66 protein-coding genes and 1 pseudogene (1 of these 67 running past the window's edge) are annotated in these 56,656 nt (G+C 39.8%); 15 read left to right on the top strand and 52 right to left on the bottom strand.

The features are described from left to right. The 28 genes from truA to ACOWPH_RS13620 form a co-directional block, all read right to left on the bottom strand. Window positions 1-364 carry the start of a tRNA pseudouridine(38-40) synthase TruA gene (gene truA / locus ACOWPH_RS13755; protein WP_015215935.1) on the bottom strand. Its footprint begins 464 nt before the window's first position, so 364 of the gene's 828 nt are visible here — the first part of the coding sequence; the start codon lies at window positions 362-364; its stop codon lies beyond the left edge, outside the window. Between the two features lie 107 nt (window positions 365-471). Continuing rightward, complete coding sequence (gene rplQ / locus ACOWPH_RS13750; protein WP_015215934.1) at window positions 472-822, bottom strand: 50S ribosomal protein L17; 351 nt, start codon at window positions 820-822, stop codon at window positions 472-474. A gap of 32 nt (window positions 823-854) precedes the next feature. Beyond that, complete coding sequence (locus ACOWPH_RS13745) at window positions 855-1,799, bottom strand: DNA-directed RNA polymerase subunit alpha (protein WP_015215933.1); 945 nt, start codon at window positions 1,797-1,799, stop codon at window positions 855-857. Window positions 1,800-2,146: 347 nt separating this feature from the next. After that, window positions 2,147-2,542 (bottom strand): 30S ribosomal protein S11, encoded by a 396-nt coding sequence (gene rpsK / locus ACOWPH_RS13740; RefSeq protein ID WP_015215932.1) that lies wholly within the window; start codon window positions 2,540-2,542, stop codon window positions 2,147-2,149. Window positions 2,543-2,596: 54 nt separating this feature from the next. After that, the gene (gene rpsM, locus ACOWPH_RS13735; protein ID WP_015215931.1) at window positions 2,597-2,977 is read right to left on the bottom strand and encodes a 30S ribosomal protein S13; all 381 of its coding nucleotides are present in this window, start codon (window positions 2,975-2,977) and stop codon (window positions 2,597-2,599) included. 112 nt (window positions 2,978-3,089) lie between these two features. After that, window positions 3,090-3,203, bottom strand: coding sequence for a 50S ribosomal protein L36 (rpmJ, locus tag ACOWPH_RS13730; RefSeq protein WP_015129703.1), 114 nt, complete (start codon window positions 3,201-3,203; stop codon window positions 3,090-3,092). A 115-nt stretch (window positions 3,204-3,318) separates the two neighbouring features. Then, entirely contained in the window at window positions 3,319-3,543 is a 225-nt protein-coding gene (gene infA / locus ACOWPH_RS13725; protein WP_006276978.1) for a translation initiation factor IF-1, read from the bottom strand. 190 nt (window positions 3,544-3,733) lie between these two features. Continuing rightward, complete coding sequence (locus tag ACOWPH_RS13720) at window positions 3,734-4,288, bottom strand: adenylate kinase (protein ID WP_015215930.1); 555 nt, start codon at window positions 4,286-4,288, stop codon at window positions 3,734-3,736. Beyond that, window positions 4,288-5,601 (bottom strand): preprotein translocase subunit SecY, encoded by a 1,314-nt coding sequence (secY, locus tag ACOWPH_RS13715; RefSeq protein ID WP_015215929.1) that lies wholly within the window; start codon window positions 5,599-5,601, stop codon window positions 4,288-4,290. The genes ACOWPH_RS13720 and secY overlap by 1 nt, the downstream gene beginning before the upstream one ends. Window positions 5,602-5,672: 71 nt before the next feature. Next, entirely contained in the window at window positions 5,673-6,119 is a 447-nt protein-coding gene (gene rplO / locus ACOWPH_RS13710) for a 50S ribosomal protein L15 (protein WP_015215928.1), read from the bottom strand. Between the two features lie 49 nt (window positions 6,120-6,168). Continuing rightward, window positions 6,169-6,693, bottom strand: coding sequence for a 30S ribosomal protein S5 (gene rpsE, locus ACOWPH_RS13705; RefSeq protein WP_015215927.1), 525 nt, complete (start codon window positions 6,691-6,693; stop codon window positions 6,169-6,171). Window positions 6,694-6,786: 93 nt separating this feature from the next. Beyond that, window positions 6,787-7,149, bottom strand: a complete 363-nt coding sequence (gene rplR, locus ACOWPH_RS13700) for a 50S ribosomal protein L18 (RefSeq protein ID WP_015215926.1) — start codon at window positions 7,147-7,149, stop codon at window positions 6,787-6,789. Between the two features lie 2 nt (window positions 7,150-7,151). Continuing rightward, window positions 7,152-7,700: a 50S ribosomal protein L6 gene (rplF, locus tag ACOWPH_RS13695; protein WP_015215925.1), complete on the bottom strand. Its 549-nt coding sequence runs from the start codon at window positions 7,698-7,700 to the stop codon at window positions 7,152-7,154. A 93-nt stretch (window positions 7,701-7,793) separates the two neighbouring features. After that, window positions 7,794-8,195 carry a 30S ribosomal protein S8 gene (gene rpsH / locus ACOWPH_RS13690; RefSeq protein WP_015215924.1) on the bottom strand — a complete coding sequence of 134 codons (402 nt, stop codon included), beginning with the start codon at window positions 8,193-8,195 and terminating at the stop codon, window positions 7,794-7,796. A gap of 21 nt (window positions 8,196-8,216) precedes the next feature. Next, a complete protein-coding gene (gene rplE, locus ACOWPH_RS13685) occupies window positions 8,217-8,765 on the bottom strand; it encodes a 50S ribosomal protein L5 (protein ID WP_015215923.1) in 549 nt (182 codons plus the stop codon). Window positions 8,766-8,889: 124 nt separating this feature from the next. Then, complete coding sequence (rplX, locus tag ACOWPH_RS13680) at window positions 8,890-9,237, bottom strand: 50S ribosomal protein L24 (RefSeq protein ID WP_015215922.1); 348 nt, start codon at window positions 9,235-9,237, stop codon at window positions 8,890-8,892. Beyond that, complete coding sequence (gene rplN, locus ACOWPH_RS13675; protein ID WP_015215921.1) at window positions 9,237-9,605, bottom strand: 50S ribosomal protein L14; 369 nt, start codon at window positions 9,603-9,605, stop codon at window positions 9,237-9,239. The genes rplX and rplN overlap by 1 nt, the downstream gene beginning before the upstream one ends. A 42-nt stretch (window positions 9,606-9,647) precedes the next feature. After that, window positions 9,648-9,899, bottom strand: a complete 252-nt coding sequence (gene rpsQ / locus ACOWPH_RS13670; RefSeq protein ID WP_015215920.1) for a 30S ribosomal protein S17 — start codon at window positions 9,897-9,899, stop codon at window positions 9,648-9,650. A 6-nt stretch (window positions 9,900-9,905) separates the two neighbouring features. Beyond that, window positions 9,906-10,133 carry a 50S ribosomal protein L29 gene (gene rpmC / locus ACOWPH_RS13665; protein WP_015215919.1) on the bottom strand — a complete coding sequence of 76 codons (228 nt, stop codon included), beginning with the start codon at window positions 10,131-10,133 and terminating at the stop codon, window positions 9,906-9,908. Window positions 10,134-10,136: 3 nt separating this feature from the next. Beyond that, on the bottom strand, window positions 10,137-10,562 hold the full coding sequence (gene rplP / locus ACOWPH_RS13660) for a 50S ribosomal protein L16 (RefSeq protein WP_015215918.1): 426 nt from the start codon (window positions 10,560-10,562) through the stop codon (window positions 10,137-10,139). 62 nt (window positions 10,563-10,624) lie between these two features. Further along, on the bottom strand, window positions 10,625-11,374 hold the full coding sequence (gene rpsC, locus ACOWPH_RS13655; protein ID WP_015215917.1) for a 30S ribosomal protein S3: 750 nt from the start codon (window positions 11,372-11,374) through the stop codon (window positions 10,625-10,627). Between the two features lie 56 nt (window positions 11,375-11,430). After that, the gene (rplV, locus tag ACOWPH_RS13650; RefSeq protein WP_015215916.1) at window positions 11,431-11,790 is read right to left on the bottom strand and encodes a 50S ribosomal protein L22; all 360 of its coding nucleotides are present in this window, start codon (window positions 11,788-11,790) and stop codon (window positions 11,431-11,433) included. Window positions 11,791-11,877: 87 nt separating this feature from the next. Then, entirely contained in the window at window positions 11,878-12,156 is a 279-nt protein-coding gene (gene rpsS / locus ACOWPH_RS13645) for a 30S ribosomal protein S19 (RefSeq protein WP_015215915.1), read from the bottom strand. A 145-nt stretch (window positions 12,157-12,301) separates the two neighbouring features. Beyond that, on the bottom strand, window positions 12,302-13,165 hold the full coding sequence (gene rplB / locus ACOWPH_RS13640; RefSeq protein WP_015215914.1) for a 50S ribosomal protein L2: 864 nt from the start codon (window positions 13,163-13,165) through the stop codon (window positions 12,302-12,304). Between the two features lie 133 nt (window positions 13,166-13,298). Beyond that, entirely contained in the window at window positions 13,299-13,613 is a 315-nt protein-coding gene (locus ACOWPH_RS13635) for a 50S ribosomal protein L23 (RefSeq protein ID WP_015215913.1), read from the bottom strand. Then, window positions 13,606-14,238 carry a 50S ribosomal protein L4 gene (rplD, locus tag ACOWPH_RS13630; protein WP_015215912.1) on the bottom strand — a complete coding sequence of 211 codons (633 nt, stop codon included), beginning with the start codon at window positions 14,236-14,238 and terminating at the stop codon, window positions 13,606-13,608. The genes ACOWPH_RS13635 and rplD overlap by 8 nt, the downstream gene beginning before the upstream one ends. 45 nt (window positions 14,239-14,283) lie before the next feature. Then, entirely contained in the window at window positions 14,284-14,922 is a 639-nt protein-coding gene (gene rplC / locus ACOWPH_RS13625; RefSeq protein ID WP_015215911.1) for a 50S ribosomal protein L3, read from the bottom strand. A 106-nt stretch (window positions 14,923-15,028) separates the two neighbouring features. Continuing rightward, window positions 15,029-15,217 (bottom strand): hypothetical protein, encoded by a 189-nt coding sequence (locus ACOWPH_RS13620; RefSeq protein ID WP_042465197.1) that lies wholly within the window; start codon window positions 15,215-15,217, stop codon window positions 15,029-15,031. 535 nt (window positions 15,218-15,752) lie between these two features. Here ACOWPH_RS13620 and ACOWPH_RS13615 point away from each other — a divergent pair. Further along, a complete protein-coding gene (locus ACOWPH_RS13615; RefSeq protein ID WP_015215910.1) occupies window positions 15,753-16,229 on the top strand; it encodes an NAD(P)H-quinone oxidoreductase subunit N in 477 nt (158 codons plus the stop codon). A gap of 35 nt (window positions 16,230-16,264) precedes the next feature. Here ACOWPH_RS13615 and ACOWPH_RS13610 read toward each other — a convergent pair whose 3' ends face one another. Further along, window positions 16,265-16,723 (bottom strand): hypothetical protein, encoded by a 459-nt coding sequence (locus ACOWPH_RS13610; protein ID WP_015215909.1) that lies wholly within the window; start codon window positions 16,721-16,723, stop codon window positions 16,265-16,267. Window positions 16,724-17,549: 826 nt separating this feature from the next. Between ACOWPH_RS13610 and ACOWPH_RS13605 the strand changes: the two genes are divergently transcribed. Together ACOWPH_RS13605 and ACOWPH_RS13600 are read left to right on the top strand one after the other, a co-directional pair. After that, window positions 17,550-18,275, top strand: a complete 726-nt coding sequence (locus ACOWPH_RS13605) for a PEP-CTERM sorting domain-containing protein (RefSeq protein ID WP_015215908.1) — start codon at window positions 17,550-17,552, stop codon at window positions 18,273-18,275. A 437-nt stretch (window positions 18,276-18,712) separates the two neighbouring features. Next, window positions 18,713-19,252 carry a DUF3172 domain-containing protein gene (locus ACOWPH_RS13600; RefSeq protein WP_042466094.1) on the top strand — a complete coding sequence of 180 codons (540 nt, stop codon included), beginning with the start codon at window positions 18,713-18,715 and terminating at the stop codon, window positions 19,250-19,252. A 68-nt stretch (window positions 19,253-19,320) separates the two neighbouring features. On the opposite strand, the gene ACOWPH_RS13595 is transcribed toward ACOWPH_RS13600, so the two are convergent. The 3 genes from ACOWPH_RS13595 to ACOWPH_RS13585 form a co-directional block, all read right to left on the bottom strand. Further along, window positions 19,321-20,061 (bottom strand): AMIN domain-containing protein, encoded by a 741-nt coding sequence (locus tag ACOWPH_RS13595; RefSeq protein ID WP_015215906.1) that lies wholly within the window; start codon window positions 20,059-20,061, stop codon window positions 19,321-19,323. 212 nt (window positions 20,062-20,273) lie between these two features. After that, complete coding sequence (locus ACOWPH_RS13590) at window positions 20,274-22,466, bottom strand: cation:proton antiporter (protein WP_015215905.1); 2,193 nt, start codon at window positions 22,464-22,466, stop codon at window positions 20,274-20,276. Between the two features lie 519 nt (window positions 22,467-22,985). Next, window positions 22,986-23,171 (bottom strand): hypothetical protein, encoded by a 186-nt coding sequence (locus ACOWPH_RS13585; RefSeq protein ID WP_150111036.1) that lies wholly within the window; start codon window positions 23,169-23,171, stop codon window positions 22,986-22,988. Between the two features lie 131 nt (window positions 23,172-23,302). Here ACOWPH_RS13585 and ACOWPH_RS13580 point away from each other — a divergent pair, with 131 nt between their 5' ends. Continuing rightward, window positions 23,303-24,997, top strand: a complete 1,695-nt coding sequence (locus tag ACOWPH_RS13580; RefSeq protein WP_015215904.1) for an ABC-F family ATP-binding cassette domain-containing protein — start codon at window positions 23,303-23,305, stop codon at window positions 24,995-24,997. Window positions 24,998-25,115: 118 nt separating this feature from the next. Here the strand turns inward: ACOWPH_RS13580 and ACOWPH_RS13575 are convergent, their stop codons facing one another. The 5 genes from ACOWPH_RS13575 to deoC form a co-directional block, all read right to left on the bottom strand. After that, window positions 25,116-26,171, bottom strand: a complete 1,056-nt coding sequence (locus ACOWPH_RS13575) for a polysaccharide pyruvyl transferase family protein (RefSeq protein WP_015215903.1) — start codon at window positions 26,169-26,171, stop codon at window positions 25,116-25,118. A gap of 63 nt (window positions 26,172-26,234) precedes the next feature. Then, on the bottom strand, window positions 26,235-27,383 hold the full coding sequence (locus tag ACOWPH_RS13570; protein ID WP_015215902.1) for a glycosyltransferase family 4 protein: 1,149 nt from the start codon (window positions 27,381-27,383) through the stop codon (window positions 26,235-26,237). 582 nt (window positions 27,384-27,965) lie between these two features. Next, window positions 27,966-29,591, bottom strand: a complete 1,626-nt coding sequence (locus tag ACOWPH_RS13565; RefSeq protein ID WP_042466093.1) for an MFS transporter — start codon at window positions 29,589-29,591, stop codon at window positions 27,966-27,968. After that, complete coding sequence (gene recO, locus ACOWPH_RS13560; RefSeq protein WP_015215900.1) at window positions 29,578-30,507, bottom strand: DNA repair protein RecO; 930 nt, start codon at window positions 30,505-30,507, stop codon at window positions 29,578-29,580. The genes ACOWPH_RS13565 and recO overlap by 14 nt, the downstream gene beginning before the upstream one ends. Window positions 30,508-30,556: 49 nt before the next feature. Next, window positions 30,557-31,243: a deoxyribose-phosphate aldolase gene (deoC, locus tag ACOWPH_RS13555; RefSeq protein WP_015215899.1), complete on the bottom strand. Its 687-nt coding sequence runs from the start codon at window positions 31,241-31,243 to the stop codon at window positions 30,557-30,559. A 322-nt stretch (window positions 31,244-31,565) separates the two neighbouring features. Between deoC and ACOWPH_RS13550 the strand changes: the two genes are divergently transcribed. Then, the gene (locus ACOWPH_RS13550; protein WP_015215898.1) at window positions 31,566-34,127 is read left to right on the top strand and encodes a GUN4 domain-containing protein; all 2,562 of its coding nucleotides are present in this window, start codon (window positions 31,566-31,568) and stop codon (window positions 34,125-34,127) included. Window positions 34,128-34,188: 61 nt separating this feature from the next. Here ACOWPH_RS13550 and ACOWPH_RS13545 read toward each other — a convergent pair whose 3' ends face one another. From ACOWPH_RS13545 to purS, 5 genes are all read right to left on the bottom strand, one after another. Beyond that, entirely contained in the window at window positions 34,189-34,431 is a 243-nt protein-coding gene (locus tag ACOWPH_RS13545; RefSeq protein WP_422665735.1) for a hypothetical protein, read from the bottom strand. Window positions 34,432-34,511: 80 nt separating this feature from the next. Then, entirely contained in the window at window positions 34,512-34,838 is a 327-nt protein-coding gene (locus ACOWPH_RS13540) for a type II toxin-antitoxin system RelE/ParE family toxin (protein WP_015215896.1), read from the bottom strand. After that, a complete protein-coding gene (locus ACOWPH_RS13535; RefSeq protein WP_015215895.1) occupies window positions 34,822-35,112 on the bottom strand; it encodes a type II toxin-antitoxin system Phd/YefM family antitoxin in 291 nt (96 codons plus the stop codon). The genes ACOWPH_RS13540 and ACOWPH_RS13535 overlap by 17 nt, the downstream gene beginning before the upstream one ends. A 203-nt stretch (window positions 35,113-35,315) precedes the next feature. Further along, the gene (purQ, locus tag ACOWPH_RS13530; protein ID WP_015215894.1) at window positions 35,316-35,990 is read right to left on the bottom strand and encodes a phosphoribosylformylglycinamidine synthase subunit PurQ; all 675 of its coding nucleotides are present in this window, start codon (window positions 35,988-35,990) and stop codon (window positions 35,316-35,318) included. A gap of 107 nt (window positions 35,991-36,097) precedes the next feature. Next, a complete protein-coding gene (purS, locus tag ACOWPH_RS13525) occupies window positions 36,098-36,376 on the bottom strand; it encodes a phosphoribosylformylglycinamidine synthase subunit PurS (RefSeq protein ID WP_015215893.1) in 279 nt (92 codons plus the stop codon). 193 nt (window positions 36,377-36,569) lie between these two features. On the opposite strand from purS, the gene ACOWPH_RS13520 reads away from it, so the two are divergent. Then, window positions 36,570-36,971 carry a Fur family transcriptional regulator gene (locus tag ACOWPH_RS13520; RefSeq protein ID WP_015215892.1) on the top strand — a complete coding sequence of 134 codons (402 nt, stop codon included), beginning with the start codon at window positions 36,570-36,572 and terminating at the stop codon, window positions 36,969-36,971. Here ACOWPH_RS13520 and ACOWPH_RS13515 read toward each other — a convergent pair. From ACOWPH_RS13515 to ACOWPH_RS13505, 3 genes are read right to left on the bottom strand one after another with little or no spacing between them, the layout of a single operon-like run. After that, window positions 36,950-37,078: a hypothetical protein gene (locus ACOWPH_RS13515; protein WP_422665734.1), complete on the bottom strand. Its 129-nt coding sequence runs from the start codon at window positions 37,076-37,078 to the stop codon at window positions 36,950-36,952. The genes ACOWPH_RS13520 and ACOWPH_RS13515 overlap by 22 nt on opposite strands. Window positions 37,079-37,095: 17 nt before the next feature. Continuing rightward, entirely contained in the window at window positions 37,096-38,103 is a 1,008-nt protein-coding gene (locus ACOWPH_RS13510) for an SPFH domain-containing protein (protein WP_015215891.1), read from the bottom strand. Between the two features lie 37 nt (window positions 38,104-38,140). Continuing rightward, window positions 38,141-38,575, bottom strand: coding sequence for an NfeD family protein (locus ACOWPH_RS13505; RefSeq protein WP_015215890.1), 435 nt, complete (start codon window positions 38,573-38,575; stop codon window positions 38,141-38,143). A 229-nt stretch (window positions 38,576-38,804) separates the two neighbouring features. Between ACOWPH_RS13505 and ACOWPH_RS13500 the strand changes: the two genes are divergently transcribed. Both ACOWPH_RS13500 and ACOWPH_RS13495 read left to right on the top strand, forming a co-directional pair. After that, window positions 38,805-40,763 (top strand): PP2C family protein-serine/threonine phosphatase, encoded by a 1,959-nt coding sequence (locus ACOWPH_RS13500; RefSeq protein ID WP_015215889.1) that lies wholly within the window; start codon window positions 38,805-38,807, stop codon window positions 40,761-40,763. Window positions 40,764-40,903: 140 nt separating this feature from the next. Next, window positions 40,904-41,176, top strand: coding sequence for a ferredoxin-thioredoxin reductase variable chain (locus ACOWPH_RS13495; protein WP_015215888.1), 273 nt, complete (start codon window positions 40,904-40,906; stop codon window positions 41,174-41,176). 69 nt (window positions 41,177-41,245) lie between these two features. Here the strand turns inward: ACOWPH_RS13495 and ACOWPH_RS13490 are convergent, their stop codons facing one another. The 6 genes from ACOWPH_RS13490 to ACOWPH_RS13465 form a co-directional block, all read right to left on the bottom strand. Then, window positions 41,246-41,467 carry a hypothetical protein gene (locus tag ACOWPH_RS13490; RefSeq protein WP_015215887.1) on the bottom strand — a complete coding sequence of 74 codons (222 nt, stop codon included), beginning with the start codon at window positions 41,465-41,467 and terminating at the stop codon, window positions 41,246-41,248. Window positions 41,468-41,533: 66 nt separating this feature from the next. Further along, entirely contained in the window at window positions 41,534-42,325 is a 792-nt protein-coding gene (locus ACOWPH_RS13485) for a YdcF family protein (RefSeq protein ID WP_015215886.1), read from the bottom strand. 56 nt (window positions 42,326-42,381) lie between these two features. Next, on the bottom strand, window positions 42,382-42,903 hold the full coding sequence (locus ACOWPH_RS13480) for a hypothetical protein (RefSeq protein WP_015215885.1): 522 nt from the start codon (window positions 42,901-42,903) through the stop codon (window positions 42,382-42,384). 452 nt (window positions 42,904-43,355) lie between these two features. Then, the gene (locus ACOWPH_RS13475) at window positions 43,356-44,924 is read right to left on the bottom strand and encodes an AAA family ATPase (protein WP_015215884.1); all 1,569 of its coding nucleotides are present in this window, start codon (window positions 44,922-44,924) and stop codon (window positions 43,356-43,358) included. A 547-nt stretch (window positions 44,925-45,471) separates the two neighbouring features. After that, window positions 45,472-45,768: a 50S ribosomal protein L25 gene (gene rplY / locus ACOWPH_RS13470; protein WP_015215883.1), complete on the bottom strand. Its 297-nt coding sequence runs from the start codon at window positions 45,766-45,768 to the stop codon at window positions 45,472-45,474. 82 nt (window positions 45,769-45,850) lie between these two features. Further along, entirely contained in the window at window positions 45,851-47,188 is a 1,338-nt protein-coding gene (locus ACOWPH_RS13465; protein WP_015215882.1) for an adenylosuccinate synthase, read from the bottom strand. Between the two features lie 176 nt (window positions 47,189-47,364). On the opposite strand from ACOWPH_RS13465, the gene ACOWPH_RS13460 reads away from it, so the two are divergent. From ACOWPH_RS13460 to ACOWPH_RS13430, 7 genes and pseudogenes are all read left to right on the top strand, one after another. Then, window positions 47,365-47,613 carry a hypothetical protein gene (locus ACOWPH_RS13460; protein WP_150111034.1) on the top strand — a complete coding sequence of 83 codons (249 nt, stop codon included), beginning with the start codon at window positions 47,365-47,367 and terminating at the stop codon, window positions 47,611-47,613. A 281-nt stretch (window positions 47,614-47,894) separates the two neighbouring features. Then, window positions 47,895-49,143 (top strand): annotated as a pseudogene (locus ACOWPH_RS13455) (ISNCY family transposase). A gap of 310 nt (window positions 49,144-49,453) precedes the next feature. Continuing rightward, window positions 49,454-50,809: an MASE1 domain-containing protein gene (locus ACOWPH_RS13450; RefSeq protein ID WP_422665733.1), complete on the top strand. Its 1,356-nt coding sequence runs from the start codon at window positions 49,454-49,456 to the stop codon at window positions 50,807-50,809. Then, entirely contained in the window at window positions 50,778-51,674 is an 897-nt protein-coding gene (locus tag ACOWPH_RS13445) for an ATP-binding response regulator (RefSeq protein WP_422665732.1), read from the top strand. Before ACOWPH_RS13450 ends, ACOWPH_RS13445 begins: the two co-directional genes overlap by 32 nt. Before the next feature lie 736 nt (window positions 51,675-52,410). After that, window positions 52,411-53,796, top strand: coding sequence for a diguanylate cyclase domain-containing protein (locus ACOWPH_RS13440; RefSeq protein ID WP_015215879.1), 1,386 nt, complete (start codon window positions 52,411-52,413; stop codon window positions 53,794-53,796). Window positions 53,797-53,894: 98 nt separating this feature from the next. Next, the gene (locus tag ACOWPH_RS13435) at window positions 53,895-54,932 is read left to right on the top strand and encodes an adenosine deaminase (RefSeq protein ID WP_015215878.1); all 1,038 of its coding nucleotides are present in this window, start codon (window positions 53,895-53,897) and stop codon (window positions 54,930-54,932) included. 471 nt (window positions 54,933-55,403) lie between these two features. Further along, window positions 55,404-55,769: a Crp/Fnr family transcriptional regulator gene (locus tag ACOWPH_RS13430; protein WP_190645369.1), complete on the top strand. Its 366-nt coding sequence runs from the start codon at window positions 55,404-55,406 to the stop codon at window positions 55,767-55,769. 11 nt (window positions 55,770-55,780) lie between these two features. Here ACOWPH_RS13430 and ACOWPH_RS13425 read toward each other — a convergent pair. Beyond that, a protein-coding gene (locus tag ACOWPH_RS13425; RefSeq protein WP_015213505.1) for an IS1 family transposase occupies window positions 55,781-56,504 on the bottom strand; the annotation gives its coding sequence in 2 pieces (ribosomal slippage) (window positions 55,781-56,401 and window positions 56,403-56,504; 723 coding nt in all). Window positions 56,505-56,656 lie beyond the last annotated feature (152 nt).

The following is a 56,656-nucleotide window of genomic DNA, read 5'->3' as shown; positions in this document are numbered from 1 at the left end:
TGTAGCGATATCGTCGAGATACTGCACTAAAGCGAGCGTGCCAACTGTCACTAACACCAGCCGAAGCCCTGATTAATATATCTGGGGGCAGATAGCTGTTCAGAACTGTTGCCCATTTGTGAGCCGGAATTAAACCTGTGGCATCAAAATGAGCTACTTGAGCAGCCGCGTGAACTCCGGCATCGGTTCGCCCTGCGCCGTGGAGTGTCACATGATACCCCAGAACAGTAGCTATAGCTGTTTCTATCTCTTCCTGGACAGTTCGCTGCGCCTTTTGCCTTTGCCAGCCATGAAAGCGAGTGCCTAAGTACTGAATGACTAAGGATACTCTATGGGTTGGGGTAGGCTGGCGGCTTTCTAACATACTGGTTTTTGTCAGTGGCAAGAGGCAAAAGGCAAGAGGCAAGAGTTTTTAGATTTTTAATTTATTTTTCCCTATTTCCTATTCCCTATTCCCTATTCCCTATGACTTTAAACTAGTTCAATAATCGCCATTTCAGCATTATCGCCCCGACGGGGGATTGTATGCAGGATGCGAGTATAACCTCCTTGACGGTTAGCATACCGGGTGGGAGCTTGCTCAAACAGAGCATGAACCAATGTTTTGTCGAAGATGTAGCCTAGGGCTTCCCGACGTGCTGACAAGGAGCCATTTTTAGCTAGGGTAATCATCTTATCCACTTCACTCCGCAGGACTTTAGCGCGGATTAAGGTGGTGGTAATTCGACCATGACGGATTAGCTCGGTGGTTAGCGATCGCAATAAAGCGCGGCGCTGGTCAGCTGGTTTACTGAGTTTTTTGACTCGACAACGGTGACGCATAATAAAGCACTATGAATTATTAACGATTGTAGTTAGGTTTGCTTAGAACCTCTTTCTTGCGGTAAGGTAATGCCTAAACGTCGCTGTAAAGCTTCCACTACCTCTTCCGCTGACTTTTGACCAAAGTTTTTGATTTCTAGGAGGTCTTCTTGGGTGTAATCCAACAAGTCTGCCACTGAGTTAACTTGCGCTCGTTTGAGACAGTTATAAGCCCGGACAGAAAGTTGCAACTCTTCAATGGGAATCTGAGCAGTTGGATCGTCTGGAATATCTGAACCTGTATCTGTTGGTTCCAGGGAGATATCTTTCAACGGGTTGAATAAATCTACCAAAATTCCGGCTGCTGAAGATAGAGCTTCTTGAGGAGAGAGACTGCCATTTGTCCAAACTTCTAATAGCAATCTGTCTTTGAGCGATCCATCCCCACGAGCTTCCTCAACACTATAGTTGACTTTCCGCACTGGCATAAACACTGAGTCAATTTGCAGAAAGTCCAACGATGTGGCTTCTTCCCGTCCTCGCTCTACCGTGCGATATCCTTTGCCTCTCTCAATCCGAAATTCCATTTCCAGTTTTCCACCATCGGCTAAGGTGGCTACATACTGGGTCGGATCAATGACTTCTACTTCACTGGGTAAATCAAAATGCGCCGCAGTAACTGTGACTGGACCGTTAACGAGTAACCGACCGATCTGAGGTTGGGAGGAATAGTTTTTGAGGATGACTTCCTTCATTTTCATGAGGATCTCCAGCACGTCTTCTCGTACGCCTGGCACTGTGGCAAACTCATGACTAACTCCGGCAATACGTACTGCTGTAACTGCTGTACCTTCTAGATTAGAAAGTAAAACCCGCCGCAGCGCGTTGCCTACTGTTGTTCCTTGACCGCGCTCTAGAGGTTCCAGAACAAATTTACTGTAATGACTTCGACTTTCCTCAGTATTTGACTCTACACATTCAATTTGAAACTGCGCCACGGAGTAGCCTCCCTTTTTAAGGTGCTGCTAGAAGACAAATCAATTGCCTCTCGAATTTACTTTATTTCCTGACCTGTGGTTGAGGTGTATCAAACTGCCAAGATTATTTAAATTTGGTAAAGTTTAAATGACCTCAATTCAAGTCGCAGGCGATGATGATCTTGTGGATTTTCACAGGTTGAGCAGCCTTTCCTGTGGGAAGGGCTGACGTGCTTTATAGCCACGCAATGGGTCTACAGTTGACAAGCATCAAACTCTGCAAAGTTGATACTCTATACGCCCCAGAAGGCATTGCAGATGTTTTTCTGAGCTTTAACTTCTAGCTTTCATCGCTCAACAGGTTTTATCTAAACGCGACGGCGCTTAGGAGGACGGCAGCCATTGTGAGGAATTGGGGTGATATCCCGAATCAGGGTAATTTCTAGTCCTGCTCCTTGCAATGCTCGGATAGCAGTTTCTCTTCCCGCACCTGGCCCGCTGACCATGACTTCAATTTGGCGCATCCCTTGATCGATCGCTCGACGGCCTGCGCTTTCAGCGGCGGTTTGCGCTGCAAATGGTGTACCTTTTTTTGCGCCTTTAAATCCACTAGAACCAGCGCTTGCCCAGGAGATGACATCTCCATTTTGATCGGTAATTGTGACAATGCTATTGTTGAAAGTAGACTGGATGTAGGCCATACCATTAGGTACGTTCCGTTTCTGCTTTTTGCTCCCGGATTTTTTAGTTGGTTGTCTCGCCATATTTGTTTAGTGAATTTAAGGTGAATCTTGCTGTTATTAGCAAGCCAAAAAACTTTATTTGCCAGGGGCTTTTTTCTTACCAGCTACGGTCTGCCTTCTTCCACGTCGGGTTCTGGCATTGGTGCGAGTTCTTTGTCCTCTCACGGGTAAGCCCATACGATGACGACGACCTCTGTAACTGCCAATATCAACTAATCGCTTGATATTCATCGCCTCTAAGCGCCGCAAGTCACCTTCGACTTGATAGTTGCTTTCTATTTCGCCGCGTAGAGCTGCAACATCAGCATCACTTAAGTCTTTAACGCGGGTGTCTGGGTTCACACCGGTCGCCGCTAGGATTTCTTGCGACCTTGATAACCCAATTCCGTAAATGTAAGTCAGACCAATCTCGACGCGCTTATCGCGTGGAAGGTCTACTCCGGAAATCCGTGCCACAATTAATCTCTCCCTCTTTTGTTCGTAATCGCTGTTGATAAAACGTGATTAATCGCGTCTTTTCGTTTCTATGGTGATATTATGCTGCACTAAGCTTTAGTTAGTCAGATATTTATCCTTGACGTTGCTTGTGCTTTGGGTTAACACAAATAACCATGACGCGACCACGGCGTTTAATCACGTTACACTTTTCGCAAATTTTCTTGACTGAGGCTCTGACTTTCATGCCTTTTTACTTGACTCCAAATAGTAAATTATAGCATTTCTAGAGAAAATAATTCAGTTAAGTAAGTGGGTAATCCCCAAAAAAGCTGATTTATGGTAGGATTTTCTACATAGTTTTACTTTTTCCGTAGTCTATAGGTAATTCTGCCTTTTGTCAGGTCATAAGGAGTTAACTCCACTTTGACGCGATCACCAGGTAAAATTTTGATGTAATTGCGGCGAATTTTGCCGGAAATGTGTGCTAGGACATTAAAACCGTTGTCCAAGTCAACACGAAACATTGCATTGGGCAATGATTCGGTGACTGTGCCTTCCATTTCAATCAAATCTTGTTTAGACAATTTGTTTTTTCCTCAACTCAACAATCTCATGTGAACCTGCCGCATATTCATCTGCACAAGAACACAGTTTGAGAAATATATCAACAGTTTATTAATATATCTTAGCTAAAATCGACTACACCCTGGATCAAAACAGGGGAGTAGGAAAGCAAGAAAATCCTTGTTTTTACTCTCCCCCTATTCTAGTGATCTAGGCAGCTATGACATTTTCTAATGCGGTGGTGACTTCTTCTGGGGATTGATTACCGTTAACTGTTAAGAGTTTTTGGCGATCGCTATAATAGTCAATTAAAGGCGCAGTTTCTTCTCTATACACTTCTAAACGACGACGAATTACTTCTTCGTTATCATCTTTGCGTCCTCGTCCAAGCAAACGAGTAATCACAACTTCATCTGGTGCATCCAAGTTAACTACCTTTTCGCCACCCTGGCCTATTTCTGCCAGTAATTCCTCCAAAAAAGCTGCTTGTGTTACTTTGCGGGGAAAGCCATCTAGAATCCAACCATTTTGAGTATCAGGTTGATGAAGACGTTCTTTGATCAGATCTTCCACGAGTTGATCAGGAACTAACTCTCCCTTATCCATGTAACTTTGTGCTTTTATGCCCAAAGGTGTTTGGTCTGTAATGGCTTGACGTAAAATATCACCTGTAGAAATATGGGGAATATGCAAAAATTCAGCCAAGTTTTTAGCCTGAGTTCCCTTACCAGCTCCAGGTGGTCCCAAGAAGATTAATCGCGTCACTATTGTTTCACCATCCCTTCATAGCGCTGAGATATAACGTAAGTCTGGATTTGTTTGGCAGTATCAATTGCTACGCCAACTAGAATTAACAACGATGTAGCACCCAATCCTTTAAAGGTTGGCACTTTCAAAGCACTTTCCACAGCGGTGGGAATAATCGCCACCAAGCCTAAAAATATCGCTCCCAAAAATGTCAGTCGGTTAGCGACACGCTCGATATACTCACTTGTAGCCTTCCCAGGACGAATACCAGGAATACTAGAGCCCATTTTCTTCAAGTTTTGCGCTACATCTACTGGGTTAAGAATCAGCGAAGAATAAAAGTAACTGAAGAAAACAATGGAAGTTAAGTAAACTAAAGCGTATACCCAAGGTGCAGAACCGCTAGGACTTAGGTAAGTGTTAACAATGTTGGCTAAGTCGGGGTTTTTGGTGAAATTGGCGATTAAAAGTGGCAAACTCAAAATAGCAGCCGCAAAAATAATCGGCATGACACCGCCGGAATTTAAACGCAGGGGTAAATAACTGCGCTGTTCAGCTAAAACTCTTCTACCTACTTGGCGACGGGCTGAAATAATAGGTATACGACGTAGACCTTCCTGCACAAAGACAATACCCACAATTGTCAGCAGGAATACTAATACTAAAACGATGACGCGACCAACGATTTCTCGTCCGCCAACTTGCACCAAGTCGATGGTATCTCCCAAAGATTTGGGTAGGGAAGCGACAATGTTGACAAAAATCAACAGTGATGCACCATTACCAATACCGCGTTCAGTAATTAGTTCTGATGCCCACATCACAAACATTGAACCTGCTGTGAGTGCGATCGCAGTTTCCGCGACAAATATGGGTCCTGGGTTTAAGGCAAATTGTTGGAGGAATAATGCCGAAAAAGCCACACTTTGTATAATTGCCCAACCGACAGTTACATAGCGGGTAATTTGGGATATTTTCCGCCTACCTGCCTCACCTTCATTTTTCTGTAAATTTTCTAAAGAAGGAATTGCTGCGGTGAGCAATTGGATGATAATGGACGCATTAATAAAGGGTAAAATCCCTAAGGCAAAGATACCTAAAGTAGACAATCCCCGCCCAGAAAATATATCCAATAAACCAAATACGGAATTATTGCCCGAAATGGCCTCAGCAAACCTAACTCTATTAATTCCTGGTATGGGCAAAAAGATTCCCAGGCGAACCAAAATTAAAATACCGACGGTGACAAGCAGCCTACCTCTTAGTCCAGCTGCTTGCGCCATCTGCATAAAAGTTTCTTGAGCCGTTGGGGCTTTGTCTCGACTGATCATAGAGTGCTACCTTTATAATGAACCAGGCGCTGGAAGCGAGTTGGCTGGCATAGAAGTGGGCTGGTTATGACTCAGGTTAAGACTTCACAACTCCCACCAGCGGCCTCAATTTTGCTACGAGCTTGTCCTGTGAAAGCTGCTGCTTGCACCTTGAGCGGAATGCTCAATTCCCCGTTCCCCAAAATTTTCAATGGGCCTTTAGAAGCAGTAAGAATACCAGCTTCTTTTAAGGAAGCTAAAGTTACTTCTGTATTGGCAGGGAGGGAGGCCAGCTTCTCTACATTAATCGTAGTGTAAATTTTACGATTAACAATTGGAAAGCCTTTTAGCTTAGGTAAGCGGCGGTACAATGGCTGTTGACCACCTTCAAAACCAGGTCTAGTACCGCTACCAGAACGAGACTTTTGACCCCGCATCCCCAGACCAGCACTTGCGCCTTGACCAGCAGAAATACCTCTACCTACGCGCTTACGGCGTTTTTTTGAGCCTTTTTGAGGCTTAACATCGTTGAGTCTCATGTTATGATTAGTAGTTTTTTACACTAATACTTAGTAAAAATCTTCTCTACTAGATGTAGAGGCTCTCAATAGGAATACCCCTATCTTCAGCGACTTCAGCAAATGTACGCAGCGTTGACAGGGCATTAACTGCGGCTCTAGCATTGTTGAGAGGGTTGTTGGAGCCAAGTTGCTTGGCGAGAACATTACGAACTCCTGCCAACTCTAATACAGTTCTGACTGCACCACCTGCAATTACTCCAGTACCTGGTGCTGCTGGTCGCATCATCACTTTTGCTCCACCACCTATACCATCAATGGGATGGGGGATAGAATTGGATTTGGTAATTGGGATGTCAATTAGATGCTTTTTGCCATCGGCGACACCTTTTTTCACTGCCCCAATGACATCAGAGGCTTTACCTACTCCCACGCCGACTTGACCGCGCTCGTTACCAACGACCACAATTGCGCGGAAGCTAAGTTTTTTACCACCTTTAACGACTTTACTAACACGACGGATTTGAATTACCCGCTCTTGCCAGTTAGTTTCTTCTTTTTTTGCTCGGTTTGTTTTACGACGACCCGTTGCCATAATCAATGCCTCTGTTAGTCATTAGTCATTAGTCATTAGTCATTAGCCATTTGCTCTTATACAAGGGACAAAGGACAAATGACAAAAGACCATTTAGAAGTCTAAACCTGCTTCGCGTGCTGCTTCAGCTAGTGCTTTGATGCGACCATGATAGAGGTTGCCACCGCGATCAAAAACGACTTTGGTGATACCTTTTTCTAGCGATCGCACTGCGATTAACTTACCAACTTGCGCTGATGCATTACAGTTTGCCCCAGAAGACAGACTTGATTTCAACTCTGGTTCTACAGTTGATGCTGCCACCAAAGTTTGATGTTGTGTATCATCAATCACTTGAACATAGATATGCTCATTAGATCTGAATACAGCTAGTCTTGGACGTTCTGGTGAACCACTAACTTTGCCACGGACGCGTCGATGACGACGCTGTTTTGATTCTCTACGAGTAAGTTTCATGTTTACTTCTTACCACTCTTACCAGTCTTACCAGCTTTCCGTCTCACCACTTCACCGGCATAGCGAATGCCTTTACCTTTGTAGGGTTCTGGTGGACGAACGCCACGGACTTTAGCTGCTGTGTTACCTACAATTTCTTTGTCATAGCCACTGACTATGACATTAGTAGTACCTTCCACTGCAAACTGAATTCCTTCTGGTGGCTCAATTTGTACCTGATGGCTGTAACCCATATTCAAAACTAGGTTACGCCCTTGAACTTGGGCCCGGTAGCCAACACCTTGAATTTCCAACCGGCGTTGAAAACCAAGGGATACTCCCTCAACCATGTTGGCAACTAAGGTACGGCTTAAACCGTGTAGTTGCCTGGATGTGCGGGTTTCATCCCGACGTGTTACTAGTAATGTTTCCCCTTCTTGGGAGACGATGACATTAGACGGTAGAACGCGAGAAAGTTCCCCTTTTGGACCTTTTACGACTACTTTAGAGCCATCAATCGCCACTTGTACTTTGGCGGGAACAGTAATTGGACGTTTACCAATACGAGACATGACTTAATTTTGTCCTTTGTCAGATACGAGTTATTGATAATAACTCTAAAAATTCTGATAGCACAGCGTGGCGTAGGCCATACTCTTACTTTCTTACCAAACGTAGCAAAGTACTTCACCACCCAAGTTCTGACGACGCGCTTCACGGTCGGTCATAATCCCACTGGATGTAGAAATCACGGCGATTCCGATCCCGCCTAGTACCCTTGGTAATTCTTTGCGATTGGAGTAAACACGCAAACCTGGTTTACTTACTCGTTTCAATGCGGTGATCAGGGGCTGACGGTTTTTACCCTTATATTTCAGGGCAATCACCAGATTTTGTTGTACCCCTTCACCTGATTCTGAAAATTCAGCAATAAAACCTTCGTCACGTAGTACTTTGGCAATATTGCGAGTCATTTTCGTAGCTGGCACTTGTGTAGTTTGATGCCTTGCCAGATTAGCATTGCGGATGCGCGTCAGCATATCTGCAATTGTGTCGTTAGCCGCCATCGTTCCCTCTGTCTTATGAACTTATTGATCGCGAAAGGGCATTCCCATTTCTTTAAGTAAGGCACGTCCCTCTTCGTCATTTTTGGCTGTGGTGATGATAGAAATATCAAGACCACGGATTTGATCGATGCTGTCGTACTCGACTTCTGGAAAAATTAGTTGTTCTCTGACACCTAGAGTATAGTTGCCCCGTCCGTCAAAGCTTTTGGGGCTAATACCACGAAAGTCGCGAATTCTAGGCAGTGAGAGACTAACAAGTCGATCTAAAAAGGCATACATCCGTTCGCCTCTCAAAGTCACCATAATGCCAACAGGCATACCTTGACGAATTTTGAAACCAGCGATCGCCTTTTTTGCCCTTGTCACCACTGGTTTTTGACCAGTGATTAGTGCAATTTCATTTAAAGACGCTTCCAATGATTTCGCATTTTGAGCAGCTTCTCCCAAACCCCGGTTAATAGTTATTTTTACTACCTTCGGTACTTGATGAACGTTGGTGTATTGAAACTGATTAATTAGTTTGGGAACAATTGTCTCTTGGTATAAGTTTTTGAGTCTGGTTTTCGCCATAGTTTTTGTCCTTATTATCCCTGGTCTTGGTCAGGGAATTGGAGATTTTGGATTTTAGATTTTGGATTTTGAATTAAAAAATTTTTAAATCTATTCAAATCTAAAATCTCGCCCTTGTTACAGGTTACTTATCAAGTATTTCACCTGTTTTCTTGAGCATTCTCACTTTCTTGCCTTCAGAAGTGAAAGTGTAGCAAACACGACTAGCAACATTTTGCTTAGTGGAATAGAGCATCACGTTGGAGCTATGAATGGGAAATTCCTGGGTGATAATTTGCCCGGATTCCCCTTCTTGCTGGGGTTTAACGTGCTTAGTTTTAATATTCACACCTTTGACAAGGATTTTGCTTAGTTGGGGTAGTGCTTTGATCACCTCACCAACTTTACCTTTGTCTTTACCAGCGATCACCTGTACAGTGTCCCCGGTTTTGACGTGCATTTTATGAAATACTTTGGGTTGTGGCTTTGCCATTACAGCACCTCCGGAGCCAAAGAAACGATTTTGGTAAAGTTTTTGTCGCGTAATTCCCGTGCTACTGGGCCAAAAACCCGTGTACCTCTGGGATTACCATCTTTGTTGATGATTACAGCAGCGTTGTCGTCAAAACGAATACACATACCGCTGTCACGATTTATAGCTTTACGAGTACGCACAATTACAGCTTCCACAACATCAGACTTTTTGACAGCCATGTTGGGTGTTGACTCTTTAACAACAGCGATAATTTTATCGCCCACGCCACCGTAACGGCGATTACCTGCACCTAATACGCGGATGCACATTAGTTTTTTGGCACCGCTATTATCTGCGACATTCAGATAAGTCTGGGGTTGAATCACAATTGGTCTCCCTTGTGAAGTTGTTAGTTTTATAACAACTATTTAAGTTGTAGCTTTGGTATTGAGGACTTCTGTGACCTGCCAGCGCTTGGTTTTACTCAGGGGTCTAGTTTCCTGAATGCGAACGCGATCGCCCACTTTACAATGATTATCTTCATCGTGAACCTTATAGCGCTGGGTTCTAACTACGATTTTGCCGTACTTGGGGTGAGGAGCGCGGTTTTCTACCGCTACTACGACAGTTTTTTGCATTTTATCGCTCACTACCAAGCCAACTCGTTCTTTGACTGCCATAATCTCTTACTTTTCTTGCTGGGACGATTGACTTATGGCCCGTTTGCGTTCTCCCTCTACTGTCAGCAGTTGGGCTAGGCGATGGCGGGCGTGTCTGAACTGGTGAGGTTTTTCTAGTTGTCTAGTAGCTTTTTGCAAGCGCAACTGAAATAGTTGTCTTTTAGTAGAGAGAACTTCCTCAGCCAGTTTCTCGTCACTTAATTCTCTAGCTTCTGAAATTTTGGGAAGAGGCATAACCTACTCCTGCTCCTGTGGTTGAGAGCGAATAATAAACTTAGTCTTGATTGGCAACTTATAGGCGGCTAATCGCATAGCTTCACGGGCTATTTCTTCGGTAACACCAGCGATTTCAAATAAAATCCGTCCTGGCTTGACTACGGCTACCCAAAACTCTGGGTTACCTTTACCAGAACCCATCCGGGTTTCAGCAGGACGCATGGTGACAGGTTTATCTGGAAAAATCCGAATCCAGATTTTGCCACCCCGGCGGATATAGCGAGTCATTGCTCGACGAGAAGCTTCAATTTGCCGAGAGGTTATCCAAGCAGGTTCTTGAGCCTGGAGGGCGAAATCCCCAAAGTTGAGAGTACTACCACGGGTAGCTAGACCCTCCATTCGTCCGCGTTGTTGTTTGCGGAATTTAGTTCTTCTAGGACTTAACATGATTTGTCATTAGTCATGGGTCATTGCTCATTAGTCATTAGTAATTTACTAATAGCTAATGACTATCCTTCGTTTGATCTGTCTTCAAATTGCTGGCGACGACGTTGTTGTTGACGGCGACGAGGTTCGCGTGTTGTGGGTGCAGATGGGGTTTCTTCCTGTCCAGGAATAATTTCTCCCTTAAATACCCAAACTTTGATCCCTAAAATGCCGTAAATCGTTTGTGCTGTGCAGTAAGAATAGTCAATGTCAGCCCGTAGTGTATGTAGAGGTACTCTACCTTCACGTGTCCACTCTGTCCGGGCAATTTCTGCACCGTTGAGACGACCACCGACTTGAACTTTAATTCCTTGAACACCTGCTCTTTGAGCGCGTTGGATAGCTTGGCGAACTACCCGACGGAAGGAAACACGGCGTTCTAATTGTTGAGCGATATATTCGGCTATCAAGTAGGCATCGGCATCAACTCGTTGAACTTCAACTACGTTAATGCGAATTTGACGGTTGCTGCCCAATAGGTCTTGGAGTCCGGTACGCAGTGATTCAATACCTTGTCCACCCCGTCCTACTACCACACCTGGTCTGGCTGTCCGTACCTCTAGGTCGATTTGATCAGCTTTGCGCTCAATGCGTACTTCGGAAATGCCGGCATTGTTTTGAGCGTATCTACCCAGTTTTTGTTCTATGTATTTCCGAAGTTTGTGGTCTTCTTGTAATAGTTCTGGATAACGGTCAGGAACGGCAAACCACCGGGATTGATGTTCTTGAGTAATACCCAGGCGAAAACCGACTGGATGAATTTTCTGTCCCACAAATGCTTCCTCTAAAATTTCTTACTGTACGCAATTAGTTGTGTCTTTGCTTTTGCTTATTTGCCTGTGGTACCAGCACCAACAGCGACAGTTATATGACACGTTGGTTTGCGAATTTGGTAAGCTCGACCCTGCGCTCTGGGTTGGAACCGTTTTAGAACTGGTCCTTGATCGGCGTATGCCTGAGTGATTACTAGTTCTGCCCGATCTAAACCTTCGTTATGTTCAGCATTTGCGGCGGCACTTCTTAGCACCTTTAATACTGGTTCGCAAGCTCGATAGGGCATGAATTCTAGGATAATCAGGGCTTCCCGATATGAACGCCCCCGAATTTGATCGAGTACACGACGCACTTTAAAGGGAGAAATGCGTATAAACCGGGCGATCGCTTTAACTTCTGTAGTATCAGTTGCCATAATTTTCTCCATCTTTGTCAGTTGTCAGTTGTTAGTTGTCAGTTGTCAGTTGTTAATGACTAATGACTACTGACTAATGACTACTGGCTATCTCCCCGATTTTTTGTCACTTTTCCCATGACCCCTGTAGGTACGTGTGGGGGAAAATTCTCCCAATTTGTGGCCTACCATTTGCTCATTGACAAATACGGGAACGTGCTGCCTACCGTTATGAACAGCTATGGTATGACCTACCATCATGGGCAAAATTGTCGATGCTCTCGACCAAGTTTTAATGACTTGCTTTTCGTTTTTAGCGTTCAGCTTTTCAATTTTGCTGAGTAAGTGATCCGCAACGAAAGGACCTTTTTTTAGAGAACGACCCATAGTTCGATTTTTGAGTTTGAATTTTTGATTTTGGATTTAGAATTTCGGATTTTGGATAATTAAGTTTCTCATTAGGTTTCCCCAATTTCAGAGGGATGCCTACAAGTAGAACTAATCTAAAATCCAAAATTTAAAATCTAAAATTCTAAGACTGGCGACCACCACGACCGCGTTTAGAAGATTTCCGACGGCGACGCACAATTAGCTTGCTACTTGCTTTTTTGCGTTTCCGTGTCTTTGCACCTAGAGTAGGTTTACCCCAAGGTGTTACAGGACCGGCTCTACCAATGGGCGCTCTACCTTCACCACCACCATGTGGGTGGTCAACCGGGTTCATGACACTACCTCTAACCTTTGGACGGCGACCCTTCCAACGATTACGTCCTGCTTTACCAGCACTCAGGTTTCTTGCATCAGTGTTGCCTACTTTACCAATGGTGGCGTAGCAGTCACGACGAATGAGGCGAACTTCACCAGAAGGTAACTTGAGAGTTACATAATTACCTTCTTTTGCTACAACTTGCGCTTCTGCACCAGCAGCACGAACGATTTGACCGCCTTTACCTGGGGTCATTTCAACGTTGTGAACACTAGTACCCAAGGGAATCTTGAATAGAGGTAAAGCATTACCATCTTCAAAGGGAGCATCAGCACCAGCAATAATTGTTGTGCCAACTTTTAATCCATTGGGATGCAGAATATAACGCTTTTCGCCATCTTCATATAGCAACAGGGCTATGCGCGCATTCCGGTTAGGATCGTATTCAATTGCTGTAACTGTAGCGGGAATATCCCGTTTATCTCGCTTAAAGTCAATAATCCGATAAAGTTGTTTGTGGCCGCCTCCCCGACGACGGCTGGTTATCCGCCCTTGATTATTCCGACCTTTGGGACGGTGTACTGATTCAGTTAATGATTTTTCTGGCTCAGTTTTAGTAATTTCCGCGAAGTCAGAAACTATAACTTGGCGAGTACTAGGGGTATAAGGGCGATAAGAACGAGTACCCATAAGTAATTTTGGATTTCGGATTTTCGATTTTTGATTCAGAATTTGTTTGATTTGGATTTTCGATTTTTAATTGTTTTTTTGGCAATTTATTGACTAGCCCAATTTAAAATCTCAAATCTAAAACCTCAAATTCTTAAACTTCTGGGAATAGAACTTGTCTAATCTTCTCTACATCCCCAGATGCAATGGTGACAACAGCTCTTTTGTATTGAGGTCTGTAACCGATAAATTTACCAACGCGGCGCTGTTTGCGTGGTGGCAATGCAGTGTTAACTTTAACAACCTTGACTTGAAATAAGTCTTCAATTGCCGCTTTAATTTCTGGCTTGCTCGATTTTGGAGTTACTTCAAAAGTGTATTTGTTTTGCTCCATCATGATCGTCGCCTTTTCGGTGAGAATTGGACGACGTACTAAGTCGGCAAGGTAACGGGGGTCAAGGTTAGGCACTGTAGACCTCCTGGATTTTTGCTAAAGCTGCTGACGTTAAGATAATTTTGTCAGCGTGCAGTAAATCGTAAACATTTAGTTGGTCAGCAGCAATTAGCTTTAAATTCTCTATATTGCGGGCTGACAAAAGTACGTTTTCTGCGATCTCAGACAAAATTAACAGTGACTTTTGTTCTGGTAATGCTCCCCAACGAGCTAATGCTGCTACCAATTCTTTGGTTTTGGGGCGTTGTAGTTCGTTGCTAAATTCTTCTACAACTATCAAATCTTCGGCGCGACTTACGAAGGCAGTCCGCAGTGCCAAACGCCGTTCTTTCCGGTTCAGCTTCAGGTTGAAATCTCTGGGTTTAGGTCCAAAGATTACACCACCACCACGCCATAGGGGTGAACGAATAGAACCTGCACGAGCGCGACCTGTGCCTTTCTGTCTCCAAGGTTTGCGACCGCCACCTCTGACTTCAGAACGAGTTTTGGTGCTGGCAGTTCCTTGGCGAGAATTGGTCATTTGTCTGACCAATGCGCGGTGTACTATATGAGCCGCTGTTTCTGCTTTGGCAACTCGCAAGTCAAAGGTTGTTTCCCCAACTTGCTCTCCTTGCCAATTTTTTACTACACTCTCAACCATCTTTGTGTCCTTTGTCAGTTGTCAGTTGTCAACTCACAACTAAAACTATTTATTACCAACTTTATTTGTAGGTACAACATTCACTAAGGCTCCTGGTTTACCAGGAATAGCACCTTTGATGAGAATTAAGTTGCGTTCTGCATCTACTCGCACGACTGTTAGTTTGCGAATTGTGACACGAGTGCCGCCTAAACGCCCTGCCATCCGTTTACCGGGATAAACACGACCAGGGGTTGTACCAGCACCGATGGAACCAGGCGCTCTGTGGTTTTTGGAACCATGGGACATGGGACCACGACCAAAGTTATTACGCTTCTGGTTGCCTGCAAAACCGCGACCGATACTTGTACCGATCACATCTACAATTTGACCTTCACTAAAAATATCTGCTTTAAGTTCTTGACCTAAAGCATAATCACCGGAGGCATCAGTGCGATACTCGTTCAAGTGCCGCAATGCTGGGGCGGATGATTTAGCTAGGTGGCCTAGCAGCGGTCTATTTAACGCCTTGGGTTTCACTTCGCCATAACCAACTTGAATGGCAGCGTAACCGTCGGTCTGTTTTGTTTTAACTTGCGTGACAGTGCATGGACCGGCTTGAATGACGGTGACAGGAATTGCTCTCCCTGCATCGTCAAATATTTGGGTCATGCCCAGCTTGGTGCCGAGAATACCTACAGACACAGTAACTGGTTCTCCTTTCTAGTTGCTGACCTTAAAATCGGACTTGCTTGACACAAGATTCGTAAACGCCATGTTTTTTGACGCAATAAATTGTGTCTGTACTGTTTTAGTGAATAGATTTATATTCACTCACTTGTTCTCCAGAACAGCCATAATTACTTTCCCAATGGGAATGCATTACTTCTGGAATCAATGCAAGACGTGATTGCTTTGCGCTTTGTGCAGCAATGCTTTCGTCCAAGCAATTGCTCTGGCACTCTCCGGTTGTAGTAGGACTTAAGCGGATGTTTTCCACCCAGTATCCGTTTCCTCAGACTTATTATAATGCCATAAAACCAACATTATTGCTCAGGTTCTACTTCTTTAAATACCTTAAACTATTGTTTGAGGATTTGCCTTGTTTTAGGGGCTGCGGGAGTGAAAGTGGTCTGGAGCTTTGATTTGGCTTTGGTTTTGTAGCCGATAGCTCCTAATTTGACCTCAAAGCTTTTTTAGTTTAGCAGTCTCTTATGCATTTATACTAGATTATCCTCTGGGGGAATTAAAGTCATCGAAATTTGATGCTTATACTAGTTTAAAAGTGCTAAATAGAAAAACTATCTAATTTTACTGTTTGGTCACAATCCAATATTATAAATCATTGATTTATTTTTGTCCAGCAATCTACAGTTAGATTTTATCTGAGGGATGGATAAAGGCGAGAAAGTAAAAACTTGCCTAACCTTGATGCCCAAATTTTACTGAATGCTGAATTATGTGACTTAATCTAACTTAATCTACCATCAAAGGGTCAATAATAGAGATATCTGAGTGGGATAAGACGAAAATCTATGGCACTAATTACCACTGGCAACGGTTTAATGCGCGATTTGGAGAAATTCGGCGCTTTGGGTGTGTATGTTCCTTTGGAAGGGGGCTATGAAGGTCGGTATCGCCGTCGATTGCGGGCAGCTGGCTATATGAACCTTCACATTACGGCGAGGGGACTAGGGGACGTTGCGGCTTATTTAACGAGAGTTCATGGAGTTAGACCTCCCCATCTGGGTAAAAAAAGTACTGGTAGCGGTGCGGCGGTGGGTGAAGTTTATTATTTACCGCCGATAATTAGCTATCAGCTAGAACAACTTCCACCTAAATCCAAGGGTCTATTGCTGTGGATTATTGAGGGACATATCCTGTCTAATCAGGAAGTGGAGTATTTAGCTAATTTGCCTAAGTTGGAACCACGGGTTAAGGTGGTGATTGAACGGGGTGGCGATCGCTATTTTCGTTGGACACCTCTGGAAAAAACTCTGTTAGCTAGTTAGTCATTAGAGGCGGGGCAACCCCGCCCGTCTATGCTTTAAAAGCTGATAGTGTAGATTAAGTCAAATTCTCGATAGATAGCCAACCGGCAAGAGTAAGTAGGGTTTTCAACCACTTCGTAATCTAAACCACCTGTAATCTGTGTTACTGGTCGCCTCAACGGTTTTTCAAACTGATACCACTCACGGTTACTCCATTCAAATATGGTTGCGTCCAGGGAATTTTGTAATTCGGATGCTAAAAGTAAAAGTTCTAATTTATTTTCATGACTACCAGTGATAAAGCATCTGAGGGAAACTGACTGGGTAATTAGAGGTCTGGGTTCGTTTGCTGCTATGGTGTTGCATTCTCCCAGTTCAATATCATAAGGCTCTAAATGCAGATTTTCTAGTTGCGTCCAAGACTGCTCTATCTCATTGAGGCGGTTGTCTAGATAAGGTAGCAGTCCTAGCTTGGCATCAGTTAAAAGTTGACGAATATTAGAAAGTTGGGTCATTACTGAGTTTTTCTCCACTATGCAGTCAGATTATCGTTTTGTTGACTAGGTGGGAGATAAACTTTGGAAAACTTTGTTCCTGCAACTTTTTCTGTCTTCTGTTAGTTTTGATACTTTCTTTCCGTTAGACATCTATGAAGAAAACTATAATTTGTGAATACGTCTTTACCAAATTGGACTTTATGAACTTTATATGAACTTTATATGAACTTTATATGAACTTCTGTTTAAGATCTGAATATATATAAATATAAATTATTGATTTCAGCAAATTTTGATGCAGATGTTGATTTTTATATCACCAATTACTTGGTATTATAATATTTCTTAATATTATCAGTAATATCAACTAAGTAATTTTTCTATTGATTAATCCAAATCTCTGGCAATATCGAGTGTTTTTTTTAATTTAAGTAAAATTTCTTAAGTATAGATATTTTAAGCAACCCATAAATATTTACGTTGCTTAATAAAGTAAAGATTCTATGAACTATGAAAAGATTAGATAAAGTCCGCTAGTATGTATTTGTATGTAGATGAACTCGAAAAGAGAACATCCTCATCTCTATCTTTAGGTAAGTGAGTATTGTCAAAAGTAAGTAACTGAAATCTCTAGTCACGGAGTTTAATGGTTTTAACTTATTGACATATCTATCCAAGGTTTAGATATGGATTTCTACTCTTAGAGATTTAAGCTATCAATTAGGACACTTACACAAAATGTGTCGTCAAAGCAAAAATTACTCTCCTTTTTAAATTAGGAAGAGTGAGAGTTTGCAATCAAACTTTTTCTCATGCACGTAACCAATTTTAAGGGCTAATCAGTATGAAGTTACACAGAATAATGAGATCCTTGGCAGTGGGAATAACTGCAACTCTGGCTACTATTGCTACGCTTTCAGCTTCTGCTCAAGCTGCAATTCTCACTGGCAACGTTCTACTGAGCGATTTACTGGCGGGGAATTCTTATCAGCTTGGTGACAAGCTTTTTGATAATTTTCGGGGATTTTCCACTTTTAACCTAGGTGGTGCTGGTGGACCGGAGAGCAACGAAATTCTCGTATTTGGAGAAATAGTCGATCACGCTTATAACCTGATTTTTCAAAGCCCACTTTGGAATGTTACGCCAGGACAGGCAATTGACACAACTTTTCAGTATGATGTTACAGTTCTTGATCCTGATCAATGGATTGACAAGGTTGATTTAGAACTTCTCTCCTATGGGGTGATAGGTGATGCTTTCATTACCATTGTTGATCGGGTTGATCTACTTGACCCTGGTAGTGGGTCAGTGAATTTACTGGCTATATCAGTTTCACCGCTTGATTCAGTAATTAAAGATGTATTGCCCTTTCAAAAGAAAATCTCAGTTACTAAAGATATTGCTCTAGTGGGCAATAATGGCTTTGCAAGTATCTCGTTGATAAATCAATCAGTCCATCAAACAAAAGTTCCCGAATCGAGTACGCTGTTGGGGCTTTTTGTTCTTGGTGGCATAGGCTTGACAGTAACAAAGAAAAGGTTAAAAACAACAGTTATTAGTGTCGGCTAAACACCAATAACTGTCTTGAGTTTCAATTACTGGGTATTCTGAGGGTGAATTTTCAGATATACCCAGAAACAACATCTTATAATAAAGAATAACAGAAAACACCAAAAGTTCCTGGTTTTAACTCAGGCTTTTTTTTGCTAACTACTGATTGATCATCAATAGCTATACACTCACGGCAGGTTGCTATTGATTGACACTTTGCTGTCTCAAGGTATACACCTGGGGGTTTTTCAAACTTGCTTAAGAGGAATAGTCAAATATCCCCCTAGACTCGCAAAATAACTACCAGTACTATCTAGTATTCCAACCGCGCATATTTTTGTTCGATTCTTCTACGCTTTCTGAGTCCATCAAATTTGAAGGAACGACTACTATACTGAAGTAAGGAGAAAGTAAACAACTCCTTGCCAATTTTGCGTGAAGGTGAACAAGCAAAAATGAGACGTAAATCTACTGGTAGATCAACTACTACTTCTAAAACCTCTCCGATCCAATCCCCTTTATTTAACTTCACTACTATTGCAATTTTGGGAGGGGTGTTGATTTTGGGAATTGGGATTGGGATTGCTTTTAGTTCTACAAGCACGTTGAGTCCATCTAACGTGGCTTCTCGTGAGTTTATTGATACTAAAGCACCAAACCCTGAAATTTGCGTGCAGTATGGAGCTAGTGCAATGGTGATGGATGCCAGACTATTTGTAACTCTTAACCCGTTTAATGTCTATGTAGCCCAGCCTAACATACGTCCTGGATGCGTTATCCGCCAAAATAACTGGGCAATTTTAGAAAATAAAAAACTCGTATCATCAGATCAGGTAAGGGAATGTAAAAATCGCCTGAATACTTTCGGCTTTACAGGTAACTTAGACAGTGAAAAGCCTGATATTAGGTGTATATACCAAAATGAATCTGCTCAAAATTTCTTCTTATCTCAACCAGGGGCAGTTGGTCAGCCTCAGGATACGGAAAGATTTTAGTTTTAGTTTTTGGGTAATGGGTTGCTATGATTTCCCATTCCCAATTACCCAGTGCAACCATGAATCTATTATTTTTGTGTAGGAAGCGGTTGACCAAATTCAATTATGGGAATATTGGTAACTTGATCTAAATAGTTTTCTGGATGAGGAATATTGGGTAAAGAATTAGGGATTGTAATGATGTTGTTATTCTCGGAAGAATTAGCTGGGAGAATAATTAAATTGGATTGTTGAGAATTGGGGGGCGGTACAATTACAAAAGGTTGCTGGTTGAGGGGTAAGTTGGTAGATGCTGGTGGGAGAGTGTTCAAAGAGGGAGGGGATAGCTGATTAGTTGGGGAAAGTGGAAAGGGTGACTGTGAAGAAGTGCTATTATAGGAGATAGTGGGGCTTAATACCCAGCGAGTGGGGTTTATTGGGGAATTAGACTGAAGTTTTACCTGGTTGGCATCGACAAAACTTCCAGGTTCTAAATCTATGACTATGCGGGCGATATTAGGGCTGAATTGGGAAACGCGAATTTTTTGAATTTTTCCACCAGTATAGTTTTTTTGGGTGTCAACATTGCCTAATTGGGTATTAGGCAAATCTACTACTAAACGCGGGGGTTGAGGAAGATAGAAATACTCAGGTATTGCGGCTGAGGAAAGTGTGATTTCTAGTTGCTGTGTTTTGGGGTTCAATTGCCATTTATTGAGTTTGGCGAGTGGTGCAGCGAGGCCAATGCTAGTATTGAGGATAATTGCAGCAGATAGGCCAAATAAGCTAATTCGGAAAAGGTGTGGTGTAGTTCGAAGTTGATTTTTCATGTTTTAATGGCTGTTTAACTTGGTATTTGATCTGTTGGAGGTAAAGCGGTAAATTCTAAATTTATGAGAATTTTGTTGGTTTTAGAACTTACACACTATACAAATTGGATATGATATAAAAAATCAATGATAATTGATTAATTCAGGCTTTTGGGACAGCATATTAGTAGGGTGAGGAAAGTGGGGTAAAAGGTTTGATCGTGCCGACTTAGTTAATTACGAATTACTTCTTTGGTGTTAATTTCTGGTATCAGGGAACTGAGATGAGAGGTAACTTGACTGTAGCGACGGGTAATGAGTAGTGAAGAACGACATTTTATTGCTAGTTCGTCTGTGTATCGTCCTAGAGTTTGTTTTTCAATTCCCCAAGCGCGACTAGTACCAGCAATGGTTAAATCAACATTTTCTGATGCTGCAACTACAGCTTGCATTGGTTCTGGAGAGGCAACGGTTTTTATTTCTATGCGATCGCTTACACTAGCTGGCAATTGTTCAATCATCGAGTCCAGTTCATAACTCAATTCATCTTGGGTTTGATTGCCGGTTAAAACTTGTAAAATCTGCAATATGCAAGTATCACAGTTAATTAGCAGTCTGAGGGCTAGTATGAGGGCTAAATCATCATGGATATTTGCGGAGTAGGGAACTAGTAAACTTTCTAAGCGATCGCTTCCTCGATCTACGAATACAGCTACATCTACTGGTGCGCTAGTCAAAATTTGCCCCACTCTACCACCTAAACGATTATTACTAAAAGCTGGACGATGCCATCCGACAAGAATTAAATCAGGTTGTTCGATTTGGGCTATTTGTGCTGTTTCTCTAGCAACGTTGCTGGATATGCGAACAATGGGATGTATATATGATCTAATAATTGATGGTTCTAAAGTATCAATTAATTCTTCTAATTGATAGCGACGTTCGGCAATTAATCGGTTAGCTTCAGTTGGGGTACTCTCAAAACCATAGTTTTCTTCTAACTCAATTAGACTAAGAGGATTAATAACCGCAGGCTGTCGATAATTGAGAGCCAACGCTACTGCTAACTGTACCAAACCTTTTTGAGTTGTAGGGTTAGCTACAGGTACTAAAATCCGGTATGGGGTAACAAAAGATTCAATACTTTCTATCACCTCTGTCTCTATTCGCTGTTCTGGTTTTGGTTCTACTACGTCTAATTTGATTAAGCGTTTTGGATATGTCCATTCTAGTAATGGGGATGTCATAAATGTTGTTACCAAAGCCATCACTACCAGCATGGTAAATAGCAATGGCGAAATTACACCCAACTCTAAACCAATATTCAAAACAATTAATTCTGTTAAACCGCGAGTATTCATTAACCAACCGAGGGCTGATGCTTCCCGTTTGTTAATGCCACTGAGGCGAGCAGCTATATAAGTACCACTATATTTACCTACAATTGCTACTACTAAAATTAATCCGCATAATAGCCACAATTCAGGACGGTTGATTAAACCTATTTGTGTCCTTATACCGCTATATGCAAAAAATACTGGCAGCAGAAATATTAAGACAAAATCTTCAGTTTTAATTGCTAATTCTCTGACTAATTCTGCATTTTTGGGCATTACTGCTCCTAATAAAAATGCCCCAAAAATTAGGTGAATACCGATAAATTCAGTAATGAGAGCAGAAGCAAGAACTCCCATATAAATTAAAGCTAGAACAAATTGGCTTAATTTACCAGCGTGTTGGTAATGAGTAACTAAACGCTTAAGAAACCAACGCCCAATTGTGAACATGAAAACTATATAGACTAAGCTGGCACAAATAGTCAGGATAGCTTTTTGCTGGATGCTACCATTACGAGCAACTGCGATCGCTATTGCCAAAATACACCAGGCTGTCACATCATCAACTGCGGCACAAGTTAAGGCTAATGTCCCCAAACGTGTTTGCTGTAAATTGTTTTCAGTAATAATTCGTGCCAATACAGGAAAAGCTGTAATCGACATAGCTGCCCCTAAAAATAAAGCAAACGCAGCAAATGAGACAGATCCGTTGGCTACTAAAGGATAAAGCAGCAAAGATAAAATCGCTGCGAGAGCAAAAGGAACAATAACGCTGATATTAGAAATCAGAACAGCAGCTTTTAAGTTACCCCTGAGATATTTTGGATTTAGCTCTAAACCAATCAAAAACATAAAAAATATCAGTCCTATCTGAGATAAAACATTCAGAAAAGGAATGGTTTCTGCTGGAAACAGGGTAGCTGCTGCATGGGGAGCAATTAAACCGAATAAAGATGGGCCGAGCATAATTCCGGCCACAATCTCACCAATTACCAATGGTTGCTTAATTGATCGAAATGCTAATCCTACTAACCGTGACATTCCAATCACAATTAGCACCTCAACCAGGACTAGAATAACTGTGTGCATAGTTTCCTCTCAACAGACTATCCGGGTTTCCTAAGATGATTCTTTAAATGACTACAAAATGTCAACCTTGTTAGAGACAATACAGGTGTATTTCTATTCATTTGTTATGTTAATTATTGTTGCTAACCTTATATCAACACCAAAAAAGTCTAGTGTTTAATTGCATATTTAATAGAAAGAGAACTTCTACGTTAGCTATTTGAAGGTAAACTGTTTCTGAGTCTTTTTATCGGATTTTAAGGTAAATTACCCTTGGATATCATGAATAAAAGTTTAATTTGAATTAAATTTAGTTTGTAAATGTAGTAATGCCTGAAATAGTCAATAATTTAATTGAGTAATAATTTTATATTCTGTTTTTTAACAGAACTGGGTATTTATGCATAGTTTTATCCTGTAAAAAATAGCTAATAATTATTATGCCATGAGAGTATTAATAACTGCTAAACTCGCAATAATTAACAATAAAATAGAGTCACTTATGTTTTGTTAAAGTTCAATATTGAGGATAATTCATTCTCATAAACCATAAGCCTGAATGAGAGCGCCCATTGTTACCGACTCATCAAGTTTTCTCCGATTGTTGACTGTTATGTGCTGAATGCTGACAATATTATGGAATACAGAATCTGGGTTAAACGTCTGAGAAACAGCTTGTTTGATTTTTGAACTGCCGAATTCTGCTGTATGATTAATAACAACCAAAAATTTTTCTCGATTCTCAGGAATTAAGAAGAATCTGGTATGTAAATTTGTAGTTAAATTTTGTTAAGATTAAATACAATACGGCGTTAGCTTTCCCCCCAACCACCTATCCCCTACCTGAGAGACATTTCATGCTGCGACTTGAACATATTAGTAAAATTTATCCTACAGGCGAAGTTCTTAAAGATATCAACTGGGAAGTCAAACCAGGCGATCGCATTGGCTTAGTAGGCGTTAACGGTGCGGGAAAATCGACTCAACTGAAAATCATCTCTGGGGAAATAGAACCCACTAGCGGCGAAATCATTCGTCCTAACAGCTTACACATAGCTTATCTCAATCAAGAGTTTGAGGTAGATCCTACCCGTACAGTTAGAGAAGAATTTTGGACTGTGTTCCAAGAAGCCAACGATGTGCAGATAGCTTTAGCTCATGTACCGCAAGAGATGGAAACAGCTAATCCAGAGGAATTGGATGAACTAATCCACAAATTAGATCGCTTGCAGAGACAGTTTGAAGCGTTGGATGGCTATAACTTAGACGCACGGATTGGTAAAATTTTGCCAGAAATGGGTTTTCAGGTTGAAGATAGCGATCGCTTAGTCAGCGCTTTCTCAGGGGGTTGGCAAATGCGAATGAGTTTAGGTAAAATCCTGCTGCAAAAGCCAGACTTATTACTGCTGGATGAACCGACAAACCACTTAGACTTAGAAACCATCGAGTGGTTAGAAAATTACCTCAGAGGGCTGATTACCCCAATGGTCATAGTTTCCCATGACCGGGAGTTTCTTGATCGCCTCTGCACCCAAATTGTGGAAACTGAACGCGGTGTTTCTTCCACTTATCTCGGTAATTACTCATCCTACTTGCAACAAAAAGCTGAAAATCAATCAGCACAACTGAGCGCCTTTGAACGTCAGCAAAAAGAAATAGAAAAACAGCAAACCTTTGTAGATAGATTCCGCGCTAGTGCAACCCGCAGTACCCAAGCTAAAAGCCGGGAAAAACAACTAGATAAAATTGAACGTATCGAAGCACCTATTGCGGGTGTGAGAACTTTACATTTCCGATTTCCTCCCGCACCCCGCAGCGGACGTGAAGTAGTAGAGATTAAAGATTTAACTCATGTTTATGGTGATAAAATCCTATTTTTGGCGGCAAATCTTCTCATTGAAAGGGGAGATAGAATTGCCTTTCTAGGTCCCAATGGTGCAGGAAAATCTACACTGTTAAAAATCATGATGGGTGCAGAACCACCTACAGAAGGGTTAGTAAAACTAGGTGATCACAACGTTATTCCTGGTTACTTTGAGCAAAACCAAGCCGAAGCCTTAGATTTAAATAAAACCGTCATGGAAACTATTCATGATGAAGTTCCCGACTGGACAAACGAAGAAGTCCGTACACTCTTGGGAAGATTCTTATTTACTGGTGATACCGTATTTAAGAAAGTTGGGGCATTAAGTGGAGGCGAAAAAGCTCGGTTAGCATTAGCAAAAATGCTATTACGTCCAGCAAATCTAATCATTCTGGATGAGCCTACCAACCACTTAGATATTCCTGCAAAGGAAATGATGGAAGAAGCCCTGCAAAACTATGATGGGACAGCAATTATAGTATCCCACGACCGTTATTTTATCTCTCAGGTAGCTAACAAAATTGTCGAAATTCGTGATGGTGAATTTCGGGTTTATTTAGGTGATTACCATTACTATATCAACAAAATTGCTGAAGAGAAAGAACAAGCTAAATTAGCAGCTATAGAAGCAGAAAAAGCGGCGAAAAAAGCTGCTAAAGCCGCTAAAGCGTCTGGAAAGCTGAAATAGGTTTATAGGTAGCAGGGGAGGAATCGAAATAAACCTATCAGCTAATGGCTAGGGTACAGAAATAACAAATACCCCGCTCATCAGGAGCGAGGTATTTAAGCTCAATGATGACTGTACTTTATATATGAAAAATTCTTTCTAAACTTTCTTGAGCTGTTTTTGATTCGTTGATAATAAACTCTTCCGGTCTTTTGTATTCTTGAAATATTTTTTCGATCCGTTCTATGGTTAATACTTCCATAAAATCTACTATTCTTTCTCTAGATAACATTTCTGTTTTATTGATATAGTTACTGATTTTGGAAGGATCAGCAGATATTCCTATACTAGGAACTCCTAATATATCTGCCAGTATTATAGAATGAAGACGATTGCCAAAGTGAAAATCCATTTGACTCAGAATTTGCAAAAAATCTTCTGGTTTATCCCATGAATGTAGTTGGCAATTTTGGGTAGGTAAATATTTTTTCAGTAATTCATGGAATTTATTATCATTCTGTTCACTACCCATATGTCCTGGTAGTAAATGGATTACAGAATTGTATTTTTCGATTAGTGGGATTAATTGCTGGGCATAAAATTCGGCTCTACTATCACCCCACCAATGTTTACCAGAGAAGGATATATTACTTAAAGAATTTGCCGTTTTAGTTCGATGAATAAATTCTTCATAATAACTTAAATCTAAAAATGCTAAGTCACCACCTAGACAACAAGAATTAGTAAATTTCAGCTTTTCTTTTACCAATTCATAGGAATTATTATCTCTAACATATAACAAATCTGCCTGTTTGAAAAAATTAGTTACATCCTGCTTTTCTCCTGCATTCATACTTTCTAGGCCTATGCCTAGAAAACAAAACCGCTTACCTAATAATTTAGCTAAAGTTTGCAGAGTCGATAAATTCTTGGGTACACTGCTTAATCCTAAAGTACCTCCTCCCCAAGCTACGCAGTCACTTTGCCATAAAAGAAATAATCTTTTTATTTTTGATAATTGGAAATGATGAAATAGAGAAATCTTTTTGCTGCTGATTTCATAATAGTTGTCATTGCAAATTAAAAATACTTTTTCAACCGCTTCTTTCTTGCTAAAAAAATTAGTTAAATGTTGGACAAATAGATCATCACCTATATTTCTATAGCCATAATATCCCATTAGCATTATTTTCATGATGTACTATGACCTGCTTAGTTAATAGTTGTTGGCAAGGCAGAGATGGAAAAGTTTTTATTTTTAAGTACCCCAACTGATTGTTAAAGGTTGTTGTGCTAATATTTTAGTATAAAGTTCTTCTAAACGGGTGATATTATCACTGAGGGTATAACGCTCTAATACTCTATTTCTCGCTTTTTGACCTAATAAAGTTGTTAACTCTGGATGATCTTGGAACAGTGGTAAAAGGGTTCTGAGTTGCGATCGCACTGTTTTAGTGCTAATAATGACACCTGCGCCCTTTTCCAACACTTCCCCATCTGCACCTACATCCGTAGCTAAACAAGCTAAACCACAGGACATGGCCTCCAGCAGAGATAAAGACAAACCCTCTACCAAAGAGGGCAAAATAAATACATCAGCGCCCCTTAAAATTTCAATGCGCCGATTCTCATCTGCTATAAATCCTAACCAAATGATGCCATCTTCCTGTCCATAAAATGGCTCTAATGAAGGTTTTAACGGGCCATCACCCACAATCAATAATTTACTATTAACTCCCATATCCGACTGCTTCCAAGCGCGTAGTAGGGGTTCAACATTTTTCTCCGTTGCAATACGCCCTTGATACACAAACAAGCGTTCGGCATCAAATTCTGCTTTGATTTTAGAAATACCGGGAGAATATTTAACAGTATCAACACCATTGGGAATCACAGCCAATTTTTCTTCCCTAACTCCCATGCGTGCTAATAATTCCCGTTGAATTTGGGAAAAAATAATTACCCGATCATAGTGATCTAAGAAAGGTGCGTATAGCTGATAAGCCAAAATTTGTGTGCCGGATATTAATTTTGCCCCTTTGCCAGCGAATGGAGTATGAAAAGTAGCAACTAAAGGCAAGTTTAATTCTTGGCAAATTTCTGGTAAAACAAAATCTAGTGTCGATAAAGTTAAAGAAGCATGAACTATATCTGGCTTGATTTCTCGCAACGACTCAGTTAAAACCTTAGTCGCTTTAAAAGTGGGAATAGTATAAACTTGAGATTTATAAATGAAGGGTAAGGAAACTTCTTGACAATTAGGCCAATTTTGGGGTTGAGATTCTTCTTGGGCAAAGTGAAGAAAGCTAACTTGATGTCCCCTATCTAGCAAAGCATTGGTAATTTCTCTACTGTAAGTGACATTGCCGCAAAAGGGCGTTTTTTTTCCAATCCAGGCTATACGCATTCTTTGATTAGCTGTGAATAAAAGCGGGTTTAGTTTAGTTTAAATTATTTGTTTTTTATACTTAGCTATTTTTATTCTGTAGTCCTTGCTGAAGATTTTATAACGGTTGTCAGTTAAATGAGAACACACCGTTATCATAAAATACGGCTTACACCAATCTACAGACACTAAGGGTCTTTCAAACCTGTTTATTAGTAAGAATTCAGGAGTCAGAATGCTTATGAAATCAGGAATAGAAAGAAGTGATACTTGATCAAAATCATCAAGGTTGACCCAAAAAGCCTTTATTCTCCTGATTTGAAGTATTCTCTAGCCATGAATACTTACGTTTATTAGTCCTGCTAGATCATGATGAGTAGCAGCCATACCATCGTTTAAAAGCTTATACTTAAGCCAATAAACAAATGATTTTATGGCTTTATTAAATCTTGCTGGCAAGTTGTGAATTAGCTAAATTTATAACAACTTAAACAGGATAATCTTAAGTGATTCCCAGCAAGTATTATATGAATTTTCGCTGGATTAAGTTTAGCACGAAAACCAATTGTTTCACTAAGTTATAGATGATTTTCAGCCTGATAACTAATCACGGGAGTTATACCAAGTTAATATACCTCCTGAAAAGACAATTACAGATAATCCCAAAAAGACTACCTGTAGTCCAAAAAAGGTTTCAGCGACACCAGCTAATGCTAAGGGTAGAGAAAGGGCAATGTTGATAACATTATTTTGCAGACCAAACACTTTACCGCGCATTTCTGGAGGGGTTTCTGTTTGAATAGCAGTTTGCATGGGGATACCTACCAAAGCCCCAAACAGACCAACAAGAGATAATAACAACAACACTATCCATAGCTGGGTTGTGAATATTCCCAAACCTATCAAAGATGCTGCCATGCCTAGACAACCGCAAAAGCTAAGTTGCCGATAGGAAAAGCGTTGGCCAAATTGACCGATAATTGTTGCCCCGGCAGCAATACCAACTCCCCCTGATGCGAGTAAAAAGCCGAATTGGGATGCTTTCAAGTTGGGGATGATTTCTGCCATGCGAACAGCGATAACTGTTAAAGCGGCAAAGACAGAAAAGAGAATAACTAGTTGTACGATAGCATTGCGGATGCGATGATTTTCTTTGAGGTAAAGGAAACCGTCTCGCAAGTCAGAGAAAACGTGAGGAAATTCAGTTTCTGGGGGATGGGGTATTTCTTTAGTGTTGAGTAGGAGTAAAATTAATCCTGCGATCGCATAACTGCCACCGACTAAAATTTCTTTACCTAGTCCACCACTACCACTACCTACCAGTTTTAGCCACAGTCCATCAGCTAATGCCAACAACGGTTCCCCCACAGCAAAACCGATAATTAGCGATGCCATCATCGTGGTTGTGTACAGGGAATTAGCCGAAAGTAAATGTTCTTCTGCCACTACCAGAGGAATTACCGCTTGTTCTGCTGGTGCAAAAAACTGTGTCAAAGTAGAAACTAAAAAAGTCACACCCAAGATAATCAAAAATCCCACTGGCAAAACTCCCACAGGTTGCCAATCATGGGTTAACCACAACAGCAAGGGAATTGCCAGCACGAGAATACCTCGCCAAACATTAGTTGCTACCAAGACAACTTTTTTTGACCAGCGGTCTACAAATACACCAGCCACAGAACCAAATAAGACTGCGGGAATGGTAAAAACCATCATTAACGCCGATACCCAACCACTGATACTCTGATCACCCTTTTGAAACTGGGTATTAATCAAAGCAATCATCAATACCAAATATACTTTATCAGCCAGCTGGCAAAAAACTTGCCCTCCCCAAAGTGCCAGAAAATTCGGGTTTTTTAATACAGGTAAAAACCCTTGTTTTTGAATATTACTTGATGTATTCCCCCCACCTACACCAGATCCATTTAATTGTGTCGTTTCTGGTTGGGTGACTACTTTTAGAATTTCTTGGGTAGAATTACCTTTGCCATTAGTTTGAAATTGTGGTTCTAATGGTGTAGGTACATTAGTAGATGAAACTTCTACATTTCCATTTTTTTCCTGAGAAACATCTGTTCGGGATATTTCTTGGTTATTGATTGAATTAAGGTTAGGTTGGGAAACAGCACTGGGCTGATGGGGTGTTGTCTTCTCTGATACCCTATTGTTTTTAGCTTGACTGGGTGACAGAGGCAGGATTTTTTTATCCAAATCAGACGATTGCATCATGGTTGGCGGCAAAATAAGAATCAATCAAAGTAGCAGAGCGAATAGGACGATCCAAATGATACTGAATGTACTGTCGCAAAATCTGCTCAATAGATAACCAGCCATAATCTGAGGCTGCCTCTATTTGCATTATCTCTGTTTGCGACAAATATTGAAGCATAAACAGTTCTTTTGCATTCAGACGATTAGAAATTGTAGGGAGGTCTTGCTGATGGATAACCGTTTCATAGCTTGGGGATTGGGGATTGGGAGAACTTTTTTTCCTGATCTCTCCATCTTCCCGTTTCCCTTTTTCCCTTTCTGAGCGTAAGCTTTTCCAAGCCTCTAAGCTAATTATCCCTCCTGTCGGCACACTAAATCCTACCTGCCAGTTGGGATTTGTCCAGTCTGGGGTGACAGGAAGCTGAGTTAAGCAACAAACTTGAACTTGGGGTGTGAGTCCTGCTAAAGCTAAAAATTGAAAGACTCCATGCGCCAAATGTGCGACAACAGCGAATCCTTGACTTTTGGGTAAGGCTTCTAATCGCTGGAGATGTTCATCTAGTAAGTCATAAAGTTCTGTTTGGGGTAGTTCGCTTAAAGCCTGACAGAGGACAATTTCAGCTAAATATTGACTAGCAGCTAATTTTCCTAAGTCTTTAGTTAGACCTGGATAAGTTTTTATAGTTTGCGCTTGAGTAATTTTATCGAGTGTTGGCGTAGCATTTCCTAGACTTTTTCCTTGGGAAATCAGTAATTCATTAACTACAAAAATCCCAATTCTCCCACCCAAGCTGGAGTTATGTTTACGCGCCCCAGGAGCAACCGCCCGAATTAATCCAAATTCCTTGGTTAAAATTGTCACTATCTTATCTGACTCTCCCAGTGCTTGGGTTTTGAGATTAATGCCAGTTGCTTTGTAGGTTCTACTCATTATTTATTTAGTCATTAGCAAAATAAATGACAATTGATAATTCTAATGACTACTCACTTTTTTCCTTTTCTACGTGATTACGCTGACGGAGCAAATCTATACCGCGAGATGTGCCTAATCTTGTAGCACCTGCCATGATTAAGTCGAGGGCATCGTTGTGGGTGCGAATACCCCCTGATGCTTTAATTCCTACCCGATCTTTTGCGATTTCTTTCAACATTTGCACATCGGCTACAGTTGCACCACCGTTCCAACCTGTACTAGTTTTTAAGAAAGCCGCACCGGCATCCATAGCTAGTTCTGCTGCTATTCTTTTCTCCGGGTCTGTGAGTAGGCTAGTTTCTAGAATTACCTTGACACATTGCCCAGCTACTTCACAAATTGTAGCAATTTCCCGGTGAACTTCTTCGGTTTTGCCAGCTTTTAACCAGCCCAAGTTAATCATGACATCTAACTCAGATGCACCATTTTCCAATGCTTCTTGAGCTTCATAGAACTTGACTGCTGAAGTTGTGGAACCTGTGGGAAAGCCTATGACTGTACAGACTTTGGGGTTTTTGTTGTGGAGGAGTTCAACTGCTTGCCTAACATAACAGGGTTGTATGCAAACTGTCGCAAAGTTAAACCTGTATGCTTCTTCACACCATTGCTCAACCTGTTCTGGGGTAGTAGTTGGTAACAGGAGGGAGTGGTCGATAAATGGCGCAATATCAATGTTTGGATAGTCTGCTGCCATCGTTTGTTTTGCCAGTGATAGATTATTAAACTTTATGAAAAATTAAGACGTTTCTTATATACTAACCCAGATAGCGATCGTAAATTAGTTTCTCTGCCTCTGGGTTTGCGGTATACTTCCGCTTCGCTTGTAAACCCAAAAACTGGTTTTTACCCCCTTTGCACTAAGAATACGGATTAAATGAACCGCGAAGACGCAAAGAGCGCGAAGGAAGAAAATAAATCCGAAAAATTACTACTTTCATGAGTAGATTATTGTATCTTCTTTTATTAAAGACGTATTTAACCATATCTATATAAATACCTTCCTTTGAGTCTAGCAGATGCAAAAGATTACACAGGCATTAGTCAAATGGCTACCTACCGGCGCTGGAGTCGGTGTAACAGGTCATTTTCTCCTTAGTCACCAATGGACACAAGCTATAATTTCCACCTTTCTTACTGCTGGTTCATCTATATGGGTGAAGTTTAGCAGCAAATTTATGGAAACCCTAGAAAAAAAGGCAGAGGAGAAAGGTGAACAAACCGGAGAGTGGGTTGGTAAACAAGTAGACGATTTACCGAGTAAAGTTATTAAAAGTATTTCAGGATTTCAGAGTAAATATGAAAGGTTATTAGTTGATATTTATTGTGATTATAAAACAGAAGGATTCAGAATTGGTTTACCTGTGTTGGATTTAGAAGATGTCTTTGTACCGCTAAAAGTTGAAACAGGTAATTTAGAAAATATTTCTGGTGCAATGGTTTCTAATCAACACACCATTCATCATTTTGAAAATCAAGAAATTTGGAATTTTTTAGCCGCTATTTCTAAAGAAGATAGTTATCGCTGCATGGCTGTTATTGCACCTCCTGGATATGGTAAAACAACTCTGTTAAAGCATTTAACTTTGACTTATGCCAAAAATGGTCATGGCAAATATAAAGCACCAAAATTAGTACCAGTATTATTGTACCTGCGTGATATCCGCGAAGAAATTACCAGTTCACAACCTCCGAATTTACCAGAATTAATTACTAAACACCTGAAAACTCAACCTGCTTTTGCTGAACTCAACCCACCAGATTACTGGTTTAATCAACAGTTAAAAAATGGCAAATGTTTAGTAATGTTGGATGGACTGGATGAAGTTGCTGATAGTCATGAACGTTTGCGGGTAAGTGAATGGGTAAATCAGCAAATGGCAACTTATCGCCAAACAGCTTTTATTATTACTTCTCGTCCTTATGGTTATAGTAGTGCGCCTGTGGATGAGGTAGGAGTTATTTTGAAAGTTCTACCCTTCACTCTAGAACAGATGAAACTATTTATTAATAGTTGGTATCTGCAAACTGAAATCAGAAGTCGCGCTGGCAAAAATAATCAAGCAGTAAAGGCAGAAGCCAAGAAAAATGCAGAAGATTTAATTGAGCGGATTCTTAATAATCGTGCTATTGCTGATATGGCTACAAACCCACTATTGGTGACAATGATTGCTACTGTTCATTATAGTGGTAGTGCATTACCAGGGCGCAGGGTGGAACTGTATCAGAAAATTTGTGATTTACTTTTGGGAACTCGACAAGCAGCTAAGAAAATTAAAGCACCTCTGACATCTGAACAAAATAAATCAGTATTACAAGTTTTAGCACTGGATTTGATGCAAAGAGAAACTCGCACTTTTGAACCAGGAGAATTTGAGAATTTAATTGCTAGTGAACTACAAACAATAGTGAATATTACACTAACGCCAACAGAATTTTTGGAACAAGTTAAAGATGTTAGTGGTTTGATAGTGGAAAGAGAACAAGGTATTTTTGAATTTTCTCATTTGAGTTTTCAGGAATATTTAGCTGCGGCTGAGGTGAAAGAGTTGCAGCAAGAAAAAATATTAATTGATAACTTTGGTAATTCTTGGTGGGCGGAAACAATTCGCCTTTATGCTGCTCAAAGTGATGCGACAAGTTTGATTCAAGCAGCTTTACAAAATCAAACTGTTGCCTCCTTAACTCTGGCTTATGATTGTTTGAAAGAAAGTAAAAAAGTAGAACCACAAACACAGCACCAACTTGAAAAAATTCTTGAAGCTGGTTTAGAATCTCCTGATCTAGAAATTTATACAATAGCCGCAAGAGTGAAATTAGCAAGAAGGCTAAACAATTTATTAAGAATAAATGAAATACAAGAAATTGATCAGGGCTACATTACAATTGCAGAATATCAGTTATTTGACTTGTTTGACTTTAAAGTACAATATATTTCTCGTACTCAACCTGTTACTAGAATGAGTTTTCAAGATGCTAATAGATTTTGTGCATGGTTGAGTTTAAATTTTAATTTTGATAACAAAATGATACGCTATAGATTACCAACAGAAGCAGAAGCAGAACATCATCCAGCAAAAGATGATCAACATATTACTTGTTGTACTCAGGAAAACCGCACTGAAGGACAAGAAATTCAAGGAATTAGGGTTGTCAAAGACCAATGGCCACAACAATACAAACAACTTTTAGAACATTTAGCTGCTGGAAATTGGCGCGAGGCTGATGAAGAAACAGCAAAAATGATGCTCAAGGTAGCTAACCAAGAAAGTCAAGGCTACTTAGATGTTGATGCTATTCAAAAATTTCCTTGTTCTGACCTCCGCATTATTGACCAACTTTGGGTACAATATAGTGATGGTCGCTTTGGTTTTAGTGTTCAAAAGCGTATTTATGAAGCACAAGGAAAAGACTGGGGAAAAATGTATAGCGCATTAGAGTGGTCAAGCGTAAAATATAGTATCAAAGCCCCTATCGGACACCTACCAAACAACATAAACAAAATGTTAGGATTTGGATCGATAGCTGGGAGGGGGAGAAACTCTTCTCTCGCGCAGAGACTTGTAGACTGTAACATATAAAGCTTTCAGCCTAATCATAAATATTTTTTATATCCTACTTTTCCACGAATTTTCAAGGTTTCTACGGTTTTCGATACCTGGTACTCCCCCTTCCTTCTGCGTAGCAATTCGCAAAAACAAATTTGTCTGCCACTTCCTTAATTTCTGGGTCTGTTGCTTCCCACTCATTCCAAGGCAGACTCATTTGTCCTGGTGATGTCTTCTTTTTATTCGGTTTTCCTTCATGAGTACCGTAATTGCTAAAGTCGTAGAAAAAACGGCGTTGCTGATTGAAAATACGAATATACTTCACGCAAAGAGGCAAAAAAATAAAAGTTTTTTAAGATTTAGCATTTTTGAAATTCATATCAAAATTCATCAATGCCGAAAAACCTTCCATCGTTTTTACTCAAAATCAAGAGGATTGAATATTATTGAAGATTGTGCGCTATGACGAACATAAAGAATATAGACAATATCCTTTTCAACAGTAAAAATTACACGATATTTATTTCTTCCTTTCCCATATAAAAGTTGTCTTATTTCTTCAGGAAAATCATCATTTTCTCTAGCGAAAGCGCAACGTTTAGGTTTATCTTGCAAAGTAGCAATAGTATCCATTAAATCCCTAAAGCATTGATCCGCATAATCAGGATTATCTTGTTTGAGCCAAATATATATAGCTTCTATTTCTCGTTTTGCATTACCAGTTAATTTAACCTGAAATTCCATGTTTTCTCTGCATTTCTTCGATAAACTGATTTAGAGATTGTGTGTTACCTGTTGCTATATCTTCTAATCCTTTTTTTATACCGATGAGAGTTTCTAACTTTTCCACAGCATCAAGTAATTTTTGATAAGCTTCAGCATCTTGCACTACTAATTCTGCTTTTCCATTAACTGTTAAAACTACAGGATTTCCTGTTTTTTTCATCTGACTAATCAGTTCATTAGTATTGCGTTTAAAGGTTGAAAGTGACTGAATATCTCGACTTAAATTAATCATGAGAATTACTCCGCACTAAATTTGCGTCTAATTTAATGTTATCACACAAGCGTAAAAATTATTGATATTTTATTCAGTATATAAGCAAGGATATATCAATTGTATTTAACATCTAATACATCAAATTAAAAAAAATACGTCTTGACAAGTCCATACAAGATAAATATAAAAATACCCGACTCCACTAAGAAGCCGGGGATCTTTTAAACCAAAGCTGCAACTTTCCCCAATAAACCCTGAAACAACCGCAAACCATCGCTATTACCTAACGCTTTATCTGCTGCTCTTTCTGGATGTGGCATCATTCCTAAAACATTGCCTTGGAGATTACAAATCCCTGCAATGCTGTTTAATGAACCGTTGGGGTTTTCCCCTTGGTAACGAAATAGAACTTGACCGTTATTTTCAATTTCTGCTAAAGTTTTTTTATCAGCATAAAATCTCCCTTCTCCGTGAGCAATGGGTAAAGTAATAATTTCACCCTCTGCATAACCTTGAGTCCAAGGTAAATTATTACGCTCAACTTTGAGGGGAGAACGATCGCAGATAAAATGCAAATCTTGATTTCTCGCTAATGCCCCAGGTAATAAACCAGCCTCAGTTAATACCTGAAAACCGTTGCAGATACCCAGGACAAATTTACCTTTCTGTGCATGGTTAATCACTTGTTGCATCACAGGCGAAAAACGAGCGATCGCACCACAACGCAAATAATCCCCATAGCTAAAGCCACCAGGGACAATCACCACATCTATATCACTAATATCAGTATCTTGATGCCAAATCATACGCGTTGGCTGTCCTAGCAAGTCTCTAGTGACATAAGCAACGTCGCGATCGCAATTAGACCCTGGAAAAACTAAAACACCGAATTTCATTGGTTACAAGGGAACAGGGAACAGGGAACAGGGAATAGGGAATAGGAAATTAGAGAAGGCAAAAGTTTTTACCTATTACCCATTACCAATTACCTATTACCCATTACCTAAAAAACACCAGTTTGTGATTCAACTTCAATCAAATCAAAGCGATAATTTTCTATCACTGGATTTGCTAACATTTGGTCACATATTTGATTCATGTCTTGACGTGCTTTCGTCTCATCAGGTGAGATAATAGTGACTTCCATGTACTTGCCAATACGCACTTGTTCAACGTTGTCGAATCCCATTTGCTTCAGGCCAGATTGTACAGCCACACCAGCGGGGTCTAAGACCGAAGGACGAAGCGTTACGAAAACTTTAGCTAGATACTTCCTTTGCATTAGGCTTTTTGCTGAATGCTGCGATCGCTATACTATAACTTTTTGCCCCCACTGGGTGAAAATATAATCACACAGCCGCTAGAGTTAATCTATCAGTTAGTGAATAAAAAACGTGTAATCTACAGATACTAGTTTTTAATAGTTATCTATGATACTAATATATTCCCAATCTAAAATCTAAAATAAAATTGGTATGAGAGCCATACGCACCCGCAGTCAAGACCGGATTTTAACCCTGTTAAAAAACATTAAACAAGGTATTTCCGCACAAGATATGTACATAGAACTACGTAACCGTAGTCAAAACATGGGTTTAGCAACAGTTTACCGTTCACTGGAAGCCCTCAAACTTGAAGGTAAAGTACAAGTACGGACTTTGGCTAACGGTGAAGCCCTCTACAGCCTAACCCAGCAAGATAAACATCACCTAACTTGCCTACAATGCGGTATCTCCATACCAATTCATCAATGTCCCGTCCATGAACTAGAAATCGAGTTACAGTCCAGCCATAAATTTAAAGTGTTTTACCACACCCTAGAATTTTTTGGTTTGTGTAACCAATGCCAGATAAATCAAGGAATTGATAATTCGTAATTCGTAATTCGTAATTCGTAATTCGTAATTCGTAATTCGTAATTCGTAATTCGTAATTCGTAATTCGTAATTCGTAATTGGGTTACTAACCTCCTGATCTGCCTCATCTCCCCCGTTCCCTCTTTTAACTGGCGCGGTTATTATCTCTGGGAATTTCTCTACCAAATAGGGGATTAGAATCGGTGGGTACATCGGAGACAATAGAGCGCATACCCTCAAAAGCAGCGGGAATAGTGCGAGGATCAATAAACATCACCTTACTACTATCGCTTTTACCAATTGCTGCGCCCATATCCAGATAACCTAAAGCAAACATCACTTCCACCGCTTTGTAAGCATCTGGATTGTTTTTGATTTTCTGGGAAATGATTTCTGCTGATTCTGCGATCGCTTGCGCCCTGAGAACCTGTTGCTGGCGTTCCGCTTGGGCTTTTAACACAATCGCCTTCTGTTCTGCTTCCGCTTGCAAAACCACCGATTTTTGACGGGCTTCTGCATCCAAAAGTTGGGCATCAGCCTTACCCCTCGCACTATTAACGGCAGATTCTCTATCTCCTTCAGAAGTTAAAATTAAGGCACGTTTACGCCTTTCCGCCGTCATTTGCATCTCCATTGATTCTTGCACTGCCTTAGACGGGACAATATCTCTCAATTCCACCCGCGTAACTTTCACACCCCAAGGATCAGTAGAAATATCTAATTCCCTTAACAGCAGTTCATTAATTTGGGTGCGGGCAGTAAAAGTTTGATCCAACTCCAATTGTCCCATTTCCGAGCGAATTTGCGTCAGCACCAAGTTCACCATTGCCGCCTGGAGATTCTCCACCTTATAGTAAGCTTTCTCCAAATCAACAATTCGCCAGTAAACAACCGCATCAACACTGATAGAAACATTGTCACGAGTAATACATTGCTGTGGCGGAATATCTAAAACCTTTTCTCTAATAGTTTGTTTGTAAACAATGCTATCTAAAAAAGGATTAATAAATTTCAAGCCAGGCCCCAGTTTTTCCTTATAACGACCCAAACTTTGCACCAAGACTTCATCACCCTGATTAATCACCCTCACCGACTTGAATATCACAGTACCACCACCAAACGTTAAAGCAAGTAACAATAAAAACTCATTCATTTTGCTAACTCTCCTGAGTAGTGAGTAAATTTCAGAACTACGAATGCAAAATATTTTCTGGCATCACAATCAACGTTGTCCCTTCTCGTCTAACAACATAAACTCTTTGATATGGTGGTACGCTGAGTTTGTCATCATCACATCTTGCTCGCCAAGAATTTCCCTCGTATAATACCCGACCTGTTTGTCCCACCGGAATTTCTGTTAAAGTTTCTCCTATCACTGCATCAGTAATTTTGGACTTGAGTCGCTGTGGTTGCAGAAACCTGCGGGAAAAAACAACCAGCAAACTAGAAAACAACAGCCAAATAACAACTTGCAGCCATACATTCCCCAAACCCAAGTAAGACAATAGCGCCACGACAAAGGCACTAATTCCCATCATGAATTCCACAAAAGCCGTTGGCAGAAAAAGTTCCATTAAACACAAAACCGATCCTGCCAGTAGCCAAATTACAGTAAAAGTTGGCATAGCGTCATCCTAGACACCTCATTCAATTAACAAATCCATATCTAAAGTTAGATACAATCAGACACTGACAATTTACTGAAATCAAAACTTGCTATCTCGAACAACCAAATTTTTGATTAAATTTAAGTAACAAGTCTTCACCAAGGTTATAAAAATATAGTCTATTGCGGTGTTCCGTTCATTGATACATTAATTTAACGTAAATTTATTCTTTATAATTTATACAATTATGCTTTCTACTCAACAGATCATTCATTGTCCAAATCCAGACTGTAATCAACCGATTAACTCTGTGGGAGATAAAGTTTGTGCCAGTTGTCGAACTCCTCTAACTTACCGCTATGTTTGGGCAACCGGCCCAGTAGCAGCAAAAATACTCCCTCACACCAAGATTGCAGATAGATATGAAGTAATTACACAGCAGATTTGGCTAGATACTCAACCAGCACTACCACCAGAAATACCCTCAGAAATACCCCCAGAAGTTATTCCCTACCTAAAATTATATTCAGAACGCTTACACATCCCTCAACCTTACGGATTTACTAGTTCTTCAACAGAAGACACCCATGATATTCTGCTGTTAGAAAATGCGCCTATAGATGAAACAGGAAATTTCTACCCCATCATTACCTCAGTTTGGGAAGAAGCAAAAGCAGTCAGACAGCTGTACTGGCTATGGCAAATTCTCCAACTGTGGACACCTTTATCAGAATTGGGAGTAGCGGCAAGCTTGCTATCACCAGCTAATTTACGTGTTCAAGGTTGGTGTGTACGCCTTTTAGAACTGCACCAAACATCAGAAAAACTAACTTTACAAGATTTGGGCGAATCTTGGCTGTCGTGGGTATTAGTGGCAAAAGCAGAAATTGCTACAGGCTTAGGCAACATCATCCAGAAAATGTGCCACAGTCAAGTAGATTTAGCAACAATTAGCAATCAACTCAATGAACTGTTGTTAGCATCAGCAGCAGAATTGCCATTAATGCAAACGATCGCAGGAGTGACAAATACAGGCCCTATTATGAAACATAATGAGGATGCCTGCTACCCCAGTGATTCTAGTGATGTAGATAAATATTTACAGGCCAAATTATCAATTGTTTGTGATGGCATTGACGGACATGAAGGTGGTGAAGTTGCTAGTCAATTGGCAGTGCAATCGCTGAAGTTGCAAATCCGTGCCTGGTTAAAAGATGTAGCAGAACAAAAAGAAGTAATTTCACCTGATTTGTTGCAGCAACAACTAGAAGCCAGTTTGCGAGTGGTGAATAATATGATTTGGTCACGCAATGACGAACAAAACCGCCAAGGTAGAGAACGCATGGCGACGACTTTAGTCATGGCGATACAATTACCGCAACGAATTGTAACAAATGCTGGGTGGGAATCAGACAATACTCATGAACTTTATGTAGCTAATGTTGGTGATAGTCGTGCTTATTGGATAACTCCCAACTATTGCCAATTACTAACAATAGATGATGATTTAGCAACGAGGGAAGTCCAACTGGGACAAAGTTTATATCGTCAAGCAATGCAAATACCCAATGCTAATGCCCTTACCCAAGCATTAGGAACCAAAGAAGCCGAATCTCTGCACTTTTCCATCCAGCGATTTATTTTAGAAGAAGACGGAATTTTGTTACTTTGTTCCGATGGTTTAAGTGATCATAATTGGGTAGAAAAATCTTGGCGTGATTACGCTATTCCAGTATTAACAGGTAGGCTGTCTGTGGAAGATGCTGCCCAGAAATGGGTAAAGCTGGCAAATGAAAAAAATGGTCAAGATAATACATCAGTTGTGCTAACTCTTTGCCGGATCTCCCAAGCATATTTGGTGCCAATTACACCTGCACCAATGGTCTTAGAACCTGTTGAAACAAAGGAATTGGTAATAACAGCACCAAAAATTGAAACTTCAGAAATAGAAGTTCCAGAAGTAGAATTGGCAGACAGTTCACAAGCTTTGTTGAATCTGGATCTGACTGAAGAATCAATACCCACTCCAGTCAAACAAACAAATTTGGGTAAGCATCTGGTGATGGTGGGCGGATTGTTGGCTTTACTGATAGGGGGTACAGGTCTGGGTTTATTTGCTTGGTTGCAACTAGATCCCCAATCTTTTGGGCGGATTTGTCGGCAACTTCCCCAAAATGTACAAACAATCTGCCCTGAACGCAAATAAGCTAAATATTTCGCCATTGCCGAGATATGGTAAAATCAACCAGGCGAGGCAATTTTAGTCATTGAGTCCGCTTGGCGCTGAAGATGGCCATCTGACTCTTGGTAACAGTAATCGTCTACCTTCAATAGATACAATGAGTCATGGCTGTGGAGATAGTTGTGGAAGAGCAAAAGCTAGGTATAAATAATGTTATGAAAGTTGGCGATCGCGTCCGCGTTAAAGAGTCGGTTATAGTTTATCATCACCCTGAGCATCGCAGCCAGGCTTTTGATCTCAAAGGTACAGAAGGCGAAATTGCTGCTATTGTCACCCAATGGCAAGGTAGACCTGTGAGTGCTAATTTTCCGCTTTTAGTCCAGTTTAGTAAAAAATTTAAAGCTCATTTACGCGAGGATGAATTAGAAGTTATTTAAATACGGGAGGAGTCAGGAGTGAAATCCCCTTGAGGTTTGGCTTTTGATTTTCAGTTTTTAACTCATTTATTAGCGGCGACAAAACCACTGCATAATATTCAGTTCGCCGCGCATTTTTTCTAAGTCTCTGCGATTTTGGGCTGCGGTTTTGTAATACCATTGGCAATGAAGCTCAAATTCAGAACGTGTTTGAACTTCATGATAAAACTGGTGGGTTGTTTGGTAGCTACTAAAGGTTTCATCAACTTCTGATTGAGGTGATGGGACAATAAATGGTAATTCTTTACTCATTGGTAATGGGTGATGGGTAATGGGTAATAGGTAATAGGTAATAGGTAATAGGTAATAGGTAAGGAATTATAACCAGCCACGTAAACGGTAGATAAAACTACCAATATATTCTTTTAAGGCGTTGGTAAATTGGTGCAAATTATTGGTATCAGGTAATAAATTTAGTATGGCAGCTTTGGGAGTGTTGGTGAGTTCTTGAAATTCGCCTTTGCTAACTAGAAAGTCGGTTGGTGCAGGAATGACATCAATACCTTGACGTTGAAAGATTTTGAGCGATCGCGGCATATGCATAGCAGAAGTTATTAATAATACCTGTTTTATACCTCTAGTTTCCAGAATTTTACGGACATTTACAGCATTTTCATAAGTATTTAAAGAATCTGGTTCTTCAATTATTACTTCGGCTGGTATGCCAATAGATGTGAGAATGCTGGCCATATCTGTTGACTCTGGGGAACCACTACCACGCCAATCAATGCGACCACCACTTAAGATGATTGTAGGCGCTTTTTTTTGCCGATAGAGTTGAGCCGCATAAATAACCCTATCTCCCGATTCACTTAAATCAACAGTCGGACGAGGCCACACACCTGATTTTGTGGCACCACCTAATACCACGATAGCTTGGGCATTGGGTATTTGAGCAAGGGGGATATTTTGCCATTCTAGCGATCGCACCAAAGACTTAGCCACCCAGGCATTACTGCACAGGAGTAATAAAATTAAAGATAGACTAATAGCGATCGCAGCGATACGTGGACGTTTCCACAAAGTCACCAAAGCCACTATCAAGCTGATACTAGCTAATCCTAAAGGATAAAAAAACAGTGGCAATAGTTTAGAAAAATATAAAAACATAATTCGTAATTCGTAATTCGTAATTAGGAAAATTCCTACCTGCCCTCTGCCTTCAATTACTTTCTTTGCCAAAACCGAAAATTGAAACTTCCACTAGTGCGACGATAACGACGAGTAGATAATCTTTTATTCCTTTTAATTGTCCTCTGACTGGGTTGGTCAATATCTTCTTCTTTTGCTTCTAAAATATCATCTAATAGCTGAGTTCTAGTTGTTTCCTTACTTCTCCACCAAGCAATAATCCAACCGCCACCTAAAGCAGCAATTCCTCCAAATAAGATACTGATTGGTGCTGAATAACCCAAAAATAAACAGCTAAACATAAAAAATAACCAGTATTTTAAGGCTGCATCTATGCCATCATTAGAAGCTACATCTGGTATCTGGGGATTATTTTCGTTTACTGTTGTGAACCATCCTAAAGTAACGCCACCCATAATCCCTATAAACAAACTCAGAATGAGAGAGGCCCCTGTAAAATTGGCAATAATGGTTAAAATGAAACCGAATACCAATTGAGAAAAGAAATTTGGCGAAGATGATAATATTTCACTGAGGATATTTTTGTTAGGTGCCATAACGCAAAAATTCAAAATTCAAAACTTAAATTGTCAAAGTAATTGATACAGAAGAAGTCATTCAGAGGGAACGGGCAACTCTTAAGAGAACTCCACAAAAAAGATGAACTGCTTGCAGCAGCGCTTCGCTATCCAATCTTGTGGGATGGGCATCCTGCCTGTCCTTGTATTATTAGCAGGCTTTTCGTCCTGCACTACAAGAAATTTTGGGATATTTTTTATTTGGAAGTTTCTAACAGAAAAAACTCATGTTTAAAATTCAATTTAGCGTAAAACATATCACCAAACTGAAAATTTATCGTTCCTATACTCTGCATGGGAATGAATTGTAGAAGGCTTTGCTGCGCTATCAATGAGAGTAGAGGCAGAGCCTCTATGATAGCATTCCTAGTCAGAGACTAGGAACGAGATACAGACAAGAATCACTTTTTATCTATATCCCTAATTACGAATTACGTTAGCGCAGCGGGGCGTAGCCCATTACGAATTATTTCTTGTAATTGTGCCTCTTGAGAGTGAGTTGTATCCAATATTTTAATATAGGGTTGTTCTTTGTCTGTAAAGGGTTCAGCTTGGTTAAGTTGGGATACCAATAAATCAGCAGTTGCATCAGCTATATCACCAGTGCGGTTAACAAGACGCTCTTGTAATACTTCTAGAGGTGCTGTGCAGTGGATAATTTGTAGAGGTAATTGATGTTTTTGGGTTTGTGCGATCGCATTTTCTCGTAAATGCTGGCGGTCGTATTTGGCATCTAAAATCACACTCCAACCTTGATTAGCCAATATAATCCCTAGTTTCAACAACCTATCATAAGTCTGCTCAGTCATTTCTGGTGTATATATTTCATCACCACCACGTTCTAACAAAGGAATTCCTGCCAAATGTTTGCGTACAGCGTCAGAACGCAGATGAACTGCTCCCAGTTGACGGGCTAAATATCTAGCTGTTGTACTTTTACCAGAACCAGATAACCCCGACATCAAAATGACTTTCCCTTGCCTAGGTTTAGTATATTCCCACGCTTGCCGATAATATGCAGATGCTGTATTTGCAGCTTCTTCTTTCACAGTTGCAGGTACACTTGAATCATCTAATAAAAAAGATGTCACTTTAGCCCGCACATAAGCTTGACGGCTTAAATACAAAGGTAATACTTGCAAACCCTCCCAATCTCCAGTTTGTTCAGCATAAGCATTCAAGAAAGCATTACCTAAATCTTTACGTCCTCGTGCTTCTATATCCATGACTGTAAACGCCACATCATACATGACATCAACGAAGCGAAACGGCTCATTAAATTCAATGCAGTCAAACAGCATAATTTTGTCATGCCACAGCGCAATATTTCTCAGATGCAAATCACCATGACATTCACGTATGTAGTTATTGGCAATTCTGCTAGTAAATAATTCTGGACGTTGGGCAAAAAAGTTATCAGTATATTCTTTTGTTTGTGCAAACTGTTCTTGAGTTTGAGGGCCACCAATATAATTTTGAGTTTGTGTGTAATTCTCATTAATAGACAACTGCACTTGTGAGATTTCTCCAAAACTGCGAATGTAATCATTCGTTTGAGCTTGAGAATGGTATTGGGCTACTACCCGTCCCAATTCTTCCAAGTGCATCTCATTTAACTTACCTTTAGCAAAAAGCTCACTAAATAGAGATTCTTGGGGAAACTGACGCATTTTGAGCGCATATTCAACAGTTTCTCCTGCATCTCCAAGATGATATTGCTCATCTGCCAAAGCAATAGGTACAACTTCTAAATATAATTCACCTGCTCCCCGTTGATTTAACCGCAATTCTTCCTGACAAAAATGCGATCGCTTTTCTAAGGTCGAATAATCTAAAAAACCAAAATTCACTGGTTTCTTGAGCTTGTAGGCATAATCACCAGTTAGCAACACATAAGAAACATGAGTTTGAATCAATTGAATTGGTTCTGTCACCCCATGGGGATAAAATCCTGGTTGTAACATTTGCTGAATTAAAGCTGGCAGAGTGGCTTCTGTCATAAAGTTGATATCAGTGCTAGATGTTGGATCTTGAATTGGGACGAATAATTATACCAAGTTACGTTGGATGAGATTCTGGGAACAGTAAAGGTTAAGGGCTGTTAAAATCTAGGTTCAGACAAAATCTCCAATCCAAAATTGGTATAAGGCTGTTTAATTTACTGTAAATAATACAACCTATCTTCATTTTGCATAACATGATGTTTAATTTTCAACCGCAAGCAAACATGGCCAAATGCATAAAAGCATCAGCAGCGGTAATTTTGGACTTACCTGAGTTAGACATAAGATAATTTGTGGAAAACTCGCCCCCAGTAGGAGTCTCAAACCCTTATTCTCTCGCTCTTAAAAATCATAACTCCGTTCGCGTAGCGTCTCCGTTCGGCGAAGCCGTGCCGTAGGCATAGGAGAAACTCCGAACTCCTAACTCAGGTGGACTTAGATATTGACGCTCATAGCTTAACAAAAAAACCAGGGGTTAACCTGGTTTAATCAGCAATTATGAAAAAAAATCAGTGCTATAAAAGAAAGAATTGATACCTAGACTTTAGTTTTTAGCAGCAAAAAAACTCAGATGGTATGGTGTACCCTTAGCTGGGTGAATCTGAACTTCACGAAGCACGGTTTTACCATTCCACTCCAATTCTGGGATGCTGAGTTCAATTTCGGTTTTATTAGGTGCAGCTTGTTTGAGCAGGCGTTCAACGACCTTAGCATCAAGTACTAGAGAAATTGATTCAATACCGTTGTGACCGTACAAATTAGCTGGTATTAAGCCCGAACGACGCAAAGCCTTTGGTTTGCTGCCTTCTGGACGCTTTTTAGATTCGACTGTAATAGCCATAGTAGTTGTTAGTGGTTAGTTGTTAGTTGTTAGTGGTTAGTTGTCAACTCAGCACTCAGGACTCGGTACTCAGTACTCAGTACTAAGGTAAAGAAACTGGTGTTCCATCTGGTTGTAATAGAGCGCGTTTTGGCCCGTGGATAGGGTCTTCTACAATTATGGTTTGATCGCGGCTGGCTCCTAAGGAGACGATCGCAATGGGGACTTCCATTAATTCTGCTAAGAATTTAAGATAGTCTAGTGCTTGCTTCGGCAATTCTTCCAAAGAACGGCACTCAGTTGTTGACACTTGCCATCCTGGTAAGGTTTTGTAGATGGGACGACAACGGGCAAACTGACGAGCGCTGGTGGGGAAGTGTTCACACCGTTCACCATCTATATCATAGGCAACACAAACGTTAATTTCCTCTAATTCATCGAGAACATCAAGTTTGGTAATAGCGATACAATCCATCCCATTAATACGGACTGCATAGCGACCAATGACCGCATCAAACCAACCACAGCGGCGCTTTCTGCCTGTTGTTGTCCCGAATTCCGCACCGCGATCGCATAACAATTCTCCCACTGCTCCGTGCAGTTCGGTAGGAAAAGGCCCTTCACCAACTCTTGTTGTATAGGCTTTAGACACCCCAATTACCCGATCTATCATTGTTGGCCCTACTCCTGTACCAACGCAAGCTCCCCCCGCTACAGGATTAGAGGAAGTGACATAAGGATAAGTTCCATGATCTAAATCGAGCAGTGTACCTTGTGCGCCTTCAAACAAAATATTGCGTCGTCGCAGAATCGCATCATATATTTTCAGCGAAGTATCGACAACATAAGGACGCAAGCGTTCTGCATACCCTAAGTAATCCGCAATTACAGCTTGAGGATCTAAAGGTGGCAGATTATACAGCTTTTCTAAAATGACGTTTTTATAATTGATCGTCCACTCCAACTGCTCACGGAGTTCATCTGGGTTCATCAAATCCAAAACCCTGATACCTGTGCGCTCAGATTTATCAGCATAGGTTGGACCAATTCCTCTCCCAGTAGTGCCGATTTTATGAGTTCCTCGTCGCTCTTCCGATGCCTGGTCAATCAACCGATGGTAAGGCATGGTAACGTGAGCAGTCTGAGATATCAGCAGATTAGCAGTGGAAATATTGAGTTTTTCTAGTTGTTCGAGTTCCTTTATCAGCACCTGTGGATCTATGACTGTCCCACAGCCGATAATACACTCAGTATCTGGATACAGAATACCAGAGGGAATTAAATGCAGCTTAAAAGTCTGACCTTGGACTACTATTGTATGTCCAGCGTTAACTCCCCCTTGGTAACGTACCACCACATCTGCGGAGCGGCTGAGTAAGTCAGTTATTTTACCTTTTCCTTCATCGCCCCATTGAGCGCCTATGACAATGACGTTAGCCAAGAGATTATATTAAATGGTAAAGTTTCCACAAACTATAATTGTTAACAAATTTGATGCCCTTTGTCAAGAAATTGGTAATTAGGTATTAGGTATTTGGTATTTGGTATTTGGTGATGGGAAGATGGAAAAAATTAATTACTGTCTATCTACTGTTTCCAAATTTACGAATTATCAAAATGTCTGTAAGGTTATCCCAAACTCTTAATTATCTGGGACTTGACATTAAAAGTACCCGTTGGATGGCTCAGGTTTTGGTCATTGCAATTGCCTATCATCTAAGTTCTTGGATGGTAATTAACAGGATACCTATGTCTCTGTACGGTTCGCCCGTGTGGCCTGCTGCGGGATTAGCAGTTGGGTTTTTATTAATTTGGGGGCGATCGCGCTGGTTAGGTATATTTCCAGCAATTCTCATTTTGAAATAAATAGAGTATTAATCCCCATTTTGAAATTCAAAATATAGTACAAAGGGACTATTGTTTCCAGGAGAGGAGATCGTAAAAAAACTCTTGGTTCGATAAATCAAGTATAAATACCCAATTTATGTGAAAAAATTGCCGGAAAAAGAAGGGGAGAAAGCCAGAGAAATAGTTCTGTTTTGAGAATAGATAACTGAATCGAAATAAAAATTTACAATTTTATAATTGTTGTAAGTTTTGGTAAAATCGGTGAGTTTAAGATATTAACTAGTCAAAACTACTCCAAAATGGCTCAAAAGGCAGCAACCCTAGAAATTGCTGAATTAATGCAATTTTTACACTCATTATTACATGATTTACCTGATGAAAGGAAACCCGGAAATAATACTAAATATAAGGTAGAAGATGCAGTGATGGCTGCGTTTTCGGTATTTTTTACTCAGTCACCATCTTTTTTAGAGCATCAGCGTTTAATGAAAAGCAATAAGGGGAAAGATAACGCAGAAAGTTTGTTTTCAATTGAGGCAATACCGAGTGATAATCAAATAAGAAATTTGTTAGACCCGGTGCCAGCTAATACTATCTTTATGGCTTTTGATAAAGTCTATCACTGGTTAGAGAAAAATGGAGTTTTGAAAAAGTTTCTCTACTTAGATGGAGAGATATTAGTAGCTTTAGATGGTACAGAATATTTTTCATCCCAGAAAATTAATTGCCCGCATTGCAACTGTCGTAATCATCGAAATGGAACTACAACTTATTTTCACGGCTGTGTGACACCTGTGGTGGTTTCTCCTAATCAAAAACAAGTGATTAATTTATCACCAGAATTTATTAAAAAACAAGATGGACATCAAAAACAAGATTGCGAAAATGCGGCTGTCAAAAGATGGTTAAACAACAACGGGCAAAATAAGTATGGTTATCCTGTAACCCTTTTAGGGGATGACTTATACTCTCGTCAACCTGTTTGTGAATTAGCACTAAAACAAGGTTATAATTTTATTTTTGTTTGCCTGGAAACGTCACATAAAACTTTATATGAATGGCTAGAATTTTTAGAAAGAAGTGGAGAAGTCACAACCGTTGAAAAGAAACAATGGGATGGGCGAAAAAATCTCATTTATCGTTATCGTTATGCTTCTAGAGTTCCCTTACGAGATGGAGACTCAAGTCTCGAAGCTAACTGGTGTGAGGTGACTGTTATTAATGAGAAAACACAGAAAACTATCTACAAAAATAATTGGCTCACTAATCATAAAATCACTGAAAACAATGTTGAAGAAATTGTCAAAGCTGGCCGTAGTAGATGGAAAATTGAAAATGAAGGTAATAACGTTCTAAAAAATCACGGTTATAATTTAGAGCATAATTTTGGTCATGGTCAAAATCATTTGTGCGAGTTCTTATTGTCTTTAAATTTACTAGCTTTTTTATTTCATACCGTTTTAGATTTAGTCAATTCTACCTATCAAAAAATTCGTGAATTATTAGCAACTCGGACTGCTTTCTTTAATGATATTCGTACCTTATTAAAATTTATTTGGTTTAAAAATTGGTCAGAATTTTTCTTATTTATTCTGACCGAATATGTCCCTCTCACAAAAGGAAACTCTAGTTAAAAATGTTAATTTTCTTGAGAAGAAGTAAAGATTATTAATTGAGAAAATTAACAAAGCATATCGTAATTTCAGCTATATTTATAAGTTGAAATCTATTTTTTCATGAGCAGATTTTTAAAATTGTTTCTCTCCAGTTAATTATCATGATTATCTTTTAAAGAAATCATAATTAGACAGAATTTCTTTATGTAAACAAGAGGACTTTATCTTCTTTTGTTTTCAAAATGAGAATTGCTGGTATATTTCTAGGGGCATTATGTAGTAACTATATCAATGTTGATTTCAACTTACTGTCTCCCTGGTCAGCGATTGGTACAACCATCGGCTCACTGATCTCAGTAACACTGATCCTGCACTTGACGGGTACACCCTATCCCCTCAGACAAGTCAATCATGTGGTGATTTTCACAGTTTGTACCCTCTTTACCGGGTCAATTGTGCAATCACTGATCGGTGTATTCGTAGTTTGTTTAGGTGGTTTCAAAGCTTGGAGCGACTGGTTGCAAGTTTTCTCTAATTGGTGGATTGGCGATGTAGTAGGAATTTTAGTTTTTACTCCCCTAGTGTTGACTTGGGGGCGCTCATTACAAGATGTGAGAATCAAACTTGGTCAATATCGGGAGGTATTAATTGCCATAACCAGCTTGACAGTTGTTGCCTATCTAGCCCTTGTTAAAAGCCAACCTGTAGAATATCTCCTTTTACCCCCACTACTTTGGTCTGCCTTTCGTTTTGGCGCGAAAATAACCACTTCCCTGGTGACAATCATCGCCATGATTGCTGCCATTACTACTGCCTATAAAACGGGCGTTTTTTACAAAGTAGCTGTACAGAGTAATTCTCTGTTGTTACTACAAATATTCATTGGCGTAATTTCTATGACTATTATGGCTGTGCTGGCAATTGTTGCAGAAAACCGCTGTGCAGAAATTCGCTTACAAAATGCTAACTCCGATTTAGAAAAACGAGTTTTTGAACGCACTAGGGATCTACAAGAAAGTGAAGCTAAGGCACAGGAACTAGCTACCAAAGCCGAAGCTGCTAATCAAGCAAAAAGTGCATTTATAGCCAATATGAGTCATGAATTGCGAACACCCCTCAATGCAGTAATTGGGTTTTCGCAATTGATGTTACGGGCTAATAATCTCCCCTCTGATCAATATGAAAATGCAGGTATTATTTATCGGAGCGGTGACTACTTACTAACTCTCATTAATCATATTCTCGATTTATCAAAAATCGAAGCTGGTAAAGCAACCCTAAATTTACACGACTTTAACTTTTATCGCTTACTCGATGATTTAGAAGATATGTTGCATCTGCGGGCCAGCGATGCTGGATTAGAACTAATATTCGAGCGAACTCAAAATGTCCCTCAGTATATCTGCACCGATGAAGTCAAACTACGTCAGGTTTTAATTAATTTACTTACTAATGCAATTAAATTCACACTTCATGGATCGATTGTCTTGAGTGTTGATAAAAAGGATGAAGACACAGAGGATGTCATTACCCTCAATTTCCGCTTACGTGATACCGGAGTCGGTATTGCACGGACAGAACTGCCAAAACTATATTGATGCATTTATTCAAGCACGGGCAGGGCGAGAGATGCAAGAAGGAACGGGTTTAGGTTTAGCAATCAGTCGGAAATTTGTACAACTGATGGGGGGGGATATTTCCGTTGACAGTAAATTAGGAAAAGGTACAACTTTCCAATTTTATATTCAAGCGAAATTGGGTCAAGAAACAATCAGCAATAATAGTACAGAAGGACGGCAGCGGGTGGTAGAACTTGCCCCAGGACAGCCTACTTACAAAATTCTTACAGTTGATGATAAGGCTATTAATCGGCAATTGTTGTTTAAACTTCTGAGTCCTTTGGGATTTGAGATCAAAGAAGCTAGTAACGGACAAGAAGCGATCGCAATTTGGGATGAATGGGAACCTCATTTAATTTGGATGGATATGAGGATGCCAATTATGGATGGTTATGAAGCCACAAAACACATCAAATCCACTACCAAAGGCAATGCAACAGCAGTAATTGCCCTCACGGCCAGTGTTTTAGAAGAAGAGAAAGCCATAGTGCTATCTGCCGGTTGTGATGATTTTCTGCGTAAACCTTTTTCAGAACATACAATTTTTGAAGCACTTGCTAAACATTTGGGTGTTAAATATATATTGGCTGAAACTAATTCTGAAAATTCAGAACATATAGAAGAAAATTCTCTAACATCTGATCATCTTAGATGTATGAATCAAGAATGGATCAATAAATTCTATGAAGCTGTTTTAGAAGCAAATACTAACCATGTCATAGAATTAACTAAAGAAGTTCCAAAAACAGAAACTTTTTTAATTCAATCTTTAACAAAACTTGCCCGGATATTTGAATTTGAAAAATTAGTTGATTTAGTTGAACCTTTAATCAATTATGAATAGCGACGTAGGTAAATCTCACAAATTTAGACAAATTCCTACGGCGCTTAGTCTTGATTATCCCCTTTGTGTTGCCAATTGTGGGTGCAGTGGGGCTAGTTGGCTCTCTTTCCTACTTTAGTTCTTAATGGATATGCAAATACCGAAGATGGATAGATTTATAGCTACAAAGATGACTTCTCCTTAAACCTTTTGCTGAAAATATAATTAATTTTTGACGCTCTTGCTAAACATCTTGGTGTAATATACATCTTTGCTGAAACTTTATTTGCTAGTCCATAAGCTTAATAGAAAACCCCTTAACATCGAAAAATTTAACCTGTATGCTTGGAAAATAGATCAATCAACTATACAGGGAAAACGCGTCTTATTTTTAGAATGCTTGCTGGATAAAGGTTTTAGGCATTGTTTGGTTTTGTTGCTAAAATCTGAAACCCTTACTGAGCAAGGCTTACGTAATTTAAATGCGTTTGTCCTGACCAACTATATGATACTGCACTTGAGGCCAATACCAACTTAGTTTTGCGACTTGTAGGAAAAATTCTAAAAACAGTAGGACTTACGCAAGATTGAACTCAAAAGCTGATTCTTGCGTAAGGGTAATTCATGAATTACCCCTACTTCCATCCTGTTTTGCGTAAGTCCTGAACAGAAGTTCAGTTAGCACAATTACTAACAAAACTCACCGATAAATTTAAATTTGAACAGTTGGTTGATTTAGCCGAACCCTTGATAACCAATGAATCTTGATTCTCAATCTGAAAATAAAGGTAACATTCTCCTAGTAGATGACATTCCAGAAAACTTACAATTACTAAGCGATTTACTAGTGAAACTCGGCTATACCGTTCGCAGCGTCACTAGTGGGCGAATGGCACTAAAGACAGTGAAAATAAAGCAACCAGATGTCATTTTATTAGATATCAAAATGCCAGAAATGGATGGTTATCAAGTATGTCAATTCCTCAAGGCAGATGAAAATTTACGACATATTCCTGTCATTTTTATTAGTGCTTTAGATGATGTATTTGATAAAGTTATTGCTTTTAATTCCGGTGGTATAGATTACATTACAAAACCTTTTCAAATTGAAGAAGTAGTTGCACGCTTGGAAAACCAACTAATTATTCAACGTCAGCAACGCTTGCTACAAAAAGAAGTTAATAACCGCAGAGAAGCAGAAGAAGTGCTTCATCACTCCAGGGCTTTATTAGCTAGTATTTTAAATAGTTCTCTGGATGGTATTGCCGCTATGCAAGCTGTTCGGAATCCCGCTACAGGAGATATTGAAGATTTTCGTTGTTTGGTTGTAAATCCTGTTATTGCTAGAGTCTTTGAACGTAGTCGAGAAGATTTAATTGGTAAACTGGTATTAAGGAAATTTCTCAACAATATTGAGCCAGAACTTTTTGATCAATTTGTGGAAATTGTAGAAACGGCAGGGCCTCTAGAAAGAGATTTTTACTATCCATCAGGTGAGTCTTCCTGGTTTCACTTTGTGGCTGTAAAATTAGGTGATGGTTTTGCTATTACTATTCGTGATATCACTACGCGAAAAGAAATTGAACTTGCTCTTCAACAGGCAAATCAAAGACTGGAAATTTTGGCAAATTTGGATGCTTTAACTCAGGTGGCTAACCGTCGTTGTTTCAATGAGCGGTTGTTACATGAATGGGAAGAACTAGCACGATGCAAGCAGCCACTTTCCCTGATTATTTTCGATATTGATTATTTCAAATACTACAATGACTATTATGGGCATCTTGTCGGTGATGATTGCTTGTTCCAAATTGCCCAATCAGTGTATCAATTAATTTGTCATCTTGATATTAGTCGTCCTTCAGACTTGGTAGCTCGTTATGGTGGAGAGGAATTTACGATACTTCTACCGAAGACGGATTTAGAGGAAGGGATAAAAGTAGCAGCTAGAATTCAGCAAATAATTCATGATCTGGCTATTCCTCATGTCAAGTCTGAGATCAGGGATATTGTGACAGTCAGTTTAGGAGTTGCTTCACTCATACCCAGTATGGAAGTGAAGCCGGATACATTAATTGCCTTAGCAGACAAAGCTTTATACAATTCTAAACAACAGGGGCGCGATCGCTATTCCTCTAATTCTTAATTTATCAGTTAAACATAGTTGCTTCTACTTCAAACATAAATTTTTTTATTTATAATTTTTGTTACAATTAATGAAATTTTTAGATAAAAATTACCATTATGGCCTTATACGCTGAGTTACATAGACACTTGGGGGGTTCAGTCGTTCCCCGCGTGTTGTGGCGGTACTTTGAGCGCCATGCTAAAGATTTAATTTCCCGTTTTGCTGAATATCCAGAATTTGAAGAATTTTACACCCGTCCCCGCAACACTTTAGATGAATATCTCGAATTACACACCTTAGTAGAAAGTGTGCAAACTGTAGAGACTTTACCTTACTTTATCTATCGCTTGCTGCGCGGTGCTTATATCTTTGAAAACTTGGCTTATTTAGAACTGCGTTATACTCCCTACTTGCGGACACCTGAACATTTAGATCAAGGGGCAAGAATTGATAAAATGACAGAAATTGTGGATATTGTGGGCAAATCTAGTCATTTACCTGAATATCCCATTGTGACTAGCCAAATTCTTTGTATGCACTCCCGTTTACCTTATGAAGTGAATAAGGCAATTGTGGATTTAGCAGCGCAAAATCGAGAATATGTCTGTGCGATAGATGTCGCGGGGGGCGATCGCTATTATGCTGAACGCATGGAAGAATGGATTAGTTTATATAATTACGCCCATTCTCTGGATATCAAGACCACAGGACATCTTTATGAAACTACAGATGGTTGCTATCCAGTACTTTTACCCTATTTAATGCGAATTGGTCACGGTATTCAAATTCCCCTACTATATCCAGAATTGCTTAAAGATGTAGCTCAACGGGGACAATGTTTAGAAGTTTGTCCCACCACTTACCTAAAAACCGGAACTTTACAGGATATCCGGCAACTGAAGTTAGTTTTTGACCGTTGTTTTGAAGCAGGTGTAGATATTGCCATATGTACGGATAACGCTGGTTTGCACAATATGCGACTACCGTTTGAGTATGAAAATCTCTTGACTTACGACATTATCAATTTTGCTCAATTACAAGCTTGTCAAGATGCAGCCTTTCGTCATGCATTTGCTTGGCCTTATACTCAACGTCCTGCATCTTTATTAAATGGGTTGTTGAAACCTGAAGCAGATAAGATGTTGGCAATGTAAGACGCTATTTCAATATTACAACTTTTGATTATCCTCTTCTTGAATATAGGGGATTTTTATTTGGGCATATCTACTGTTTTTGCCTGTTTTATCCTTTATAAGTGACTTAGTTATAAATGTTGGAATTTATATATTCTTATTCTGATTAACTCGTCAAAATAAGAAGATCTATCCCTGGTGGCAAAAACATAAATTGGAAATTTAAAAAGATATAATTCTTGATTAAAATAAATCTATAATAGACCGACTGGAGATAAATAGAAGTTTTGAATATTAAAGCTATATTTAGTTAAATTACTAATTTGTTAACTAGATTATCTATAATAAAGATAGGTAATATATTGGTGTAGATTTCCGTCAAAAAGATCACTTTAGAGAATACATCTTTTGACATTAGGGCTAAATGCGGATTGTCTCTCTTTATGCCTTGGGTTGCCTTTTCTAAAGACAGCTAAAATAAGGAGGATTATCATGTTATCAAATCATAATTCCCTAAAGTCAAAGAATAAATTGCTTGCTTCTTTGTCTTCCTCTGATTTTGAGCCTCTTGCTCCATATTTAGCACTTGTTACGCTTTCATCTGGACAAAATATTTACGCAGCAGAAGAACCAATTAAATACATCTATTTTCCTGATACAGCAATTATTTCTTTAATCTGTACAATGGAAAATGGCTCATCAGTAGAAGTAGGTTTCGTAAGTAGTGAAGGAATGGTAGGTATACCCGTAATTTTGGGAGATAACATCACACATCTCAATGCAATTGTGCAGGTTCCAGGTAATGGATTACGAATAGATGCAAATATAGTTAAAACTGAGGTAGTGGTAAATATGTAGTGATAATAAAATTAGGCGCTACAACAAGAATTATAATGATGAATAAAATACCAGATAGCACCAATATGATTATCTAACTTTTTAGAGAAGGATAAAGTCTTTCTAACCAAACGAGAAATTCTTTGACGCATTGTATTATTAAAGCGTTCAATATGGTTAGTCTTGCCACTTTCTTTCCCTACTGCCTGATGACGTTTGCTAGGAATAACTTGTGCGTAAGCTGCCCAAAAATCTGTATAGCAAACAGCACATTGACGATAAACTGGTGGTAGAGAATTCCATAATCCCCTAGCGCCATCTTCACTGCGGTCGCCTATGTAAACTCCAACTATTTCTCTAGTTTTTTTATCCAAAGCTAACCAAATCCATTGCTTATTACCCTTATGACCTACAAATGACCAAGCCTCATCACACTCAATAGTCAATTTACCTCTTGGTTTGGCTGAAACATTTACCTGAGTCGGAATCTGGGCATATTTATTATTCACATATTTTTGCAACCAAGTCTCTGAAACACGAGCAGCACGAGCAATACCTGCGAGAGGTATTTTCTCAAGTAAAAGTCTATCAATCAGTTCTATAGTATCTTTGCTAATAACTTTATTAGTGGGATTTTCTATAAACTGTCTTTTTGCAGTTTTGACACTGGTATTTTGGTTTTTGATTATGAATCTTCCCATTTTTGACAATGTGTTGAGAACCACAATTGGGGCAAGTAGGTCTGGAGATTGACATCAATACTGAAATAGTTGAATTTAAAAACACTGATACTATACTACATATAACACTTAACACGTTCTCGCTAAATCATATATTTAGAAACTTTATACTTTAGAGGAGTTTCAATTAGTTGGTTAAATGTAATTCAAATTGCAACGGCTACAAAT

It is taken from the genome of Anabaena sp. PCC 7938 (assembly GCF_049315035.1).
Lineage (GTDB): Bacteria > Cyanobacteriota > Cyanobacteriia > Cyanobacteriales > Nostocaceae > Anabaena > Anabaena cylindrica.
Note: the sequence above shows the minus strand (reverse complement) of the source record. Positions and strands in the feature narration are given on the sequence as shown.

Bases quoted from the DNA above. Each gene is read 5' to 3' on its own strand.
- ACOWPH_RS13550 (WP_015215898.1), top strand. From the start codon at position 31,566: ATGCAAAAGATTACACAGGCATTAGTCAAATGGCTACCTACCGGCGCT.
- rplV (WP_015215916.1), bottom strand. From the start codon at position 11,790: ATGGCAACTGATACTACAGAAGTTAAAGCGATCGCCCGGTTTATACGC.
- ACOWPH_RS13575 (WP_015215903.1), bottom strand. From the start codon at position 26,171: ATGAAAATAATGCTAATGGGATATTATGGCTATAGAAATATAGGTGAT.
- rpsS (WP_015215915.1), bottom strand. From the start codon at position 12,156: ATGGGTCGTTCTCTAAAAAAAGGTCCTTTCGTTGCGGATCACTTACTC.
- recO (WP_015215900.1), bottom strand. From the start codon at position 30,507: ATGAGTAGAACCTACAAAGCAACTGGCATTAATCTCAAAACCCAAGCA.
- ACOWPH_RS13500 (WP_015215889.1), top strand. From the start codon at position 38,805: ATGCTTTCTACTCAACAGATCATTCATTGTCCAAATCCAGACTGTAAT.
- rplR (WP_015215926.1), bottom strand. From the start codon at position 7,149: ATGAAACTTACTCGTAGAGAATCAAAACAGCGTCGTCATCGACGCGTC.
- ACOWPH_RS13475 (WP_015215884.1), bottom strand. From the start codon at position 44,924: ATGACAGAAGCCACTCTGCCAGCTTTAATTCAGCAAATGTTACAACCA.
- ACOWPH_RS13570 (WP_015215902.1), bottom strand. From the start codon at position 27,383: ATGCGTATAGCCTGGATTGGAAAAAAAACGCCCTTTTGCGGCAATGTC.
- rplF (WP_015215925.1), bottom strand. From the start codon at position 7,700: ATGTCTCGTATTGGTAAACGTCCAATTACTGTTCCCGCCAAAGTACAA.
- rpsK (WP_015215932.1), bottom strand. From the start codon at position 2,542: ATGGCGAGACAACCAACTAAAAAATCCGGGAGCAAAAAGCAGAAACGG.
- ACOWPH_RS13540 (WP_015215896.1), bottom strand. From the start codon at position 34,838: ATGGAATTTCAGGTTAAATTAACTGGTAATGCAAAACGAGAAATAGAA.
- ACOWPH_RS13440 (WP_015215879.1), top strand. From the start codon at position 52,411: ATGAATCTTGATTCTCAATCTGAAAATAAAGGTAACATTCTCCTAGTA.
- ACOWPH_RS13535 (WP_015215895.1), bottom strand. From the start codon at position 35,112: ATGATTAATTTAAGTCGAGATATTCAGTCACTTTCAACCTTTAAACGC.
- ACOWPH_RS13435 (WP_015215878.1), top strand. From the start codon at position 53,895: ATGGCCTTATACGCTGAGTTACATAGACACTTGGGGGGTTCAGTCGTT.
- ACOWPH_RS13590 (WP_015215905.1), bottom strand. From the start codon at position 22,466: ATGCACACAGTTATTCTAGTCCTGGTTGAGGTGCTAATTGTGATTGGA.
- ACOWPH_RS13450 (WP_422665733.1), top strand. From the start codon at position 49,454: ATGAGAATTGCTGGTATATTTCTAGGGGCATTATGTAGTAACTATATC.
- rplX (WP_015215922.1), bottom strand. From the start codon at position 9,237: ATGGCAAAGCCACAACCCAAAGTATTTCATAAAATGCACGTCAAAACC.
- ACOWPH_RS13565 (WP_042466093.1), bottom strand. From the start codon at position 29,591: ATGCAATCGTCTGATTTGGATAAAAAAATCCTGCCTCTGTCACCCAGT.
- ACOWPH_RS13580 (WP_015215904.1), top strand. From the start codon at position 23,303: ATGCTGCGACTTGAACATATTAGTAAAATTTATCCTACAGGCGAAGTT.
- ACOWPH_RS13605 (WP_015215908.1), top strand. From the start codon at position 17,550: ATGAAGTTACACAGAATAATGAGATCCTTGGCAGTGGGAATAACTGCA.
- ACOWPH_RS13480 (WP_015215885.1), bottom strand. From the start codon at position 42,903: ATGGCACCTAACAAAAATATCCTCAGTGAAATATTATCATCTTCGCCA.
- ACOWPH_RS13520 (WP_015215892.1), top strand. From the start codon at position 36,570: ATGAGAGCCATACGCACCCGCAGTCAAGACCGGATTTTAACCCTGTTA.
- rplQ (WP_015215934.1), bottom strand. From the start codon at position 822: ATGCGTCACCGTTGTCGAGTCAAAAAACTCAGTAAACCAGCTGACCAG.
- ACOWPH_RS13485 (WP_015215886.1), bottom strand. From the start codon at position 42,325: ATGTTTTTATATTTTTCTAAACTATTGCCACTGTTTTTTTATCCTTTA.
- ACOWPH_RS13490 (WP_015215887.1), bottom strand. From the start codon at position 41,467: ATGAGTAAAGAATTACCATTTATTGTCCCATCACCTCAATCAGAAGTT.
- ACOWPH_RS13600 (WP_042466094.1), top strand. From the start codon at position 18,713: ATGAGACGTAAATCTACTGGTAGATCAACTACTACTTCTAAAACCTCT.
- ACOWPH_RS13595 (WP_015215906.1), bottom strand. From the start codon at position 20,061: ATGAAAAATCAACTTCGAACTACACCACACCTTTTCCGAATTAGCTTA.
- ACOWPH_RS13505 (WP_015215890.1), bottom strand. From the start codon at position 38,575: ATGCCAACTTTTACTGTAATTTGGCTACTGGCAGGATCGGTTTTGTGT.
- rpsE (WP_015215927.1), bottom strand. From the start codon at position 6,693: ATGGCAACGGGTCGTCGTAAAACAAACCGAGCAAAAAAAGAAGAAACT.
- rplO (WP_015215928.1), bottom strand. From the start codon at position 6,119: ATGAGACTCAACGATGTTAAGCCTCAAAAAGGCTCAAAAAAACGCCGT.
- ACOWPH_RS13510 (WP_015215891.1), bottom strand. From the start codon at position 38,103: ATGAATGAGTTTTTATTGTTACTTGCTTTAACGTTTGGTGGTGGTACT.
- deoC (WP_015215899.1), bottom strand. From the start codon at position 31,243: ATGGCAGCAGACTATCCAAACATTGATATTGCGCCATTTATCGACCAC.
- ACOWPH_RS13615 (WP_015215910.1), top strand. From the start codon at position 15,753: ATGGCACTAATTACCACTGGCAACGGTTTAATGCGCGATTTGGAGAAA.
- rpmJ (WP_015129703.1), bottom strand. From the start codon at position 3,203: ATGAAAGTCAGAGCCTCAGTCAAGAAAATTTGCGAAAAGTGTAACGTG.
- rpsQ (WP_015215920.1), bottom strand. From the start codon at position 9,899: ATGGCAGTCAAAGAACGAGTTGGCTTGGTAGTGAGCGATAAAATGCAA.
- ACOWPH_RS13430 (WP_190645369.1), top strand. From the start codon at position 55,404: ATGTTATCAAATCATAATTCCCTAAAGTCAAAGAATAAATTGCTTGCT.
- rplB (WP_015215914.1), bottom strand. From the start codon at position 13,165: ATGGGTACTCGTTCTTATCGCCCTTATACCCCTAGTACTCGCCAAGTT.
- ACOWPH_RS13460 (WP_150111034.1), top strand. From the start codon at position 47,365: ATGTCTGTAAGGTTATCCCAAACTCTTAATTATCTGGGACTTGACATT.
- ACOWPH_RS13495 (WP_015215888.1), top strand. From the start codon at position 40,904: ATGGCTGTGGAGATAGTTGTGGAAGAGCAAAAGCTAGGTATAAATAAT.
- purS (WP_015215893.1), bottom strand. From the start codon at position 36,376: ATGCAAAGGAAGTATCTAGCTAAAGTTTTCGTAACGCTTCGTCCTTCG.
- rpsH (WP_015215924.1), bottom strand. From the start codon at position 8,195: ATGGCGGCTAACGACACAATTGCAGATATGCTGACGCGCATCCGCAAT.
- rplE (WP_015215923.1), bottom strand. From the start codon at position 8,765: ATGGCGAAAACCAGACTCAAAAACTTATACCAAGAGACAATTGTTCCC.
- rplD (WP_015215912.1), bottom strand. From the start codon at position 14,238: ATGGTTGAGAGTGTAGTAAAAAATTGGCAAGGAGAGCAAGTTGGGGAA.
- rplY (WP_015215883.1), bottom strand. From the start codon at position 45,768: ATGGCTATTACAGTCGAATCTAAAAAGCGTCCAGAAGGCAGCAAACCA.
- rpmC (WP_015215919.1), bottom strand. From the start codon at position 10,133: ATGCCTCTTCCCAAAATTTCAGAAGCTAGAGAATTAAGTGACGAGAAA.
- rplP (WP_015215918.1), bottom strand. From the start codon at position 10,562: ATGTTAAGTCCTAGAAGAACTAAATTCCGCAAACAACAACGCGGACGA.
- ACOWPH_RS13610 (WP_015215909.1), bottom strand. From the start codon at position 16,723: ATGACCCAACTTTCTAATATTCGTCAACTTTTAACTGATGCCAAGCTA.
- secY (WP_015215929.1), bottom strand. From the start codon at position 5,601: ATGATCAGTCGAGACAAAGCCCCAACGGCTCAAGAAACTTTTATGCAG.
- ACOWPH_RS13515 (WP_422665734.1), bottom strand. From the start codon at position 37,078: ATGAGGCAGATCAGGAGGTTAGTAACCCAATTACGAATTACGAATTAC.
- purQ (WP_015215894.1), bottom strand. From the start codon at position 35,990: ATGAAATTCGGTGTTTTAGTTTTTCCAGGGTCTAATTGCGATCGCGAC.